Below are 57671 nucleotides of genomic sequence, written 5' to 3' on the forward strand. Positions count from 1 at the left end.
AGAATAACTCCTTGCTGTTTCTGCAGTTTCTAATCTATATTGAAAGAAAATCGGAGTCTTTTCGGTCGGAGACTTAACCTGGTCTGCAGTGAATTTTGTACTCAGCTTTCCATCAACGATATACTGGAATCTTTCACCATGTTCCTTATCAAAATCCCAGCCATCTTCCGAAGCCTCCAAACCGCTATCATCGCCCTTAAACATATCACTCGGCAAGGGGCGTTCTGCACTTACGCAAGGCGAACCAAACAACTGCCATTCTGCAATATTCAGGTTTTCGTCTCCTTTTGCTACAAGACGGAAGTATTGATATGCAACCGGTTCATTCTGATTAAACTCAACTTTATGCTGTTCGTAAACACCCTCTTTGGCAACACCAATGCTACCTAACTCTGTCCAATCACCTTGTCCATCAACCGAACCTTCCACTTTCCAGTTCGTCATATCACCGGAACTGGCAATCGCATATCCGGTCAGCATGAGAGGATAAGGCATTTTTGCCATAAATGTAGCTTCCTTTACATCCAATTCAAGTGATGTGCGTTCATCATTATCCAATAGTGCTATCATCTTACCTTCAGCTACAGTCACATCGGAAGACATTTCAGCCATATCTGTATAGTCGAAAGAATAGGCTACCTTTTCATACCCCGGATCAGAGATAGTAGCATCCACTTTTACTATTGTCATCTTGTCCATATTAGGGGAGTCACTATGTTCGGAAGTGGCTCCGCTATATGAATTCAGCATGACTGTATTTTCTCCCTTTTCCAGATAGAGTAATACAACTTTCTTATAGATTGTCGGTCTGCTTGGATCATCCGACTCTTCTCTTCCCCATGTAGGAGTTTTTTCACTGAATTCCAGATATTGCTTCGGTTGAGCATTCACTTTTACATAAATCCAACGCGTCTGCATAGTAGTATAATCAATATAAAGCGCATAAGCTCCCGTTTCGGGTACGGTCACTTTATAAATTGCACGCCCGGTGCTCCCCAAGGTTACGCCGGCTGTTCCGCTATAATGATCGTTGTGCTCTGTCATCAACTTAGCAGAACCCGAAAGTGCATTACTACTTTCCATTTCAATCTCAATCGGTTCCATTTCTTCCGGAGTTTCTTTCAGTTCCGCAGTAGAAGGAGTGACTGTGATTTTATCTATATTAGGAGCAAAAGACAGATACTTACCTTCACTTTCGGAATATCCGCCAAAAGCTTTAATTACCAAATCATTATCCCCAACCTCTGGTATGTACACCGAAATAGTCTTAGTCACTACTCCCGGACGCTCTACTTCATTTCCATCTTCATCTTTTACGATACCGGGCGCACCATTCCAATTGCCTGTTGTCTCGGTACAATCTACCACTATCGGATTACGGTCGGCGATCTTCACTAACAAGTAACGCTCCTGCATAGAGACATAAGAAATAGACAAGTCGTACATGCCCGGTGCAGGAACATCTGTAATACTATAACCTAACTCTGAATCTTTCCCGACAGATAACTCATCTACAAACTTACCACCAGATACAACATTGCCGTCGGCAGTTGCGTCTGTAACTCTTACATAACTGCTTGCAGAAAAATCTTCTGCTTCACGTTCCCACTTCCAGGATTCCTGTGCGCTTACCATTACTGGCAGAGCAAGCATACCCAACATAAGGATTGCACTTTTGAAAGACGGTTTAAGAGTAATTCTCTTTTCCATACTAATTAGATTTTAAATTAAACAATATTCTTTTTATTCACTCGAATGCCGAGCGGTTGTTGCAAATATAGGGAGCTGCACAAATATCTATAGTATGTATTTACGACAGATTAGCACAGAAGTACGTAGAATAGCCATCTGACGATTCTTTGTCTCGAATGCAGACTCTCCCACGACATAGAAACGGACACAAAGTCTACTCGACTGATATATTCTATTCTCCCTTATCTTCTTAAACATTCGAATACAGAATAATTGTAACAAGAAGATGAGGGAGATAAAAATAAACCGGACATACACGAAGCTATTCGTTTACCGTTACACTATGCGTATATTGCTTGATAGACGGTTGCATATTCAATTCAATAGTCAAATTCTGATTATTATGAGACTTTTTATTAAAACGATAGCAATAATTGGATGAATCATCCACTTCATAAGCATAAAAATAATCTACAGCCGAACTGGCACTTTGTTCAAGTGAGGTCTCTTTTGAATATCCCCAATAGACATAGGTGGAAACACCTTCTGCGTCTGTTTCCTGTATCCGGAATTTATACTTATAGTTATTACTTACAGCAGCGAAGGCAGCAGTTACTGTCCATATCGGCTGAGCCGCACTTTTCAGTTGCATTGTACCCAATACTTCTTTGGTACCATCATACCACACTTCTACTTTTGAGATCTTTGTCATAGAAGCACTTGCCTGATTAAAATCAACCCGGATACGATGTATGCAATCCTTCTCCAAGGGCTGGGTAGAAACCTCTGTCCCTTCAACCAGGCTGGAAGCATTAATCGCGAAGCGACGATACGTTTTATCGGCAAGTTTTTCCACAAAATACAAGCTACCTTCTTTTAACGAAGTGAATATCTCAAAAATTCCACTTCCATTTCCTGTTGCCACCATCTTCATAGGAATCACTTTTGTATAATCATCGCCGGCAGCAGTTGCTGTTCCCATCAGATATAGTTCGGACGGATTATACGCATATCCCAAAGGACGAGTAATCACAATCTTCCCGCTATTGCTACTTTCAATTGCATTAATACCATTGGAAGCCCTTACTTTCCAGTAAATAGTCCCCGTAGTAGATTGCCCGATACCTGCTTTTTCTGCAATCTGATTTAATTCATCATTGGTCAATTCCATAAAATTCTCAGATCCGATGCTTTTAGTTTCTACAGTATAGAATACCTGTGAAAAGTCTTCTGCACTGGAGAACTGAATTTTATAAAAAACCATCGAATAATTGCCTGCATGAGATTTTTCCCATTTCAGTTTCTGCAACTCTTCTTTATTTTCAGAAGTCACCGTAACGTTCATAGGAACTCCTTCAACTGAAAATGCTGATAAGGTTGTTTCCGAATTATCATCCCAATCAAAGTTTGAACAAGAACTCAGAGTCAGAATCAGTCCCAGCACATATTGAATATATTTCATAGTCTTCATATCTTTCACTATTAAAATTTAAATTATTCTTCCATATCCGACGAGCTTATACTGCTCCATTCCGGATTTTGCACCAATTTGTTTGCTTTATAAATATCACTTAGCGGAACAGGCCATAAGAGATTATGCTCCGGGAATGTTCTTGTTTCAAACAGGGTACGTTTATAGAATGCTGATTTCCCAGCAGGATCATTCACATTCATACCATACTTCGGACCATTAAAATATTGATGAGCAACGCCCCAACGTATACAGTCAAAGTAACGCGCTTCCTCAAAACCTAATTCCACTCTTCTTTCACGACGAATAACTTCACGCATCTCTTCCTGAGTAGACGGAACAGCAAGCCCTTGCTCACCATATCCCGGAATACCGGCACGTTTTCGAATATCATTCAAGTATTTCAAAACAGTACTTTTATTTTTATCAAAATTAGCTTCATTCAATGCTTCAGCATAATTCAGATAAAATTCTCCTAAACGGAACAGGATAGCTGCATGCTCAATCTTCTGGTCGGTTTCAATATTACTATTGGGATTCACAAGTTTACGACACAGATAACCTGTCTGTGAATAATTTCGGGTTTCTTTATCTGTACGCCCGGTATTTCCACCATACCAGAACTGAACCTGGGTTTGATTGAATTTAGACATCCATTTAGAGTTATCAAAGCAAACTGACACATAAAAACGCGGTTCTCTGCCTGCATACATTTTATAAGTACCCGGCATTGTGTATCCATCATCACCGGTAGAGGTGGTAAAGCCCTCTTCCACATAGCCGGACTTCTGATTAATAACAGGACTTCCATCGGCATTATAACCCAGAATCGGAGACTCACCATTCTTCATAAAATAAGCATCTACCATTTCCTGTGTAACACCCCATCCGGACCATCCTTTTACAAAACGAGGCGAGCAAGCCAGATCCATTTCCCAAAAGCCTCCGGCAGGTTTAGCCCAGATAATTTCTGAATTCCAATCTACAATGAAAATATTCTGATAAGATTCATAAGGATCGGCAGAAGGAGCTTTATACAAAGCAAAATCTGTATACTTAAACACTTCTTCCGTTGCCTGAACTGCCGCTTCCCAACGTTCTGTAGCACCTTCATTGGTGTAGTCCATCATGTAAGAGCCATCTATATTCTTAAAGCTCTTGAACAATGGAGTTGTTTTGTCACGATTGTAAAGATCACTGGCGGCATACAATAAGACTCTTGCTTTAATAGCCTTACAAGCCACTTCTGTAATTCGTCCGTAATCATTTTTGTTCAAATACCTGGGATCTCTGCTATCTGTGATGTTCACATCGAGCAGGCAGTGACCATCAATCACACCATCCAACTCTGATGTTACATAATTGAAACACTGGCTGATACTGCTACGAGCGATGTTCATTTCTTCAACTGACGCATCTCCTTCTACCAAATCATCTGACAGAATAACCACCGGACCATACTGCCGGATCAGACAGAAATAAAACCAGGCTCTCAATCCACGGGCTTCTGCCTTATATTGTGCAATTTCTGTTGGTTTCAACTCAATGTTCTGGTCCACATGATTCATAAAATAAGTAGCGGCACGGATACCGGCATAATAATGTGACCATAGGTTGCCATAAAACAAGCTTTCCTTATCGGGAGCCAGTAACCCAAGATTTATTTTAGAAATTTCATAATCTGTGTAAGTCACATCTATTTCATCTGATACACCAGCCCAGATCGTTTCATTACTCCAGTTATAAGGAGGCCGGATATAAGAGTAAACATTAGCAAGAAACTCCAACGTACTTTGTCTGCGTTGAAACACTTTCTCCATCGTGTCAAGATTATCCGGTTCGTTGTCAAAAAAATCACTGCAAGATGAACACGGAATAGCCATCAAAAGGCAAACTATAATTCTATTAATATATTTTTTCATAATGCTTTTCTTGTTTTAGAATGAGAAGTTTAATCCTATATTGCACGACTTCGTATTCGGGTATTTAGTTCCGTCACATGCACCTAATTCTACATCCCACATATCAAACTTTGTAAAAGTGAGCAAATTATATCCTTGTATATAAAGTCTCAAATTATAAAGTCCCCACTTCTTTGTAATCTCTGATGGAATAGTATAACTAAAATCCAACGTCTTCAAACGCAGATAAGAGCCATCATGTAACCAGAATGTACTTTCCGAATAATTCTCGGCATTAGCAGACATACCATAATCCAGTCTCGGCCACTTTGCATTCTGGCTTGGGTTCTCCGGAGTCCAGCGATCTACTATATTAGCATATAAGTTTCCTCTTGCCGCAGCATCCGAGAAGGGTTTTAGAGCAGAAGCACTCAAAGAAAGATCGCATTTGGCTACTCCCTGGAAGAAGGCTCCTAACGTAAAGTTTTTATAAGTAACCGTTGCACCCAACCCGTAAACGATCTGTGGCACCTCCGGATTACCAATGTATTTCTTATCGTAGGCATCAATCACTCCATCATCGTTCAAATCACGATACTTCAAGTCACCCGCCTGTACATTAACTCCTCTGAGCTTAGGTACTTTAGGATCAGTAATGTCTTCGGAAGTATAGAAGCCATCACAAACATATCCGAATTTAGTATTCAGGGAAGATCCACGGGAATTTAACCACGAATATGGTTTTATCGGGGTATCGTCTTCAATAATCTCATTCTGATTGTAAGAGAAGGTTCCTCTGAACATAAGACCGACTTTCCCAATCTGTTTTGATAAATCAGTTGTTACTTCAAACCCCTTATTCTCTACCGTTCCTAAGTTTCCAAAAGGAAGTGTAGTAATACCAATATAATTCGGGATACCCTGACGTCTCAGGAATATATTCTCACGGCGTTCTTTAAAGAAATCAACCGCAAAAGTCAAATCATTATTCCACAAATTGAAATCAACACCAAGATTCATTTTGGTAGAAGTTTCCCAGGATACATCTACGCCCATACGCCCCACGGTAACGCCACTATAACCATTCTGCCGCTGATCACCAAAAGTGTATCCACTTCCATTGCCTACCGTAGACAGGTAAACAAAACGTTCATCGCTTTCTCCTCTGCCCTTTGTATCAAGTTGGCTGTTACCGGCTTGTCCCCATGAAAAACGGAGTTTCAGGAAATTGATATAGTCTGATACCGGCTGAAAGAATTTCTCATTGGAAGGTACCCATGCCAGTCCGAAAGAAGGGAAGAATCCGAAACGCTTTTTAGGTGTGAAATTCTCTGCACCGTTGTATCCGAAATTACCTTCAAAGAAATAGCGGTCATCATAAGAATAAGTAGCACGGCCTGCAATACCTAAATTCCGGAACGGCATTGAATGCATCAATGTACCAGCAGTAACGTTAGAGTAGTCCGTCATATTATACAAAAACAAACCACTCACCCGATGTTTTTGAGCAAATGTCTGATCATAATTCAAAGCTGCTTCAAGATAGTATTGACGATGTCCCCATTGTTGCTTGTTAAACCCCCAGCTATCAGTACCTTTCATCTTATCTGTACGTTCCAGAATCAATTGTCCGTTATCATCGCGTCCGGTAGCTTTATAAGTTATAGGGTTGGTACCTGTACGCTGAATATCATTTCTCATATAAAAGTCATAAGCAACCAAGGCACGCGCACTTAAACCTGGCAAGAAGAAGTCCAGGTTTTGTTTCACACGCAAATCTGCCCGGGTTTCACTTGTGTTCCGTTTATTACTACCCATACGGTAAACCATAGCATAAGGATTCGTAACCTCTCCTCCATTATCAATATAAGGAATGGCATAGTTATCATAACTTACCGGAAACATCACCGGATAAGCCCGCATTATCATTTTGAACACATCTTCTGCCTTATAATAAGGAGTGTTGTAATCAGAAATCTCTCCTTTTATACCCAAGTCCACCTCTGTAGACTTAGTCACCTGCATGGTTAAATTAGAAACGAAATTTATACGGTTAAAATTCATACTTCCGTCATACTTTTCGTCTTTTCTCTCTTCATACAGTCCGCCCTCATTATAATAGCCCAAACTAACATAGTACTGAGCAAATTCCGAACCACCGTTAGCACTGATGTTAGCACGTTGATTATAACCATGATCTTTGAAAATCTCTTTCATCCAGTTTACATTCGGATAAAGTAGCGGATCCTCCTGATTATAGGTTTTATTAATGACATCTTGCGAATAAACAGGCGTTCCACCTTTATTCACCGATGCTTCATTGGCCATCTGCATATAAGTAATACCATCTGCCAGATCAGGGATCTTTGTGAAACTGGTCACACCGGCATTATATTCTACTTTTATCTTCGGCTTTCCCTTAACGCCTTTTTTGGTCTCTATCAAAATAACGCCATTAGCACCTTTCACACCATAAACAGCAGTTGCCGATGCGTCTTTCAATACCTGAAATGATTCAATATCTTCCGGATCAATATTAGAATAAGAGCGCTCTACACCATCTACCAGAACAAGCGGAGTAGTATTTGTAGTAGTAGAAACACCCCGAATCCAAATTTGTGTATTATCATCATTTCCGGCTTCACCACTCCGCTGCATCCCAATTACACCCGCAACACGACCTGCTAACACAGAATTAAGAGTAGCTACCGGTTGTTTCAAATCTTCTACAAATTTCACACCGGACTGTGCACCAATTGTCGAGATTTTACGTTGCGAGCCATAGCCAACAGCCACAACCTCATCCAACATCATAGCATCTTCAACCAATGTGACATCTATACTTGCACGATTATTGATTTTTACCTCCTGAGGTTTATATCCTACAAAGCTAAATACCAATGTAGCATTTCCAGGAGCATTCAATACAAAGTTTCCATCCATATCTGTTATTGTTCCGGAAGTCGTACCTTTCACTAATACAGAAACTCCGATAGCAGGTTCTCCTTTTTCATCTTTCACAATACCAACAATACGAATCTGTTTTGATTGCTGTTGTTCTGCAACGACCGTAGTACCGGAAGTTTCTGCTTCAGCACAAACAGATAGCATCATTCCCACACATATAAGTAATGTAGGAATCAACCTTTTGTTTTTTTTGCATGCCATAGTTATACATTTAAAGTTATTAATAAATTTTTCTGAGTACAAAAATAGACTATTCCTTATTTTCATTAGTTCCAAAACATGACATATTAGTATAACTAAAAAGATATCTTTAAAATAATTTTTCAAAAGAACGTTTTTAAGCAAATCGCATATATACCTAATATATAGAGCCTTATACCCCACCAAAAACATTACAAAGACTCACAGAAAGATCTTTTTCACAAAAACAGACTGATAAGTCACAAAAACAGATAAAAAAGAAGACAGCATTATTGCGTATTATTTTTATAATATCTTCTTTTGCCTAACCAAAATCACAATATCATGAAAAGGCATATTTTACTTCTATTAGTATCCGTATTATTTTCAAGTATCTCTACTCATAAAACACAGGCATACAATACTTATAGAATATCAAGTAAAGAGGGGTTATCCAACAGCTCTGTTTTATCATTGTATCAGGATAAAGATGGTTACTTATGGGCAGGAACCTGTGATGGTTTAAACATACTGGATGGAAATGACATTGAGATTTATTATCCGAATGAAGAACTATCCAACAGTATCTCAGGAAATTTAATAGAAGCTGTATCCGAACTTTCAGATGGTAAATTTTGGGTACGCACCAATTATGGACTTGATCTGTTTGATAAATATCAAAAAAGTATCAAATGCTACACACAATTTGAAGGATATTACAAATACTCTCATAACAAACTTCAGGAGACGCTTGTACTTTACAATGATAACAACCTTTATTTCTATAATAAGAAGGAACAAATATTCTCTCTTGCAGGACCTCTACCGGTAAACTACAAAGAGGTTATTGATTTCTTCATTGATGATACGAACAGAGTATGGATATGTACGCCGGACAAAGTTATAAATGCAACCTTAAAAAACGGTAGAATAATAAATGTAGAAAAAAATTCGTTGTTCTATGATACTCACTTTTGGTACTTATTCCACGAACAGAATAAATTGTATTTTGTCGATGGATCATACATATTGTATGAGTTCGATATAGAAAACAATGTAAAAAAGCATATTATCAATCTCAAAGAGTTAATTCAGGAATACGGAAACATATCGACTATTATAAAAGATAAAGATGATTATTTGGTAGGTTTCCTGACAAGTGGTCTTATCCGTATCAAATATACTCCACAGAATGCATCCAAATATGTTATTGAGGAAACTACTATTCATTGCGGGGTCTTTTCTTTATTGAAAGATCTTTATCAAAATATCATATGGATAGGAACTGATGGACAAGGTATTTACAGGTATTCAAACGATAGTTACACTTTTCATTCGATTACTTATGACCAATTTCCAATACAAATATCCAAACCAATCCGTAGTCTGTATCTAGATTCAAAACAAAATTTATGGATAGGAACAAAAGGGGATGGAGTAATACGAATAGAAAATTTCCATCCGGAACAAGATAACCGTACTAAAAAAATATCCCAATATACTATTCATAACAGTTCATTGGCAAATAATTCAATCTATACTTTCTGCCCCGGCAAAAAGGATATACTATGGATGGGGAGTGACGGGGATAAACTGAACTACTATTCGTATACCGACAACAAAATTCACGAAGTAGCTATGCCTGATAATATTTCTATAAAAAATGTACATGTTTTGTATGAAGCCAATGACACTACACTATGGATAGCAACCGTGGGACAAGGTATCCTAAAAGCCACATTAAGCAATAACCCCAATCACCCCAATCAACCACAAATCCTTGCAATAAAGCCGATACAGTTAGGAAAAGAGCTCACTCATGCCCATTTCTTCTCTATGTATCAGGAAAACGACAGCATTCTCTGGCTTGGAAGCCGTGGTAATGGGGTAGTCAGATTAAATCTAAAGACTCTCAAATATAATAATTACCTATTACATAAGAAAAAGACATCGCCGGTCAATGATATATTCTGTATGCATCGTGACAGTCAGCTAATTTATTTAGGAACAAGTTCCGGACTGATAGAGGTACAACTCATAAACAGGAAATTACAGACCCGGAATGCCACTCGTGAATTTCACTTCCCCAACAATACGATACACGGGATATTATCAACCTCTTCCAATGAACCTCTCTGGCTCAGTACAAACGGAGGACTTATAAAATATGATTATAACAATCAAAACGCAGAAGTGTACGACCAGCGAAACGGTCTAAATGTTATAGAATTCAGTGATGGCGCTTATTTCAAAGACAAAGAGAAAAACGATCTTTACTTCGGAGGAATCAACGGGTTTGTTGTAGTTCATACAGAAGATATAGAAAATCAAATTTATACACCACCTGTCCTTTTCAAAAATATACGTATCAATGAACAAAATATCAATATCCGGAATTTAATGAAGGACGGAGTATTAACTCTGACATCCCAACAGAATTTTTTCACTCTTTCATTTAGTGTATCCGATTATATCAACAGGAATAACCATACTTATTTCTATCAGCTAAAAGGCTTCAACGAACATTGGTTCAACAACTATAATTCTAATAAGATAGTAATCACAAACCTCCCTCCGGGAGAATATACCTTATTAACCAGATATCAGTGCGGACTTACGCAAAGTGACATCTACTCATTAAAAATAAAGATACTAGCACCATGGTATGCAACTACCTGGGCATATATCTGCTATTTCCTCATAGTCACCCTCACTTTGAGTTATATCATATATACCTCTGTCAAAAGACATCAGAAAAAACGAAAATACCAATTAACAAAGCTACATCAAAAACAAAAAGAAGAAATCTATGAATCTAAACTCCGGTTCTTCACTAACATTACACACGAGCTGTGTACACCATTAACACTGATTGCAGGGCCTTGCCAACGTGTACTGACATATCCAAAGTCGGATAGCTTCATTCTGAAATATACAGAACTGATCCAACGTAATGCTCAACGCTTGAATGAGCTGCTACAAGAATTAATTGAATTCAGAAGAATCGATACCCAACATCGGCAATGCACTATTGAGAACATAGACATCTCAGGACTTGTAAAAGAAATATTCAATTCTTTTGCTGAACTGGCTGACTCAAGAGCTATTCATTATCAGATATCTATTACGGATAATATAATGTGGCCCACTGATCGGAACGCTATCATCACAATCGTCACAAACTTAATATCAAATGCCTTCAAATATACACCTAACGAAGGAGATATATCCATAGATATTAGTACAAACAACAATTCTCTACAATTCAAAGTCAATAACAGTGGTTTGGGAATTCAACCTGAAAACATCCAACGAATATTCGATCGCTATCGTATTCTCGATCATTTTGAGAAACAGAGCTTACAAGGTGGAGCTACACGCAACGGCTTAGGTTTGGCCATTTGTAAATCATTGGTCGAACTTCTGAACGGAAATATTCATGTAGAAAGTACCCCAAATGTTCTGACTACTTTCCTGGTAGAACTTCCACAAATGGCTATAACACCACAAAGTAACACTACTAACATAAACAGAGAGGTAGAAATCAGATCCCAAAAAGTAGACTTCGTTCTATCTCCTAAAGAGTATGAGTATCAGGAATCAAGACTTACTATTTTCATAATTGATGACGATGCAGAAATGCTATGGTTCATATCAGAACTATTCACAGACAGATACAATGTAATACCTCTTTCTAATGCTTCTCTGGCATTAAGAAAATTGGAAACAATACATCCGGACATCGTCATATCCGATATATACATGACTCCCATAGACGGTATTTCCCTTACTAAGAAACTTAAAGAAAACAAGCAAACATCTCATATTCCGATAATCTTACTATCAGCATCACAAGATATAAAAGAACAGATTAAAGGAATGGAATCCGGAGCAGATATCTATCTGAGTAAACCATTTAACGTAGAATATTTAAAGACGGTTGTTGACAATCTCATCAAAAGAAATCATTCTTTAAAAGATTACTATGAATCAACATTAAGTACATTTAATCTTACTAACGGGAAACTACTTCATAGTAGCGATCAGGAATTTCTGAATAAAATGCTTCAGATTATAGATGAGAACATCATGAATCCGGAAATATCTACACAGTTTGTTGCCGATGCCATGGGATTAAGTATCAGAAATTTATATAGAAAATTGGAAGGAATCACGGAAATGACTCCCACTAATATAATAAAGGAGTACAGACTAAGCATGGCACAGAAGTTATTAGTAAAGACCAAACTATCCATTGATGAGATCATTTATAAGTCGGGATTTACCAATCGCGGAACCTTCTTTAAGTTATTCTCATCTAAGTATGGATATACACCCAAAGCCTATAGAGAACAAAAAATGAGTGAAATATCATTGGAAACAGAAGTATCATCTGATAATACATATAATAATGTATAAAAGGGACTACCACCAATACCAGCCCTTATCTCAAGAGTTTTTCTATTACCAGCGGATAACATTCATATTCCAAAGAATGCACTTTCTTTGCTACATCAGCAGATGAGTCTTCGGGCAATACCGGGCATTTTGCCTGAAAAATAGTATTGCCTTCATCATAGCGTTCATTTATATAATGTATAGTAATACCACTTTCTTTTTCTCCGGCAGCCACTACTGCTTCATGTACACGGTCGCCATACATCCCCTTCCCTCCGAACTTCGGAAGCAAAGCAGGATGTATATTTATGATTTTATCAGGATAAGCATGCAAAAGTATTTCAGGTACACGCACCAGAAATCCGGCCAGAACAATAAAATCAATATTATATTCACGCAATGAAAGCAAAATTTGCTCACCGGAACTCCAATCATCTTTTAAAAACACCCTGGAGGGCACTTTCAGACGGTTTGCACGTTCCAAAACATACGCATCACTCCTGTTAGAAAGTACCAATGCCACTCTAATTAAATCATTCTCCTGGAAATACCGGATGATGTTTTCGGCATTTGTGCCGGAACCGGAAGCAAAAATTGCGATGTTTTTCTTCATAACCAACCTATTCTCTGCACAAAACAGTGAAAAATGTGCAAAAGAATGCATTTATTTAATCAAATATTTGCGCAGAACGATAAATATTTATTCCTTTGCACCGCAAAATTAAAGAAATAAAACTAATTATTAATTAAAAACTTAAAGTTATGTCTGAAATTGCATCAAGAGTGAAAGCGATTATCGTTGATAAATTAGGCGTTGAAGAATCAGAAGTTACAACTGAAGCAAGCTTCACTAATGACCTGGGAGCTGATTCTCTTGACACTGTAGAACTTATCATGGAATTCGAAAAAGAATTCGGTATCTCTATTCCAGATGACCAAGCTGAAAAGATTGGTACTGTAGGTGACGCTGTATCTTATATCGAAGAACACGCTAAGTAATCGGATTTCATCAATATGGAATTAAAAAGAGTTGTAGTAACAGGCCTCGGCGCCATTACTCCCGTTGGCAATAGTGTACCCGAATTTTGGGAAAACCTGGTGAACGGGGTTAGTGGAGCAGGGCCTATTACTCATTTCGATGCTTCGCTATTCAAGACCCAATTTGCATGTGAAGTAAAAGGCTTCGATGCAACTAAATATATCGACCGCAAAGAAGCACGCAAAATGGACCTGTATACACAATATGCTGTAGCAGTAGCCAAAGAAGCAGTTGCTGACTCTGGTCTTGATGTCGAAAATGAAGATTTAAATAGAATCGGCGTTATTTTCGGTGCAGGTATCGGTGGTATTCGTACATTTGAAGAAGAAGTAAGTAGCTACGCTCTTCATCAGGAAAATGGTCCAAAGTTCAATCCGTTCTTTATTCCTAAGATGATTTCGGATATTGCTGCCGGACAGATTTCTATTATGTATGGTTTCCACGGTCCTAACTATGCAACATGTTCTGCATGTGCTACTTCTACTAATGCCATTGCCGATGCATTCAATCTTATCCGTCTGGGTAAAGCGAATGTAATCGTATCTGGTGGTTCGGAAGCTGCTATCGCTGCTGCCGGTGTAGGAGGTTTCAATGCAATGCATGCACTGTCTACCCGTAATGACTCCCCGGAAAGTGCATCCCGTCCGTTCAGCGCAAGCCGTGACGGATTCGTTATGGGTGAAGGTGGTGGTTGTCTTATTCTTGAAGAATTGGAACACGCCAAAGCACGTGGTGCGAAGATCTATGCAGAAGTTGCCGGTGTAGGTATGTCAGCTGATGCTCATCACCTCACAGCCTCACATCCGGAAGGATTAGGCGCTAAGTTAGTGATGTTGAACGCATTGGAAGATGCAGAAATGGATCCGAAAGAAGTTGATTACATCAACGTACACGGAACATCTACTCCTGTAGGTGATATCTCGGAAGCTAAAGCTATTAAAGAAGTATTTGGTGACCATGCATTTGAGTTGAATATCAGTTCAACCAAATCAATGACAGGCCATTTATTAGGTGCTGCCGGTGCGGTAGAATCTATTGCAAGTATTCTTGCTATCAAAAATGGTATTGTTCCTCCGACTATCAACCATGAAGAAGGTGACAATGACGAGAACATAGACTATAACCTTAATTTCACTTTCAACAAAGCACAGAAACGTGAAGTTAACGTTGCCTTGTCCAATACATTTGGATTCGGTGGTCATAACGCCTGTGTCATCTTCAAGAAATACGCAGAGTAAAGCCGTGCTACGAAATCAAATAGACAAGATAAGACTGCTGTTCTGTAAGGACAGAGAGTCTTATCTTTGTTTTTATAGAATACTTGGATTCTATCCTCGTAACATCCATCTCTACGAGCAAGCTCTTCTACACAAATCTACTTCTCTCCGTTCTGAAAAAGGACGCCCTTTAAATAATGAACGCCTGGAATTTTTGGGTGATGCTATTCTTGACGCCATTGTAGGAGATATCGTATATAAACACTTCGAGGGAAAAAGGGAAGGTTTCCTGACCAATACCCGTTCAAAAATCGTTCAACGCGAAACATTGAACAAACTGGCTGTACAAATCGGCCTTGACAAACTCATTAAATATTCCACCCGCTCTTCATCTCACAACAGTTATATGTACGGCAATGCCTTTGAAGCTTTTATCGGGGCCATCTATCTTGATCAGGGATACGAACGTTGTAAGTTATTTCTTGAAGAGAAAATAATACATCCGTATATTGATCTGGATAAATTGTCACGCAAAGAAGTAAACTTCAAATCTAAACTGATTGAATGGAGCCAGAAAAACAAGGTTGAAGTCTCTTTTGAACTTATAGAACAATTCTTCGACAAAGAAAGCAATCCTGTGTTCCAGACAGAAGTACATATTGAGGGCATACCTGCCGGAACCGGAACAGGCTATTCTAAAAAAGAGTCCCAACAAAATGCTGCACAAATGGCGCTAAAAAAAATAAAGACGCCTGAATTCATGGCAAGTATAGAAGAAGCCAAAATACAATCAACAGCAGCAGTAATAGAAACAGAAGAGGCGACAGCAGAAATACCAGAACAAGAACCAGAAATAATTACAGTAACAGAAAGTCTCACACAGAAAGAGCTCACCGAAGAGCATGAATTATCCGAAACAACATGAAAACTATAAAAGTAAAATTCGTTGATTTCTGGGAAAACTTTGATCCCCAACACAACTTCATAGCAGATATAATTTCTAAGAAATATCGGATTGAGCTTAGTGATACTCCTGATTATCTGTTCTTTTCAGTCTTTGGATATGAAAATATAGATTATCACAATTGTACTAAAATATTCTACTCCGGTGAAAACATCACGCCAGATTTCAATATCTGCGACTATGCCATTGGCTTTAACTTCCTATCATTCGGTGACAGATATATACGTATACCTTTTTACACAGCATATGGTGTACAGCAATTAGCAGCTCCCAAAGTGATAGTTCCCGAAGTGGTTCTTAACCGTAAATTCTGTAGTTTCGTAGTTTCTAATGCCAAAGGAGCTCCCGAAAGAGAACGTTTTTTCCAACTATTGTCAGAATACAAACAAGTGGATTCGGGAGGTCGCTATAAAAATAATGTAGGAGGTCCGGTTCCCGATAAAACTGCTTTTATCAAGGACTACAAATTCAATATTGCATTTGAAAATAGCATGTGTGACGGTTATACCACTGAAAAAATCATGGAGCCGATGCTTGTTAACTCCGTACCTATCTACTGGGGTAATAAACTTATTGACCGAGATTTCAACCCGGCTTCTTTCATCAATGTCTCCAGCTATTCTTCTTTGGAAGAAGCAGTAGAGCACATTGTCCGACTGGATCAGAATGATGATGAGTACCTTTCTCTATTATCTACTCCCTGGTTTAATAAGGAGAATTATCTAAACTGGGAAGAACAACTGATAACTTTCTTCGATAATATCTTCGAAAAACCTCTATCCGAAAGCAGATATATTCCAACTCACGGGTATATCCAAACTTATCATTATAGACTGCACCGCATGGTGAGGGATAAATTATTTCACGACCGGATCACTTTAAAAAGGTTTAAATGAGAGAATGTTCTAAGCTTATGTACCCTTATCTAGAATATATTCAGCAAATATCTTCAAATTAGGGATATTCCGAAAAAAGGAGCGAATGAAAAAAATTAAGAGCAAAGCAAAGACTATGATAAAATATTCTTTGCTACTAAAACGTAAGAAAAATAAGGCATTTACTGAATATCCCCAATTATATAGGACAAAGAGTAAAATCCTCTTCTTATTGCTTTTACTTTTCCAATTCTATCCTCAGCGGTTTTCAATAAAAAAATAAAATAAAGAGCAAAGTATACTTTCAAGCACCTTTGCTCTTTCATTTTATAATAAATCTCATATTTACAAAAAAAGCATAAAACCTTCTAAAGATCCACCACTCACACTTATTTTTCATTCACCCAAATAGGTAAAAAACAACTTAAGATATTGATTTCAAGAAATATCCCAATATCCCCAAAATCAGAAAATTTCGAAAGCTTCTCAAACTTTCTAATTTCTAATTATATACATACCCTTTAAGCCCCCAGTTTTCATTCTTATAACTCATTTGTGTTACAACCTCCTCCCACGAAAAGACATAGAAACGATCTTCCCACAGAGGAGCATACATTTCATAAATGGGTTTTGCATTAGCAGTAGACTCTGCTAATATATAGCCTTTAAGCCCCCAGTTCTCATTATGATGTACATTTATCTGGTTCTGAACTTCCTCCCACGAAAAGACATAAAAACGATCTTTCCATAAAGGAGCATGCATTTCGTAAATAGGTTTTGTATTAGCAGCCGATTCTGCTAATATATAGCCTCTGAATCCCCAATTTTCATTATGATGTACATTTATCTGGTTCTGAACTTCCTCCCACGAAAAAACGTAAAAACGATCTTTCCATAGAGGAGCATGCATTTCATAAATAGGCTTTAATTGTAAAGGTTCTCCCAATTGACTATTTTCAATATATCTTACTACAGCTTCTTTTACTTGTTGTTGTTTTACAGGATCAGAGATAAATTCATAGATAGGATATGCCTTTTCCCAGTTTATTTTTGTCAGACCGGCATTGGCAGCAGTAACAGACTTCTCCCAAGAATATTTATCAATTGTAGGATAACCTGTTTCTAAATTATACGTACCACCAACACCTTCGCCACCTTTATACTCCAGATACAAAGTTTGATCTCTCTTTTCCGCACTAGTAGACACATCTTCAGTCACAGTGTTGTCTACATCAGCATTCAATCCAATTTTATTTAAGGTTCCTTTAAATCCAGCTTTTATAATTCTTGTTTTAGTCTCTTTATTATCTTCTTTTATAATACTAGAACTATACATAACACGAAGAACACCACCGATTGTTATGTCTGTTAGCACATGCGTTCCATAATCTTTCACAAACTGATCGGCTGACGTCATATTAGCAACATCTCTTTTAAATTTATCTGTCAAAAAGTTAGATAAAACTTTAACATCTTCAGCCAAATGAAGCCATCTCACATCTTTACATATATCAGCACTCGCAAACGAATATTTAGTAGATAGTAAATATCTCGTAAAATTAGATTTAGAAAAAGTACCTGTAAAACTCAAAGTACCTTTCTTTGTTGGTATACTCGAACTACCTTCAGCAGGTGCATTCTCATAATTAACAGAAGCAATCACACCTGAATTTTTGGTAACTTCTTTTATATATTCAGATGACGAATAGCCATAATGATATTGATTTTTTCCACTAACTTCATTGCTGGTTATTACACTGTTTCTATCGTATTCACGTAATTTTACTATATCAATTACTGAATTCCGAATTGAATATTTATCTAAATAATCACCCGTAACATCATAGCTAAAACCTAAAGCATGATCATCAGTGTCAAGCGATCTCGTTTTAACTTCCTCATTATCATTCACCCTCGAATTCACAAAAGTCTCATATTGTCCAATCTCGTCAGAACAAGAAAACAACAGTGTAATAAAAGACAAAACACATAATTTCTTTTTCATAAGCAAATATTATTAAAAGGTTAAACAATACAAAAATACTCTTTTATTTCTAATTCACCGCAAAACAAAGAAAATATTATCAACAAAGTGCTTTAAGAAGATTAGTCACACAATAACATTAAGAATCATGTTTCCAATATATAAATAGATAAACAACAGTAAAATCACGGTATACAAAAATATTACATCTTACTCTTAATATGATAAAAGATATAATTCCAACATCGATAAGCCCTTATATGGACCTCATAATTTTCTATGAGAAAACAAGTACATTAAATTTGTGAATAAACTAATAGCTATTTATCCTCATTCACAGACAATTATACAAAATCCTTAGCATAGGCATTTAAATGCTAACTCACTCCAATAAGAATCCCCGATTCCAATTTAATCTTTGACTATTATTCATTATCCGAAACAGATTCCCATATGCCGTCCCTGAATCACCAGATCATGATCTTCTGTAACCAGCTTTAATTTCCCGGCTACCTCCTCCAAAGGAACAGATGAAATTTCATCACCTTTTAAGGATATCATACGTCCGAACTGTCCGTTGGCTATCAACTCTGTTGCATGTCCCCCCATACGTGTTGATAGATTGCGGTCGAAAGGAGTAGGCGAACCACCACGCTGGATATATCCTAAAACAGTTTCACGCGTTTCGATGCCTGTTTCATATTCTATTTCCTGCGCAATATACTCCGCAGCACGTTTGCGTCCATCAGTCTGGATGCCCTCTGCAACCACTACAATAGAGTAAGGTTTCCCTTTCTTCAGACGATTCAGGATCACCTCACCAATATTTTTTATATTATAAGGAATTTCGGGTAAAAGAATAATATCACCACCACCTGCCATCCCAGAGTATAGGGCAATCCAGCCGGCTTTATGTCCCATCACCTCAATTACCATCACACGTTTGTGTGAGCTGGCTGTAGAATGCAGACGGTCAATAGCATCCGTAGCGATGCTTACTGCAGAATCAAAGCCGAAGGAAATATCTGTCCCCCAGATATCATTGTCAATGGTTTTGGGCACAGAAACGATATTCAACCCCATAGCGGCAAATTTGGCAGCAGTTTTTTGTGTACCATTACCTCCGATACAAACCACACAATCAAGCCCTATCTCTTTTATGTTCTGCTCGATCAAAGCCGGTTTATTAACATTCTCGGCTACTACGCCTCCCTTTTTGAATGGTTTCTCACGGGAAGTCCCCAAAATGGTACCACCCATATTCAGCAAACCTGAAAGGGATTTATCGGTTATTAGTTCCACATCCTTAGTCAGAAGGCCCTGAAAACCACTGTGAATACCGACGACTTCCATACCATAGTAGTTTATGGCAGTTTTACACACGCCACGAATCGTAGCATTAATGCCGGGACAATCGCCCCCCGAAGTTAAAATACCAATTCTCATCGCCGTTTTTTGTTCTAAAGTTCGGAACTAATCTCCCGTCTTTTAACTTTTAACTATTATTTCCGTCGTAAAGATAGAAAAAAAAGATAAATAAGGTTACATTTGTAGGCTTAAACATTACCCATTTAAAAGAGAAATGAATATCACAAAGATTATAAAGCAGGCGTTCAATTCCCGTTTAAAAGAAATAGACCTCTATGCCAGTCAGGCTGGCGAGATACAGCACCGTGTTATGACACGTCTCGTCACCCAGGCCGCTAACACAGAATGGGGAAAGAAGTATGATTATAAATCTATCCGAAATTACGAAGACTTCAAAAATCGCATACCTGTACAGACCTACGAAGAGATAAAGCCCTACGTAGAGCGTCTTCGTGCAGGAGAACAGAATCTGCTCTGGCCTTCGGAAATTCGTTGGTTTGCCAAGTCTTCGGGAACCACCAACGATAAGAGTAAATTCCTTCCCGTAAGCAAAGAGGCCCTGCAAGACATTCACTACCGTGGAGGAAAAGATGCAGCTGCCCTCTACTTCCGGATAAATCCGGAAAGCCGTTTTTTTTCAGGAAAAGGATTAATTCTCGGCGGAAGCCATAGCCCTAACCTAAACTCCAACCACAGTCTTGTAGGCGATTTATCTGCCATCCTCATACAAAATGTAAGCCCTCTCATCAATCTGATACGTGTTCCCAGTAAGAAAATAGCTCTGATGAGTGAATGGGAAACCAAAATAGAAGCGATTGCCAACAGTACGATTCCTGCCAATGTGACTAACCTCTCCGGAGTACCGTCGTGGATGCTGGTATTAATTAAAAACATCCTTCAAAAGACAGGTAAAGAGTCATTGGAAGAAGTATGGCCCAATCTGGAAGTATTCTTCCATGGCGGCGTAGCTTTCAACCCTTATCGTGAGCAATACAAGCAGGTCATCCGATCTCCGAAGATGCATTACGTAGAAACTTATAACGCCTCAGAGGGATATTTCGGAACACAGAATGACCTCTCCGATCCCGCTATGCTGCTAATGATTGATTATGGAATATTCTATGAATTTATGCCTCTCGAAGAGGTTGGCAAAGAATTTCCGCGTACCTGTTATCTGGAAGAAGTAGAACTGAACAAAAATTATGCAATGATAATCTCCACCTCCTGCGGATTATGGAGATACATGATCGGTGACACAGTAAAATTCACCAGTAAGAATCCTTATAAGTTCATCATTACCGGACGAACCAAACATTTCATCAATGCCTTTGGAGAAGAGTTAATAGTGGACAATGCAGAAAAGGGATTGATCAAAGCCTGTGCTATGACAGGAGCGCAAGTAAGTGATTATTCCGCAGCACCGGTATTCATGGACGAGCACGCCAAGTGCCGCCACCAATGGTTGATAGAATTTGCAAAAATGCCCGATTCCATCGAGAATTTTGCTGCTATACTGGATACTACTCTCAAAGAAGTAAACTCTGATTATGAAGCAAAGCGCTGGAAGGATATCGCTTTGCAACCCTTGGAGGTTATCGTAGCCCGCAAAGGGTTATTCCATGATTGGTTGGCTAAAAAAGGCAAATTAGGTGGACAGCACAAGATCCCCCGGCTAAGCAATACGAGGGAATATATAGAAGAAATGCTGGAACTGAATAAAGCATAACAACATAGAGCTGCGTGCATCCGGGATGTACGCAGTTTTTGTATACGGCAAGCAATTCTTTTCCCGGTAAAGAACAATGTTCGAGATGTACATGTGGTACAGCACAAGATGCACATGTCGTACTGTACGAGATGTACATGTCAGACAGTACGACATGCACATCTCGATCATCGTCCGGTTACGACATTCTATAAGTTCAATACATACCTATCTTGCAAAAGCCTTAGAAAAGTAACTGCCTCATCTATTTGGAGTCTACTATAATTCCCCCACCCAGCAATAAGCCATCTTTATAGAAAGCAGCAGCCTGACCAGGTGCAATGGCTGTAAGAGGTTCATACAAAAGTACATATAAGAGTCCTTTCTCTGTGATCTGCACCTTACAATGATTCTCTTGTTTCCGATAGCGAATCTTCACAATAATGTCTTCCGGGCCAATCAAGCGGGATTCATCCACAATATTCCAATCTTTCAGCCACATCTCTGTTTTAGCAAGAGCCTGCAATGAAGATAGTACCACTGTATTCTTCACCGGATGTATCTCTTTTACAAACACAGCACGATTCAAATCGATACCTAATCCACGGCGTTGTCCGATGGTATAAAACGGATATCCCTCATGCCAGGCAATAAAATTGCCCTTTTCATCGAGGAACTTCCCTTTTTGAACCTTTGTAGTAGCAGAGGTATGACACAGATATTGTCTTAAAAAGCTTCGATAATCCATCGGACAAAAACAAACTCCCAGACTGTCTTTCTTGACCGCTGCCTTTTCAAAACCCCGTGCCGCAGCCAAGGTACGAGCTTCAGGCTTTGTCATCTCTCCCATCGGAAGTAACATGCGTTGCAATATTTCCTGTTTCAACCCCCACAAGAAGAATGACTGGTCTTTATCGGAATCAATAGCCGGAATAATATAATATTTTTCTTCCAAGAACATCTTTCGCACATAATGCCCGGTAGCAATATAAAAAATCCCCATTTCATCGGCTAACTCCGCTAATAAAGGCCATTTTAAATAATTGTTGCAAAGCGTACAAGGCACCGGGGTATGCCCTGACAGATACTCATCAATGAAATAAGTTATGATCTGTTCACGGAAAACTTCACGGGCATCATAAGTTATATGCTCAATGCCCAGACGACCTGCCAACGTACGGGCATCTTCCAGATATTCAACCGAGTCATTCAGTTCATAAAAGCGGAAAGTCACTCCAGTCACTTCATAGCCGGCTTCCTGTAGTAATATAGCTGCTACCGAACTATCGGTTCCACCGCTCATTCCCAACAACACACGTTTCTTTTGATCCATCATGCCGCAAAATTAAACAAATTCCCGTATCTTTACCCTTTCAAACTAAACAGAATGAGAGAATCATCATCACATAACCTATTCATCATTGTCCTTTCAGAACATCCGACATTAGGTACGCTCCTCCTCCCATACGTTGCCGAAAGTTCTTCTGAAAGAGAAGAACTCTGTTTAGTAGAACAAGCTTTCCACCTGTCTCCCAAGGCCATGGCACAAATGAGTAAAACAGAACAAAAGGCCATCGAAATAGCTTCACACTATACAGAGAAATATCTGATGACTGTCTACTCGAAGGATAAAACCGTTCCCAAATTCTTACGCCGATTGACCGAAGAACCGGAAAAATTGAGAAATATCCGCCTTTTCATCGAGAAGAAGTTACAGGAGATGATGGAATTGATACGTACCTATAACTTACCCTTATATCAAAAACAAAGCCGCAGCAAACTACTCTATCCACATCATGCATATCATATAAACAAAAGGGATGTAGAAGTTCACTTTTCATTTAAAGTCAACGAGCAGTCTTTCAATTATCAGTTGCAATGTTATAATGAAGGTAAAGCAATACCTCTTACTGAGTTAAAACCGGTCACTACTCTAACTTCTAATCCGGCTATATTATTACTGGGTATGGAAGTCTATATATTTCAACATATTGAGAGTTCGCGCCTCTTGCCATTCACCAGAAAAACGCACATCAGTGTAGATGCCTCGCTTACGGAGAAGTATATCGATAACATCCTCATTCCTGTAGCCCGTTATCATAATATCGATGTACAAGGATTAGAAATCAAAAAAGAAAAGAGGATATGCGAATGCTTGCTATATATAGAAGATACCATCTATAATACGCCACTCTTACGATTAAACTTCCGCTATGGAGACCAAGTATTCAGTTCGCAACCGGCTGACGGAATAAGGAGATTCATTTTTCGGGAAACACTGGAAGGGAAAAGTATCATACGTTATTTCAGGAGAACTCCCGATACTGAAAAGAAAGCAATACAATTGTTGCAGAATGCAGGACTGGAAGCAATCAGCGATTCACACTTCAAACTATCCGAAAACATACCGGAAAAAAGTATCCACGAATGGATCGCTCATCACCGTACAATGTTACAGGAATCATTCGTACTGACAAGCGGTATTCAAGACAGGCCGTATAGTCTGGATGAAATCCGGATTGAGCAAAGTTTTGATGACGGTCCGGATTGGTTTGAGCTCCACATCACAGCTGTCATCGGTGAGCTACGTATCCCTTTCAGCCGCTTTCGCAAGCACATTCTTGAAGACAGGCATGAATATACACTCCCCGACGGACGTATCATTTTACTTCCGGAAGAGTGGTTCACTAAGTACGCCAATCTGATGGAACTAGGTATGACACGCGGAAAAACAATTTATGTCAAGCACCCCTATATAGGAGTCGTTAGTTCTATTCTGGAAAGTAATACCCATAAAGCCCCCCTTCCTCTTCAGCCTCAACAGGAATATCCAATCCCTAAAGGATTGAAAGCCCGGTTACGTCCTTACCAATATAAAGGATATGCATGGATGATGCACCTCTATGAGCAAGGATTCGGAGGTTGCCTTGCAGACGATATGGGTCTGGGAAAAACACTCCAGACACTCACCTTATTACAACAGATCTATAACGCTGACAGCAATAAGAGCTATCCGGCAGAAGGTGATAAAAGTGTTAATCCTTTACAAGAAAGTGTAATCAAAGTAAAGCAGGAGTGTAATTTCATGTTAAAAAAGGAGTCACACACTTCCGATGGAATGGGGCAATTTAGTCTTTTCGATGATTTAACAGCAGAAAATACGCTTCCTGGCTGTATAATTTCGGCAAGTAGTAGTAAGATCACCAGAAAACCGAGTACACTCATCGTTGTTCCTACCTCTCTGTTGCACAACTGGAAACGTGAGGCGACCCGTTTTACCAATCTGTCAATGGCAGAATTTAACAGTAACAGTTATTTTAAATCAGGGCACCCGGAACAGTTTTTCGACCGCTTTCAACTGATATTCGTATCATATGGTACCATGCGCAATAAAATAAATATTCTTCGTCAGTACAACTTTGAATACATCGTACTGGACGAAAGCCAGAATATAAAAAACAGCGACTCACTCACTTTCCGATGTGCCACCCAACTACGCAGCCATCGTAGACTGGTACTGACCGGTACACCTATCGAAAACTCACTAAAAGATTTATGGGCACAGTTTCACTTCCTTCAGCCGGAACTTTTGGGAAATGAGAGTGCGTTTACCAAACAATTCATCAACCCGATCAAGCAAGGAGACAGCCGTATGGAATTGCGCCTGCGCCAACTCATCACCCCATTCATCCTGCGCAGAAGTAAAAGGGAAGTTGCTCCCGAGTTACCACCACTCACGGAAGAAATCATCTACTGTGATATGGCCAAAAAGCAAAACGAAGTTTACCAACAGGAGAAAAACAGCCTGCGCAATACACTGTTGCAGCTTAATAAAAAACAGCACCAACAGTTCACTGTACTCAATGGCATCTCCCGGCTACGCCAATTGTCATGTCATCCCAGAATGATATTCCCCGAATCTAACACAGAATCGGGCAAACTGGAACAAATTATTGACATCTATGAAACTCTCTACAGTGAAGGGCACAAAGTGTTGATATTTTCATCTTTCGTAAAGCATCTGGAACTGATCGCTGAAGAATTCCGCAAACGTGGCTGGCAATACGCTCTCCTCACCGGTTCGTCCACCAATCGCCCGGAAGAAATAGCCCGCTTCTCTCAGACAGAGGAGATACGTGCTTTTCTCATCTCTCTCAAAGCCGGAGGAGTGGGACTCAATCTTACACAAGCGGACTATGTATTTATCGTTGATCCATGGTGGAATCCCGCAGCCGAAGCACAAGCCATTGCCCGCGCACATAGAATCGGGCAAGATAAGCAGGTCATTGCTTACCGTTTTATCACCAAAGACAGCATTGAAGAGAAAATCATCCGGTTACAAGAAGATAAACGTAAACTTGCCGAGACATTTATCACCGACAGCGAATCGATGCCTGTACTGACAGATCAGGAATGGATCGGGCTTCTGGAATGAACCAGACTTGTATTTTTTAACCGGACAGATAGACAAACTGTTCTATCTTGTGTAATATCTGACTTAATCGGAAAACAGGTAACCGCCTTGTTTACAGTTTGTACTATATTCGTCGCTCAGAAATATAGTATTAACTTTAATCCATTCTTGTATTATGAGAAATGTATATTACACCATTCTTGTATTCGTATGCCTTATAAGCAGTTTATCTGCAAAGGCTTCAACGAGGACAGAAGGAGATTCTGGTTTTAAAGACATCAAGCTGAATTTGATGAACGGAAATTTCCTATCCGACGAAGAAATCAACAACAAAACCCAGGTAACATTCGGTATAGCCATTGCCGAAGACGGCACCCCAACCCGTGTGGCAGCAGACGACGCAACTGCCAATATCATACTGAACAACTACAAATATCATAGCAACGAGCATGGTTTCAATACGGGTACAGCTACCGTAAAAGTGCAAGGCCCGGTGAAAATCTCTATCGGTACATGTGCATGGGGTAGTGACGTCACCATTACGGATACTGGTGGGGCAAAAGTGGCAACTATGAATACCAACAACGGGAAATGCTATCACAACGATCAGACTTGTGCCGAAGCTTATTACAATGGAGAGCCAACTACTCTCTCAATAAAAGGAGGTAACTACATCCCATATCTCGCTATTGAAGCAGTTAATGAAGTTCCTGCAAACTCTAAAATAACGTTCTCAGCAGGCGAATATAGTAATGCCGGAATAGTTCCGTCAGAAGCAGAAGTACAAACAGGAGCAACCTATACTCTTCCTCTGAACAGAACAATGTATGTAGAAGGCAAGACACTTACTGCATGGACAGATGGTACTCTAAATTACAAACCGGGAGAAGAAGTTACAGTAGTAGCAGACCTTGCTTTGATACCTATATTTACAGATAACACCGTATCATTGGAAGACCGTGATGATGAAGTAACCATCGTTTGGGACTTTCAACAAAAGAATGGTGCGCCGGAAATGGCTTATGAAGGAAAAGCCGGTTTTTATGTATCACAAGCCGTAGTTAATGGTAACGTAATTGATGTAAGAATCGACTTCAACACCCAACCCGGTAAAATTAATAATGTGGGCCGGACAGATTGGGCACAAATGAATGCAGGAACTACTCTTACTTTCCCGGCTGTTAAAAACGCAGTTATATCTCTCGAATCGTATAATCCAACTACTACCACTACGATTGCCGGTGATACAAACTATCAATTGTCCGGCAATGTAGCAACTTATACGTATGGAGGTAGTGATAACACAATTGACATTGTTATAGGTGACGGAGGATACTTCAGATATTTCAAAATAGTATATCCGAAAGCTGAGTCCAATATTCAGGAACGTCCTGTTATTGCTACAGATTTCACTGACTGGGAAGCCGTTTCTTCTAATTCCGGTGATGTAAGCGTAGAAAAAACAACTACTTTCAGTAACGAAGCAGTGACTTTCACATTCAATGGTGTTACCGTTTCACCACAAGGACAGAATGTAGATAAATTCGGTGACCTGACAGGATACGCTATGTCCGAAAAGAATCTGTCCGGAGTTATCACAACATCCGCATTCAGCAATATCACTAAAGTACGTTATTTCCACGGAGCTACCGGTGGTAAACGTGGATTCAAACTGGAAAAGAAAAATGCAACTGATACCGATTGGGTAGTACTCTCCGATGCCTTTGCCGACCCGGCAAAGGGAGTATGGGTAGAATGCACCATAAATGAGGAAAACGTACAGCTCCGCTGGACCAACCTCGCTCCTACTCAGAATGCTTATATGTTCGAACTGGAGATTTACTCAAATGTTGAAATTACTGCCAAACAAGTAACATTAGCAACGAAAGTTTCTCCCGAAGAAGCCGGAAATGTATCCGTTTCTCCATCCAGCAGCCAGTATGACGAAGGTACAGAAGTAACGCTGGCGGCTAGAAAGAACTTCGGCTACAAGTTCGTGAAATGGACAGATGCAGCAGAAAACACTCTCTCTACAGAAGCATCCTACAAACAAACATTAAACGAAGATATGGTCATTACGGCCGTATTTGAACCGGTAGCTACTTATTCACTTACAACAAGTGCAGAAGGCGGAGCAAACAATTACATGGTAACAGCCACTCCTGATGCCACTGTTGTAAATGGTAAGAACATGTATGAAGAAGGTACCTTGGTCACTCTTACTGCTACAGAAAACCACATCCTCACATTCCTGAACTGGAAAAGCGGAGAGATGGGTTATGAACTTCCTGTGAGAATGGACAGTGACAAAGAGTTCGTTGCAGTATACAGTGCTGCCGATTATATTGTAGGATGGGATTTTGTTCGGAAAGGCAACAGCAGCCGTCCGGCAGACTTCGCTTCTACAGGTGAGAATGAAGCTACAACGCTCATTCTACGCAAAGAAGACGGAACAACTCAGGCATGGCTCGACAAATCAAAAGAGTCAGGGAACTACGAAGGTGAATCTGCCGCTGTAAACTGGAAGAACATCTCTGATAAATATTACTATGAAACCCGTATAAATGCTTCTGAGTTTATTGATATCAAGGTAACTTCCAGAATGCTGTACAACTATAACGCATATTCTGTACAGAAGTTAGAATACTCTCTGGACGGAACCAACTACACAGAAGCAGCCCGCATTACTCTACCGGGTGCTAAGGCATGGACACCGCTGGAAGCTACACTGCCCGAATCATGTAATAATGCCGCATCATTGTATCTCCGTTGGATTCCCGATTACAGTTCTGAGATTGTAGGTACCGCATCAGAAAATGATGGTACGGCAATCGGTTCTATCTACATCACCGGAGTACAAAAAGGAGTTGATCCGGAAAGAGCGCCCCTATTGCTCTCTTCTCTCCCCGCAAACAATGCTGAGGAGGTTTCTGCTACGGGCCGTATTGTACTGACATTCGATAATAAAGTGAAAATAGCTGAGGGAACTGTAGCAACGTTGGGAGACAAAACACTGACCCCGTCTGTAGCAGGCAGAACCATTACATTCCCATACATGGGTCTGGATTACAATACAACTTACACTTTCACATTGCCGGCCAACAGTATATCCGACTTCTTCGATAACAAGATAAAAGAGAATATCACTCTCAAATTCACAACGATAACACCTCCGGTAGTGACTCCGGGCAGGTATGACGCCATCGTCAGCAATGCAGAAGAACTGCTCGAAGCACTGGCTAAAGGGAATGAAGCCTCTACATCAGGAGAGCGTTTCCGCATCTTCCTGCATGATGGAATTTACGATTTAGGAGAACTTTGCCTGACAGACGTGAAATCCAACATTTCACTGATCGGTGAAAGCATGGAAAACACAGTAATCGTAAATGAAGCACCGGTAGAAGGTATCTCCGTGTCAGCTACCCTACGCCCCACAGGAGAAAATATCTACATGCAGGACCTCACACTGAAAAACGATTATGATTATCAGGGAAGTACCGGACGTGCTGTCTGCCTGCAAGACAAAGGAAACAAAAACGTATATAAAAACGTACGTATGTTGAGCTATCAGGATACATATTACTCAAACAACAATCGTATGCGTTCGTATTTTGAAGACAGCGAAATTCATGGCACGGTAGACTTTATCTGCGGTGGTGGCGATGTCTTCTTCAACCGTACACTGCTTTATCTGGAAGACCGTTCGGGCAACTGTATCACGGCTCCGGCAGGTGACACTGAATGGGGATATGTATTCAATGATTGTACGATTGACGGATACGATGCAAACAAAGGTTCTTATGCCCTGGGACGTCCTTGGCAAGGTGCTCCGATGAGTGTATGGATTAACACAACCATGAAAGTTCTTCCGAAAGCAGAAGGATGGAGTGACATGAGTGAAACAATTGTCCCGAAACTATTTGCTGAATACAATAGCCACACCGAAAGCGGAATGGCTGTTGATTGCAGTGCCCGTAAAACTCAATACACAGGGGGAAGCATACCTTACAGCCCGGTATTGACTCAAGAAGAGGCATCCCGCTTTACTATCGAGAATGTATTGAGTGGCAGTGACTCCTGGCAACCGGCTTTATTAACCGAACAGGCAGCAGCCCCGATACTGACGGTCAATGGTTCTACCCTCTCCTGGAATGCCAGCGATTATGTATTCTGCTATGCTATCTGCAAAAACGGAAAAGTGATCGACTTTACAAATGAAACCAGCTATGCCATCCCGGCAGATGCAACCGATAATGATGTATTTACTGTGCGCGCCGCCAACCAAATGGGTGGATTGGGACAACCTTCCAATAACAGTAATGCTACCGGTATCGAACAGAGCACTGTAGCTAAAGAGGTAGTAGAACGTCAATACTTCAACGTGAACGGTATCCGCCTTAACAAGGCTGAGAAGGGACTAAACATCCTCCGTACCATCTATAGCGACGGTTCAATAGAAACAGTGAAAGAAATTGTAAAATAGTGGTGCTTGCCGCACCGGAAGGTGCGGCAAACGATGGTTAATTAAAACGCGGATTAACACGGTTTTGAGTGTATTTCACCACAGAGTAACACAGAGTTCCACAGAGTAGTATTTATCTGATGAAACGCGGATTAGCACAGATGAACGAAGATTAAAAGACTGTAGTTCTTTATCATACATTTGTTTTCCTTTGCGATAATCTGCGTTCATCTGCGTTTCAATAAAAATTTAAACTCTGTGGAACTCTGTGTTACTCTGTGGTGAATTTTGCTCCTTTCTAATCAGAAAACATTATCTTTGCATCCTCAAATCAAACACTGAGCAGAAAGATGGACTATAAAATCCTCGTACTCGACCTTGACGGTACACTAACCAATACCCGAAAAGAAATAACGCCCCGCAACCGGGAAGCATTGATACAAACACAACAACAAGGTACACGGCTGGTATTGGCTTCGGGCAGACCGACTTACGGCATTGCTCCATTGGCCGATGAACTGCAAATGGGTCAGTTCAACGGTTATATACTCTCCTACAACGGCGGAGAAATCATTGACTGGAAAAGCAAAGAGATACTCTATGCAAATGTACTACCGGATACTGTCATCCCCCAGCTATACGAATGCGCCAAAAGAAATGAACTTGCCATCCTGACCTATGACAAAGAATGTATTGTGACCGAAACCCCGGAAGACGAATATGTAAAGAAAGAAGCCTTCCTTAACAAAATGGAGGTGCGGAAAAGTACAGACTTCCTGACCGATATCCATCTTCCTGTTCCTAAATGCCTGATCGTAGGCGACCCGGACAAACTCATAGCTGTTGAGTCCGAGCTTTCCATCCGGTTGCAAGGTCAGATCAGTGTTTACCGCTCCGAACCCTATTTTCTGGAACTTGTCCCACTGGGCATCGACAAAGCACAATCACTCACCGTATTATTGGAAAAGCTCGACATGAAACGGGAAGACATGGTAGCCGTGGGCGATGGTTATAATGACCTTAGCATGATTAAGTTTGCCGGGCTTGGAGTAGCAATGGCCAATGCTCAGGAGCCGGTAAAGAAAGCTGCAGATTACATCACTCTCTCCAACGACGAAGACGGTGTAGCTGCTGTCGTAGACAGATACTTTTCAGCAGCAAAATAAGAAATATCAATTATTTATTCTAACTTTGTGGTTTCAAACTGAATAAATCTCAAACGTTATGGAACATCAACTGACCATTTACAACACTTTAGATAGGAAAAAGGAGCTGTTCGTACCCTTACACGCTCCGCATGTAGGGATGTACGTTTGCGGACCAACCGTATATGGAGACGCCCATCTGGGACATGCCCGCCCGGCTATCACATTCGATGTACTTTTCCGTTACCTTACACACCTGGGATACAAAGTACGTTATGTACGCAATATCACTGACGTAGGCCATCTGGAGCATGACGCCGATGAAGGTGAAGATAAAATAGCCAAGAAAGCCCGCCTGGAAGAGTTAGAGCCGATGGAAGTGGTACAGTACTACCTGAACCGTTATCACAAAGCGATGGATGCATTGAACGTCCTTCCGCCAAGTATCGAGCCACACGCATCGGGACATATTATAGAGCAGATTGAACTGGTTAGCAAAATCCTGGAAGCCGGCTATGCTTACGAAAGCGAAGGTTCCGTCTACTTTGATGTAGCCAAATACAATAAAGATTATCATTACGGTAAACTCTCCGGACGCAACCTGGACGATGTACTGAATACTACGCGTGACCTCGATGGACAAAGCGAGAAACATAATCCGGCCGACTTCGCCCTTTGGAAGAAAGCACAACCGGAGCATATCATGCGCTGGCCTTCACCCTGGAGTGACGGTTTCCCCGGATGGCACGCAGAGTGTACAGCTATGGGACGCAAGTATCTGGGAGAACATTTCGATATCCACGGAGGAGGTATGGACCTGATATTCCCGCACCACGAATGTGAGATTGCTCAATCTGTTGCTTCACAAGGTGACGATATGGTACATTACTGGATGCATAACAACATGATTACCATCAACGGGACGAAGATGGGTAAATCTCTCGGCAACTTCATCACGCTGGACGAATTCTTTACCGGTAGCCACAAATTACTGGCACAGGCATATACACCTATGACCATCCGTTTCTTCATCTTGCAGGCACACTATCGCAGCACGGTAGACTTCAGCAATGAGGCTCTGCAAGCATCAGAAAAAGGATTACAGCGATTGTTGGAAGCGATCGACAATCTGGAAAAGATTGTTCCCGCAACCGGTTCTTCAGTAAATGTAAAAGAACTGCGCACCAAATGCTATGAGGCCATGAACGATGATATGAACACACCGATTGTCATTGCCAACCTGTTTGAAGGGGCCAGGATGATCAACAATATCATTGCCGGCAACGATACCATATCTGCCGAAGACCTGAAAGAGTTGAAAGAGACATTCCATCTGTTCAGTTTTGAAATTCTTGGTCTGAAAGAAGAAGCAGGGGCATCAGATAGCCGTGAAGCTGCCTATGGAAAAGTGGTTGATATGCTACTGGAACAGCGTGTAAAAGCGAAAGCCAACAAAGACTGGGCTACTTCGGACTTTATTCGCAATGAACTCACGGCACTGGGATTTGAAGTGAAAGATACTAAAGACGGATTTGAGTGGAGATTGAATAAGTAATCACTCTTACCCCTTATATAAGCAAAAGAAAGAGGTCAGAACCGGTAGTTATCACGGTTCTGACCTCTTTCTTTATACCTATCAATAAGTGTTTCAATACATATGAAACAACACTCTCAATCGATATGAAACAAGTGTTTCAACCCGTTGAGAAAAAACTCTCAACCTATTGAGAAAACTTTCTCAATAGGTTGAAACAAAATTCTCAATCCGATAAAACAAGATGAAACATTCCATCATTAATAAGAAATCAGTTCAGAAAGTATCTGTCCTCTATACCAAGGGTCATCAATCTCCTTCAACATAGCCCCCATCTCTGTACAGAGTTGTTTCACTATTTCCTGATTCTCTTCCAGCGGAAGGTTATTCATCTGATAAGGATCCTTCAAGTCATCGAACAGTAAACTCTTTTTCAACTGCTTTGTATCACGGTCGATATAGAGAGCCAGTGTATAATGTGCTGTTTTAATACCTCTTGACGATGGGAAATACGACACAACCAATCCGTTTTCATCTTTCTCTCCATCCAGATTCTGAATATAAAGAGCTCCTGTGGGACGCACAATATCCGCCTTTTCATCGAAGAACAACGGAGCAAAATTACGTCCTTGTACCTCAGCCGGAATAGAGTCTCCAAGGCCACACAATCCCAACAAAGTAGGCATGATATCCGGTGAGGAAATCATCAGATCATCTACACGTGGCTGAATCTTACCTGGATAACGCACCAGGAACGGAACGTTCATCGATTCCGCATAAGGAGAGTTTTTAGGATCATCCGTACGCTGACTGCACATTGTTTCACCATGATCGGAAGCAAATATAACGACTGTATTCTTATCCAGCCCCATCTCTTTCAATGCGTCCAGTATCTCACCAAAGGCCCGGTCTACCCCCGTCACTGAGGCGAAATAATAACGGGCAGACTCTGCCTTCTTCATCTTTGTATCCGCATTGGGACGAATCAAAAGGCTATCTAAAGGCTGATCTTTATACAAATCAAAGTCTTCTTCCATACAGTCATTGAGTGAACGATACGGACTATGGGGCGGATTCATTCCGACCATAATAAAGAATGGTTTCTTTGTATCACGTACATTGCCTTCATTTTTCAGATACGAAACGACCATTTTGGCCTCGTGCAAAGGTGACCACTCTTTAGGGTCATGTCTCTTGCCATCCGTATCCCAGTAATGAGGATTTTTATGTTCATCAAACGTGCCGTATGAATACCAATAATTGAAACCGTGGCGCCTCTCTTTGGGAGTATAAGCATCCCATACCGGCCGCTGCTCTTCTACATATTTTCCCGGATGCTCCGGATCATTAGGTGTAGGAAAGTCAGCATGGAGTTTACCAAAGTAAGCACAGTCGTATCCGGCATTATAGAATACATCGCCTATACACTCTGCATCTTCACGCAGTGAACTGATAGGACGACTGGAGTTACAATTCAATGGTACACCACTTTTATTTGGATACATACCCGTCAATAAACTACCCCGGTGCGGGCTACTCAGCGGACAGTTACTCTGTGCAGAAGTCAGCACTACCGATTCGCGGGCAAAAGCATTCAGGTTGGGGGTATGTACGGGGTCACCTTTGAAGTTTACCTTCTCCCGGAATCCATCCTGATTCCAGAACTCCATAGCCTGATTACGATACTGGTCCGGAAAAACATAGATAATATTGGGATGTCCGGCTTGCTCTACTTGCGGGGCTTTGCAACCCTGCAAAGCAAGCAAACTCAATCCGCCAAATAATAAGTTTACTCGATTGTTCATAGCTCTATAAGTCGTTAATAAGTAGTAAGTAGTTAATAAGTAGTAAGTAGTCAAGTAGTTAAGTAGTAAGTATGATACTATCTTCTACTTACTACTTAACTACTTGACTACTTAACTACTAATTAATTCCCCCCTTCCATTTCTCTTTTACGTATCAACGCTTCGAGGAAGTAGTAGTCGGCATAATTCAACGGAACATCAATCTCGGCACCGTGAGGAATACTACCTACAGAGTGCATCAGGATAAAGTTACCGTTTGTACCCACTGCCGCACGATAAGCCGGCGAGCCAAGACTTTCCATTATCTTATCGGCTGTTGCCTTATAATTATTCCCCGGGAGATAAGTTTCCAGCTCATACAAAGCTGAAGCCGTACAGGAAGCAGCAGAAGCATCGCGTGGTTCATTCGGAATATTAGGAGCATCAAAGTCCCAGTACGGTACAAGATCTTCCGGCATATTCTTATTGGTAAAGATAAAATTATACACCTTTTGCGCCTGATCAAGATACTTTTTATCATGTGTATAACGATAACAAGTAGTATATCCATAAAGTGCCCATGCCTGTCCACGAGCCCATGACGATTCATCAGCATACCCTTGTGCAGTTTGCCTTTTACGCACTTCACCCGTCTCCGGATCATAATCAACCACATGATAACAACTATTATCAGGGCGGAAATGATGAGCCATGGTAGTATCGGCATGTTTTACTGCGATATTATAGAAAGTAGAATCACCCGAAAGAGCAGTTGCCTCAAACAACAGTTCCAGATTCATCATATTGTCAATGATAACGGGGCATTTCCAGCCACGCGTTCCTTGCCAACCTCTATCAGCATCCCATGATTGAATTACACCGGCATTCGGACGAAAACGGGTAGACAATGACCGGGCGGTTTCAACAATTACATCTTTATATTCTTTTTTATCAGCCAGACGGTAACCGTTCAGATAGCTGCATCCAATCATAAAGCCCACGTCATGATGCCATTTCAAATGCTTTACTGAATCAAGAGCTTCTGTATATTTCTCTGCAAGAGGCAACCATTTCTTATCTCCGGTCAGCTCATAAGTGAGCCACATACTGCCAGGATAAAATCCCGAACACCAGTCGTCAATAGGGATATAGACTATATTTCCCTTTTCATCAATTGTACGGGGATTTAAAATCTTACCCGACTTTTCAATGATATCGGTCTGGATTGTGTTTTGTGCTACCGCATTGTCTATGTTATCCTGAATAAAGTCCTTTTCAACCGTTTTTTGGCTGTTACAACTCGTCAAGACCAGAAGGGAAAGCCCCAATGCACTCAAAATAGTTCTCATAATACATGGATTTATATTAGTAAAGTAATTAATTTCATGGTGGCAAAAATAAGGCAATCTTACAGATTTGACCGACCTAAATCATCCAATTAAGAGACATTTTTGGTACATTTGCAGAAAATAATGTGCCAATATACTAAAATATGCCGATGTGCCAATTGGCGTACGGTATTATTGCGCAGCCAATTGGCATATTGACACATAGAATAATTAGTTATTATGACACCACAAGAGTTTTTCAAAAATGACCTATTTGCCGAAAGGGCAGGCATTGTACTAATGGAAGTACGCGAAGGATACAGTAAAGCCAGACTGGAAATTAAAAAAGAACATCTCAATGCAGGCAACCGCACGCAAGGAGGAGCCATCTTCACACTTGCCGACCTCGCCCTGGCAGCTGCTGCCAATTCGCATGGGCAACTTGCTTTCTCTCTGTCCTCCAATATCACATTTTTACGCGCCAGTGGTGAAGGCGATACACTCTACGCCGAAGCCCGCGAACGCTACATCGGACGAAGCACCGGATACTATCAGATAGATATTACCAATCAGCAGAACGAACTAATTGCCACCTTTGAATCAAGTGTATTCCGCAAAGATCAGCAAGTACCTTTTACTTTGAAATGATTGAGGTCAACGGATAGCGATTCCCGGAAACACTCTTCAGAAAAGCTTTGGCCGATCCGATATTCAGAAACATATCTAAACGGACAGGGAGGTGATTCTTGTCATCCGTAATATAAAAAGTAATGACCTCCTTCTCTTTGCCTTTATCAGTGTATTCTACAAACGAAAAAACAAGGCAGCGATACGTAGTATCATTTTCTGCTGTGATATTCTTCATCCCGCGATAGATCAGCGTCTGCTCCTCTACCCTACGTCCTGTAGCCATCGGGAAATTGATCTTTTGCCCTACTTTATAATCTTTTGGATCGTAGGAACGAGCCTGTGCCAGAATACTAAGCATATCAAAAACACAACGGCTGTCACTATATTCCGTCTCCACTATCTCACCATCCCGGTAAGTCCGCTTCTGATTTACAAAACATAAGCCGTCTTTATAAGAGAACCAGGCCTCATCCACTGTATAGCGCTTACCTTCTTCAGCACCCTTCCGAAAATAACGGGGTTCGAGCTTCTCACCGACAATACACGTCAGCGTATCACGCATTTTAAAAAAGAAATCAACCTTCTTACTGCTTATGGATAAAAGATTAAACCGGTAAGCAGGTTTGGAATGATAAGTGGTCGCATTCGTTGTAAGACTGGCTATCCCTGCTTTGATCCATACAAATTTCCAGTTAAAGAATAAATCGTACATCACATGTTCGCCAGATTTAAAAGCTTCATTGGGTGCTTCACACTGGGCCTTAGCAGGCATAGAGCAACACAGCCCTACCAACAGCACAAGCCATGCTAAATTTATCCGTTTACTAATTGCGGCGATTGTTATTTCTATCTTTCTTTTTCTTGTCTTCATCTGGTTTTTGCTTTTTAAGTTCATCCGGCTTCTGTTTGTCTAATGGAAGAGCCTTTACATCCCAGGTCTGTTCAACCTCCCAATTGGCTTTAGGTTCGAGTATCTGGGGATAGTAATACACCATTTCCGGCTGACGCTTTGTCTCGTATTCACCGCTATCCCATACACCATTCCCATTCGTATCATTTATCAAACGGGCACAATACTTACCCGGATTCAAGAAATAGAAGTCGGCCTGCCCATTGACAACCGGGACTTTTCGCACCACCTTATCCTGCGTATCAAGCAGTTCTACAAATGCAATAGAGTCACATCCTGAAACATTAAAATAGATGGCCCCGTATTCCTCCAGCGAACGAACTTTTATATTCTGTTTTATCTTATCTGTAAACAAACCGTAGATGCCATGAAAAGCTGTAGAATCTACAGAGAACTCATATTCCCGCGCTGGCTCCCAGTCATAATACAAGTTATATTTACGTAGATTCAACGAATCTTGTTCAAAGGTAAAGGAGATATCCTCCCATAGGGTATCTACCTTCTGTTTCAAATGAATAGCTGCACTATCAAATGAAGCTATCGGCTCGTCAAAAGAGAGTGAGATATAATCATATACGTCCATTGTAGACGGGATATACGTAGATACATGCAGGAACTTGGTTGGCTCCGGTTCCTCTTCTTCACCTTTCTTTTTCTTCTTTTTCTTAGGTTCGTCCACAGCCTTCTTCACAGTCTTCGCCACCAGGTTAAGAGTATCCGTACGGGGTACTAACTGATTAAGTGTATCTGTATACAAATAATTCAGGCTCAAAGATAAAGTATCCTGTTTATAAAGTAACGAATCTTTCACCCAATAGTGAATGGTATCATTAGTCAGATTCTTCTCTATAATAAAGGCATCCCTCTCATCAAAATTCAATCCTTTCAACACAGGCAGCGTATCTGCTTTTGCTGCAAAGTAAAGCGTGAACTTCTCAGGAGTCAACCGTTCGTTTTTCACAAGATATTGTGAAAACAAATCTTCCTTAAAGGAACGCAGAATCACATTGTCCGGTAAATAATAAGTATATTTCCTTTCTACGACCGTGTCGATGGTAAGAGAGTCCACCCAGGTAGTATCCTGACGTATACGTTCTTCCCAGCGGGGAATAACCAGCGAATCATTAAAAGCAAGTGCTTCACTCTTCTGGCTGAAAGCAAAGTTCTGGTCGGCATCCATCAAACCAAAAATGCGATATTTCCCCGGAGCAACACCACGAATCGTAAAATGTCCACGGCTATCCGTACGGGCTACTCTGTCAAAAGGAAGTTTCGTAAATGCAGTATCAGACAGATTGGAGTGCATACCTACCAGCATTCCTTTAACAGGCTCCAGATTGGAAGCTTCGAGCAATGTTCCGGATACTTCCATCGTATCAATCGCACTTCCGGTAGAGAAAGTAAAGGCAAAATTACCTAACGGATTGCCTTCATTGTTATCAACAATAGCATCCGAGAAATCAATTGTATAAGTTGTGTTAGGCTTCAAAGAATCAAGCAGGTTGACACTTATCTTCTTTCCTGATGCCTTTATCTCCGGTTGCTGCACCTGAGGAGGAGAAATCACGACCTTTTCATTCGCTTTCTCAAGCTTAATGAATTCGTCAAAGGAAAGTGATACTTTTGTTTTTGTATTATTAAGTGCCCCTGCAGCAGGCGTGCTGCCAATAAAACGGGGAGGAGTCTCATCAAGTGGTCCTCCATCGGGCCTTCCTATACTGGCACACGAATAGAGAGCAGCTATCACCGTAACCACAGCCAATACCTTGCGAATAAGCCTCTTCATATTATATTCTTTTCTTAACATGATGCAAAAATAAAGGTTCTCAGAGAATAAATACTATACTTTACACTTATTTAAAGGAAAATGTTCAAGTAATAGTGCTTCCCGCACGGGGAGGTACGACAAGCGATGATTCGTTGAAACGCAGATGATCGCAGATTTTCGTAAAGGAAAACGAATGTATGATAAAGATCCACAGTCTTTTAATCTGCGTTCATCCAGGTTTCTTTTAAACTCTGTGCCCTCTGTATCCTCTGCGGTTAAATACACTTAAAACTGTACAGTGACGAAACTTATGGCCCAATCTTTTCGGTAGCGGAAGTATCCATAGACGATATCGATCCCCTTGTTCGGTATTGTACTTTGTCTTTCTCAGGAAGGAACGTTCCTTTCCCCGGTGAGTAGTCTTGTTTTAGATGTACATGTAAAGCAGCATGAAATGCACATGTCGTGCTGTCCCACATGCACATGTCGTACTGCTTTACATGTACATCTAAAACAATGTTACACACCGAGGCTTCATACGTTACTCTACGAGATAGAGCTTTATCAATACCGGAGAAAGAGACTGATGGCAATGACAAACGCCATTAAGCTCAAAACCGTACAGATATGAGCGAAACTCACCACAGAGTAACACAAAGTTTCACAGAGTACTGTTTATCTGATGAAACGCGGATTAACACAGATAAACACAGATAGATTAAAAGACTGTAGTTCTTTATCTTAGTTTTGTTTCCCTTTGCGAAAATCTGCGATCATCTGCATTTCAATAAAGATTTAAACTCTGTGGAACTCCGTGTTACTCTGTGGTGAAATATATTCAAAACCGATCAATAATGAACAATTTGCCAATGTGTTAATTTGGCAATGTCTTTCAGCAATACAGTGTAGCTAATTGGCGCATTGGCATATTGGCCACATAACTTTATTGTTTTATTAACAAAGAATCAAAGTAATACAACCCCGACAAGTCTTTAAATGTTATAATTTACCAATGAATGTACCATTCAGACAATACCTATATTAATAAGAGAAAAACATAGTTAAAAAAGAGTCGGTTATCGAACATTTATATAAGAATTTAAAGTACTTTTGCAGCGAAAAACTAAAGAGAAGAGTCTCAGTTTTCTCCTTCTATCCCTAATAATACTTATGAGCACACTATTTGTAGAAAATTTATCAATAAACACTGAATATAGAAGTATGAAAAGTAGAATTGTATTATTTGCATTTTGTTTGGCCCTCTTGTCGAGTTGTGGCAAAAAGGGTTTTGACTTGGGAGGAACCCCGGAATGTGCAGTGCAGGCATTGCAACCGACAACAGTTAATCTGACGAGTTCTTATCCGGCTACTATTAAAGGAAAACAAGATGTTGAAATCCGGCCACAGGTGTCTGGTTTCATCACTCAACTTTGTATCGACGAAGGCTCAATGGTAAAAAAAGGACAAGTGTTGTTCGTCATTGACCCGGTACAATACGAATCAGCCGCACGTGCAGCTAAGGCCGCAGTACAAACTGCAAAAGCAAACGTAGCTACCCAGGAAATCACAGTTAAGAATAAACGGGAATTAAACAAAAAAAACATCATCAGTGATTATGACCTGGAAATGGCCGAAAACACATTGGCTTCTGCCAAGGCACAACAAGCTTCTGCCGAAGCACAGTTAATCAGTGCCAATCAAAACCTGGCATATACCCGTGTCACCAGCCCGTCTAATGGTGTAGCAGGCTCTATCCCCTTCCGTGTAGGAAGTTTGGTTAGTGGTTCCAGTGCAACTCCGCTGACCACTGTTTCGGATATTTCTGAAATGTACGTCTATTTCTCACTTACAGAAAAAGAATTGCTCAGCCTGATCCGCAAAGATGGCTCTCAACAGGAAGCATTGAACAACTTTCCGCCCGTTCAGCTGACTTTGGCAGACGGTACCCTGTATGGTGACAGTGGAAAAATAGAAACGGTCAGTGGTGTTATTGACCAGAATACCGGTGCGGTAAGCATTCGTGCTACTTTCCCCAACAAAGGCCACTTGCTGAGAACCGGAGGAACAGGCAGTATCCTTATCCCTTATAGTTCACCCAACGCACTTGTTGTTCCGCAAAAGGCAACTTATGAAATTCAGGATAAGAAATTTGTGTATGTACTGCAAGACGACAACACGGTTAAGAATACAGAAATCAAAGTACTCAATCTTGATGACGGACAAAATTACATTGTTACTTCAGGACTGAATGCGGGCGATAAAATCGTATTGGAAAACGTAAGTACACTAAAAGACGGCGCAACGATCAAGCCGCTTACTCCACAAGAGTCTGCCGAACATTTCAAAGCATCATTAGAGCAGAAGAAATAAGTAAACATGTAAAATCAGAAGATTAAAATATGAAATTAGATAGATTTATTAACCGTCCGGTACTATCAACGGTCATCTCCATCCTGATAGTAATTCTGGGTATCTTAGGCCTTATATCACTGCCTATCTCCCAATATCCGGACATCGCACCTCCTACTGTACGTGTCAGCACGACTTATCAGGGAGCCAATGCACAGACTGTATTGAACAGTGTGATTGCTCCGCTTGAGGAGCAGATCAATGGTGTGGAGAACATGATGTACATGACTTCTACGGCAACTAACACCGGAGATGCCTCCATTGAAGTTTACTTTAAACAGGGAACCGACCCGGATATGGCTGCCGTGAACGTGCAGAACCGTGTTGCCAAAGCTCAGGGCTTCCTCCCAGCAGAGGTTACACAGGTGGGTGTTATCACCTCTAAACGGCAAACCAGTATGTTGCTTGTCTTCTCTCTCTATAGTTCAGATGACAAGTACGACAATGAGTTTCTTGAGAACTATGCCAAAATCAACGTTATTCCGGAAGTACAGCGTGTGCCGGGGGTAGGTGACGCCATGGTAATGGGGTCTGACTACTCCATGCGTATCTGGCTGAAACCGGAAATAATGGCTCAATATCACTTGATGCCGACTGACATCTCCGCTGCCCTGGCAGAACAGAATATCGAAGCTGCCCCGGGTTCACTGGGCGAACGCGGTAACCAGACTTTCCAATATACATTGAAGTATAAAGGCCGTCTGCAAAGCCAGGAAGAATTTGAGAATATCGTCATCCGCGCCACTGCCGATGGTGAAGTATTACGCCTCAAGGATGTAGCCAACGTTGAATTGGGACGTCTGACTTACGGGTTTGCCAATAAAACAAATGGTCATCCGAGTGTAACTGCCATTATCTTCCAGACAGCGGGTTCCAATGCAACACAGATTATCCAGGATTGCGAAACTTTACTGAAAAATGCAGAGAAAACAATGCCTCCGGGCGTAAAAGTAAGCATTTCGCAGAATGCCAATGACTTCTTATTCGCTTCCATTCATGAAGTAATCAAAACGCTGATTGAAGCCTTTATTCTGGTGTTCATCGTGGTATACATCTTCTTGCAAGACCTGCGCTCTACATTGATTCCTGCCATTGCCATCCCTGTAGCCTTGATTGGTACATTCTTCGTACTTTATATCATCGGATTCAGTATCAACTTGCTGACCCTTTGCGCCATGGTGCTCGCCATTGCCATAGTGGTCGACGACGCCATCGTCGTCGTCGAGGGCGTTCATGCCAAGCTGGACCAGGGTTACAAATCAGCCCGTCTTGCTTCCATTGACGCCATGAGTGAATTGGGTGGTGCCATTGTTTCTATTACGCTGGTAATGATGTCCGTGTTTATCCCTGTTAGTTTTATGTCGGGAACATCCGGTGTATTCTACCGCCAGTTCGGTCTTACCATGGCGATTGCAATCGGACTTTCTGCTGTAAACGCATTAACACTGACTCCGGCATTATGTGCTATCTTGTTGAAGCCTCATGATCCGGAAGAAAGAAAGAAGTCCACTTTCGTCAGCCGTTTCCACACTGCATTCAATGTTTATTATGACGGGATATTAAAGAAGTACAAGAAAGGTACGCTGAACTTCATCCATAAGCCCTGGCTGACAATAGGATCCGTAGTAGCCGGTATCGCCTTGCTGCTCTTCTTTATGAAGATCACTCCTACCGGACTGGTTCCAAATGAAGATACCGGTACCATTATGGCAGTTGTCGATCTTCCTCCCGGTACATCACAAGACCGTACCGAACAGGTATTGATGCAAATAGACAGTCTGCTTGCTTCCGAACCCGCTATCGAAAGCCGTACGATGATTTCCGGATACAGCTTCATGGCAGGTCAAGGACCGGGATACGGTTCATTTATCTGTAAGTTGAAAAACTGGGATGACCGTACCATTGAGCAGCGTTCCGACTTTGTCTCTGGTATGCTTTACCTCAAAGCCCGTAAGGTAATAAAAGATGCACGCGTTTTGCTGTTTGCACCTCCTATGATCCCCGGATATAGTGTATCCAACGGTTTTGAGTTGAACTTGCAGGACAAGACCGGGGGTAGCCTGGACAAATTCTATGAGGTGGCACAAGACTTTATAACCAAGTTGACAGAGCGCCCTGAAATTGCTTCGGCACAAACTTCATTTAATCCGAACTTCCCGCAATACATGATTGATATTGATGCGGCAGCTTGTAAAAAAGCAGGTTTGACTCCGAATGCAATCCTAACGACCCTACAAGGTTATTATGGTGGTCTATACTCATCCAACTTCAACCGTTTCGGTAAGTTGTACCGTGTAATGATCCAGGCGGATCCTAACAGTCGTACCAATCTGGAGTCTTTGAAATCAATCAAAGTGCGTAACGGAAATGAAATGGCTCCCATCACCCAGTTCATGACTATCAAGAAAGTATACGGACCGGATAATATCACCCGTTTCAACATGTTTACGTCCATGAAGATCAACGGTAACCCGGCTGATGGTTATAGTAGTGGTCAGGCTATTCAAGCTATGCAGGAAGTAGCAGAACAAACCCTGCCAACCGGATTCGGCTATGAGTTCTCCGGTATGACCCGTGAAGAGCAGAGTTCAAGCGGCAGTACAACGGCAATGATCTTTATCCTTTGCTTCGTATTCGTTTACTTGCTGTTGAGTGCCCAGTATGAAAGTTATATCCTGCCATTGTCAGTATTGCTTTCTGTACCATTCGGTCTGGCCGGTAGTTTCATTTTCGTACATCTGATGGGGCTTGCCAACAACATTGTCCCGATACTTGGGGCAGCGACCAACAACATCTATATGCAGATTGCCTTGATTATGTTGATCGGTCTGTTGGCAAAGAACGCCATTTTGATTGTAGAGTTTGCCCTCGACCGTCGTAAGATGGGTATGAGTATTACCTGGGCTGCAGTATTAGGTGCCGGTGCGCGTCTTCGTCCTATCCTGATGACCTCATTGGCTATGGTAGTAGGTTTGCTTCCTATGATGTTCGCCTTTGGTGTAGGTGCCAATGGTAACCGTGCATTAGGTGCTTCTGCCGTAGGTGGTATGTTGATTGGTATGATTTGCCAGATATTTGTAGTACCCGCATTGTTCGTAATCTTCCAGTACTTACAGGAGAAAATCAAACCGATGGAATGGGAAGATATCGACAATTCAGATGCTGAAACAGAAATTGAACAATATGCTAAATAAGATTAGAAGTTAGAAGCCGGCAGTTAGAAGTTAGAAGAACCCCATTCTTCTCCTGCTAACTACTAAATTCTAAATTCCAACTACTAAATAAGATTAGAATGAAGAAACAAATTATATATATGTTGTGTGCAACTGCTCTTCTGAGCAGCTGCCACATCTATAAATCGTATGACAGGCCCGAAGACATACTGACTGCCGGTTTGTATCGCGACACGGTAGCTACCGGTGATACACTGGCCTCAGATACTGCCAACTTCGGCAATCTGCCTTGGAGAGAAGTGTTTACTGACCCTCAGTTGCAAACACTTATCGAGCAAGGGTTAGCCAATAATACCGACCTCCAGACAGCCATCCTGAAAGTAGAAGAAGCAAAAAATGCGCTAATGACTTCACGTCTGGCTTATGCTCCTTCGTTAGCACTGTCGCCACAAGGAACAATCAGCAGCTTTGATAAAAGTGCTGCCACCAAGACGTATTCGCTGCCGGTAACAGCCAGCTGGGAAATTGACTTGTTTGGAAAATTGCTGAATGCCAAACGTGGTGCACAAGCTACCCTATTACAAACCAAGGCTTACCGCCAGGCTGTACAGACACAAATTATAGCCGGTATCGCCAATACGTACTATACATTGCTAATGCTCGACCGTCAGATGGACATCTCCGAACAAACAGCCGACATCATGAAGCGCAATGTAGAAACAATGCGTGCCATGAAAGATGCAGCAATGACCAATGCCGCTGCTGTTTCACAAAGCGAAACGGCTTATGCACAAGTATTGGCATCCCTTCCTGCTATCCGTCAGAGCATTCGTGAAACAGAGAATGCACTTTGTATGTTGCTCAGACAAGCTCCGCAAACCGTCAAACGCAGTACACTTGAAGAACAGCAACTGCCTTCTGAATTTTCAGTAGGAATACCTCTCCAGTTATTATCGAACCGCCCCGATGTGAAAGCTGCTGAAATGGCATTGGCCAATACTTACTATAACACCAATTCAGCTCGTGCTGCTTTCTATCCGCAAATTACAATCAGCGGTTCTGCCGGTTGGACTAACAGTGCGGGGAGTATGATTGTCAATCCGGGTAAACTTCTTGCTTCAGCTCTTGGTTCACTGACACAGCCTCTATTCTATCGTGGTAGTAATATTGCCCGTTTGAAAATAGCCAAAGCACAACAGGAAGAAGCAAAACTTGCTTTTCAGCAATCTCTGCTGAATGCCGGAAGCGAAGTTAGTAATGCCCTTTCTTTGTATCAAACAACAGCCGAAAAAACCTCTGCACGTAAATTTCAGGTAGAATCTGCAGAGAAAGGTGCTGAATATACAAAAGAATTGTTTAAATTAGGCACGTCTACTTATCTTGAAGTACTGTCAGCAGAGCAATCACTGCTTAGCGCACGTTTGTCGCAGGTATCTGACAGCTTCGACAGCATGCAGGCTATAGTAAGCCTGTATCGTGCATTGGGTGGTGGAAGAGAAGATTGAGGAAACGTTTCCTCAATCGTAAATCGTTAATAATTAAATCGTAAATAATATGATTAGTCCGTTAGCTTATGTAGACCCCGAGGCAAAAATTGGAAAAAATGTCACTATCGAACCTTTTGCCTATATCGAAAAAGATGTCGAAATCGGGGACGACTGTGTAATCATGGCCTACGCCAGTGTTCTGAAAGGAACACGTATGGGTAAAGGTAATAAGATACACCACCATGCAGTACTCGGTGCAGAACCTCAGGACTTCCACTATACGGGAGAAGAAACCAATCTGATTATTGGTGACAACAATCATATCCGTGAAAATGTAGTAATCAGCCGTGCAACCTTTGCAGGCAATGCTACAAAAATTGGAAATGAGAACTTCCTCATGGATAAGGTTCACATCTGTCACGATGTTCAGATAGGCAACCATTGCGTAGCAGGAATTGCAACAACAATAGCCGGCGAATGTACACTTGACGATTGTGCTATCCTAAGTGGTAACGTTATCCTCCATCAGTATTGTCATGTAGGTAGCTGGACATTGATCCAGAGCGGATGCCGCATCTCAAAAGATGTTCCTCCATATATTATTATGTCAGGTAATCCAACTACTTATCATGGGGTGAATGCTGTAGTACTGACTCAACACCACAATACTTCGGAGAGAATTTTACGCCATATTGCCAATGCCTACCGTTTGATTTACCAAGGTAATTTCAGCCTGACTGATGCTGTACAGAAAATCATAGATCAGGTACCAATGAGCGAAGAAATCGAAAACATCGTTAGCTTCGTGAAAGGATCGGAACGAGGTATTGTAAAATAAGCCTGAAAAATATACTTAAAAGAAGAAGGTTCTGTTTGCCCTTAAAAGGGTAGACAGAACCTTCTTCTTTTAATCACCAATCATCCATATAAACTTACCACCATAAGATCCTCCATCAAAATTCCTCCACTTTCCTCTCTAATGCAGATATATTATATCAAATAAAAGTTAACAAGCCTTCTTCGTTAGCTAAGGAGTCTGAAAAATAAGAATAACTTTCATCTGAATTTGTTCTCTACACTCTTTTATCTATGTAATATGTAAATATATACAGATAGATTTAAAAGAAGAACAGAAGAGATATTTCACTGATCATTTATAAACTAATAATCAAAAAGAATGAAACAAAAAGATTTCGTATTTTTCATGCGCTCTGTAATCTATAACTTTGAGAATAATAATAATCACGGGACCGCGCATATATACAAAAGCAGTTTAAATAGTTTTATAGGATTTTGCCATAGCAACACAATACCTTTCAAAAAAATTACACCGGAATTATTGAAAGGCTTTGAATCATATTTAAGGCAAAAACAAAGAAGCTGGAATACAGTGTCCACGTATCTACGGGCATTACGGGCCACCTACAACCGTGCTGTCGATAAGCATCTGGCTCCCTATGTTCCGCGCTTGTTCAAGCAGGTTTATACAGGAACACGGGCAGACAGAAAGAAAGCATTGAATATCAAAGATATGTCCCGAATACTTCATAGCTGGAATACAGATGAAACACCCCACCACCTTTCCCGTACGCACGGTTTATTCATTCTTATGTTTATGCTGCGTGGCTTACCTTTTGTAGATTTGGTGAACTTACACAAAAAAGACTTAAATGGCAACATCATCACCTACCGTCGCCGCAAAACGGGTAAACAACTAACCGTAAAAATACCTCAGGAAGCATTGAGTATTCTGGAGGAATATATGGATACAAATCCACATTCCCCTTACCTGTTTCCATTTCTGACCCATAAAGAAGGTACAACAGAGGCTTACCATGAATATCAATGGACACTACGCACATTCAATCAGCAGCTTTCTCTTCTAACAGAAGTGCTTCGGCTCAGGACACGCCTGAGTTCATATACCGCAAGGCACACATGGGCTACCCTGGCTTATTATAATGAAATCCATCCCGGAATTATTTCAGAAGCAATGGGACATTCATCAATTACAGTTACGGAGACTTATTTGAAGCCCTTCAATATTGAAAAAATAGATGCAGCAAACAGGAAAATCATTTCGTCAGTAATACACCTCAATCCATGAACTGCTGACCTTATTACTTTGTAGGTAACAGAATATATATATTGGTACAAAGATTAAAATATTTTTCCTATGAACAAAATAATCCTCCTATTTTTTTATCAAAACAAGGAAATATAAATCAAAAATTAAGAATAGAGGAACATTTCACCCAAACTACTCATAAAACAACCTTATAATGTAAAAGAATAACATCACCATATCTATCCGAATAAATACGGACTACATTACTATTGCATCTACTTCTATGCAAATGATAAATAATTAAAAAAACGGCTACTCAAAACGCTTTAGAGCTCCTGTTTTACCTTTTTTCTGTTACCTACAAAGTAACAGAACTATAACCTGAAAATAATATTATTAACAAAAAAGCAAAACAGACAGGAGTTATGATAACATGGTTTGGTAGTTTTTTATTTTCGAGCAACAGAAAGGAGTATATTAACATCGCAGCTACATTTAATACTACTCCCTGGCGGGTTTATAGCCTTGCTCACAGATCCAGAGCCCGCAGCAGTAAAGAGGCCCAAATATTAACAGAGCTAAAAGAAAGAGGGATAATCACAATCGTCCGTCTCTTTTAATCAGAAAAAAAGAAGATGCTTACATACTCTAATTGTTTATCAACATAAAAGTCGGATGCATCTTCTTCTTAATCAATTTGTGACTCATTTCATACGTAATATTTTAGTAAACTCCTTCATTACTTCTTTCAAAACAACTGTTGTGAGATCATCAATCTCTTTATATGCAAATCCATGGGCATAATATTCTTTACATAAATTATCTAAATTCTGATCTAGCCGAATCGTCTTGTGTGAACTTGAATCATATATATACCATTCCAATACAACATTCGTACTTACAAATAAGTCTTGCTCACCCTTTGGAAAAGTATATGTCTGACCTACATTATTAACCTCAAAACCAGAATAAGAAGTAATAGGATCATTCAAAGAGCCGTCATCGGTTACTTTCTTACCGCCAACATGCATTACAGTTTTCATATCAGCCAACATAATAACCATATCAGGCTGATATTTTTCAGCTATAGCCAATAACAAACTATCTTTATTGTTGGTATTTTTTCTTGTATAAATCGAAGAACAGTCTCTGTTTCTCTGTTCATCGATATATTTTTCCAGCTCGTTCAATAAGCGATGAGACAAAGATCCATTTTCTATTGAAATAACATAACTACCTTTTTTCTTACGATCAGAGGCGTTTAATAACATAGAGTATAGAATTTCTCCATTACTATCCTCCTTAAAATTAGAATTATGTATAATGCAGACTGTACCCTTTGGTACATATATGCTTTTTTCTTTCACAGCATCTCCTGTTTCTGCATTACGAACTACACTGGAAACCATTTGTTTTCCAGTAGCACAACTCACCAAGCAAACTGTACACAACAATAAAAGATAAAATAAATTCTTCATAACTTCTAATTTTAATAGTTTTTAGGATATTCAGTCAAGTAAATCACACTTCCACGGTCTAAAATATAACTTGTGTATGTTCCTTCCAAATAATGATCTTCATTTGCAAAACAACGATTACTATAAAGTCTTACATAGTAATTTTTACTTGGTTCAGGAGCGCTTAAACTTACCGAGCCCTCGTTAGACACATAACCATCTCCAATCTGAATATAACTTCCATACTCATACTTGAAGCACTTATAATAACTCGGCACATGGAAGTTTACTTCATCATACTGATTGTCACTATTATAACCATAGTCAATTCTCCCACCTCCTGCTAATGTGCAAGACGGAAAACGTTTAATACAAGCTTTATCATAACTCTCCGACGAAGTTCCTGTGCCCGATACTCTAAAAATTTTACTTAACTTCTCTTGCCCGCATTTAATGGCACAAGAAACGATATATTCTTCTGTATTAGTAATTGGAACATCTATTGATGCGGGAAGATATACCCTAGAGCGAGTATCTTCCCAACTCATCATAGAGGACCTCCCTTCAGACAATTCTATTTGAACATTATCGGCAATTGTATAATTACCTCCATTTATATCTATAGTAACACCACTCGCATAAGGAGTAAAATACACTTCAGGAAGTGTACTTTTCAAGATTGGCAACATTACATCTATTGGCGCTTTCGCTTTAACAGATGTCTGTTGCAAATAATCATTCTCACAACCCAATATCATCAGTACTAATATCAATGGTACAAGTACAAATTTAAAAATCGCTTTCATAACATTCATTTTTAAATTAGACATTAATAGCAGAAAACAAATATTTACCATTTTAGCAATCTTCAAATATAGCTTTTTAATTACAAGAAAACAAGCATTTTTAAAAAAAATATTATAAGTTCCCACCATAAAGTGATAAATTTACAAGCTATTACAAAACACAGATGTTTCAACACAGAATATTGTTTTCCAGTATATGTAGTATTACAATCTACGTTAATCCGTATTTCAATAGATTCATACTTATATATTAAACTAATTTTGAATTAACACTCAATCTAAGACCTAATAATATAAAATAAATTCTTATATATATTTTTTCTTATCACTGTTCGGTTATATTTCTCAATACAAATCTATAAATGTTTCTCCCTATATAAAGAGATCCAACCTATACTATATTTCCTACCACTAACAGTACACTTGTATACATACAAACAGTAACTTTGATATAAAAAGAACTCAAGGAGCGGAATATTAGAACATCCAGATGTTTCCCATTATAACATCCGGATGTTATGAATATAGCAAAAGCATACCAATATCCATATCACATTAATAAACAGCACATTAAATGCATGCATTTATAGACATAATAATATACTATTTTTATATTTTAGATTATATGCTATGTGGATACCATCAGCAGTTTCAGAAGAATAAATAAATGCAGAACAAAAAAAATTCCACCTGTTATGAACTTTAAGGGAATTAGCCGTTTCGTTCAAAACAGGTGGAAGAAGATAAACACTCTTGTTTATTCCATTTCCAATGTACCGAAGAAATCGGGACGATGAAAATCTGGTTTCTCTATCTCGATAGGATTCCAGGAAAGGAAATGCGGAGTTTGAAGTTCGTCACCACATTTGTAGAAGTTCGCCTTTATTGTTTTACCATCCAGTGAGGTTAACTGATGTTTAAAAAATGCAGTATAAGGAATAACCAAGGCAACCTCCCAGGTTATTTCTCCTACCCGCTCTTCAAAAGGTACACGTCCGAGACTTGACCAACGCTGTACCTGAGCCGTTACATCTACCGGCGCATGTTCACGGTTGTTACGTTGTGGACCAGCCCCTATCAAAACAGTCCCAATACAATTACATTCAATATTATAGTAGATTCCGTCGCCGGCAGGAATAGAAAAGAACTCCACACAGGAATCAGTCCACACCGAACCGTTATCTTCGCCATAGCGGGCACGCACGCTGGCCTCTGTTACTTTAAAATGCAGCAAAATGGCACTCTCTGTATGAGCTACCCGAAATTCTACTTTCGGACAATAAGGATATTCTGTCCAATTCACTTGATTAATAGGCTGGAATCCAATCTTTTCTTCATCCAGCAATTTAGGAAGTGAACTGACTTCCACGTTGGCTACACTAATTTTTTTTACTTTCATAGCTTCATGTATTTCTATAAGTCAAACAAAAGTAATATATTTGTGGTTAGTTTCACCTTAAACCCGGCAAAAAGTGAAAAAATTCATCCTTTTATTCTTAGTTATACTTAATACAGTCACCGTTCTTGCTCAGAAACAAAACATAACTTTCAGTCATCTGACTACTGATGACGGGTTATCTCAGTTTTCTGTGAACAGTCTCTATGTAGACGAAGAAGGGGGAATCTGGATAGGCACACGTGAAGGGCTGAACCGTTACAATGGTAATAATATAAAAACATTCAAACTACAGAAAAACAATCCTAACAGTTTGTTCTGTAATACCATTCTTCGTATTACAGGAGATCAGAAAGGAAAAGTCTATGTGCTATGTACGGAAGGTGTAGCCGAGTTCGACCTTACCACCCAAAAGTTTACCACTTTATTGCAAGGAAAAGTCACAAGTATTTATTTTAACGAACGTCTTTTTATCGGTAAAAAGGATGAAGTATATGTATTCAATAAGGAGACACGGAACTTTGATCTTACTTACCACTTGGCAGGAAAAGATATTTCTATCGTTTGCCTCCATCTTGACGATAAAGGTAATCTATGGATGGGAACCGAAAACAGCGGCGTTTACAAACTAGACAAAAACAAAACACTTACCCACCCCATTGAAAAGGGAAATATAACAAGTATTTACCAGGATTCTTCAAAAGAGCTATGGATCGGAAGCTGGGAATACGGATTATATCACATCGACAGAGGGGGAACAATATACAATATGCGTCACGACCCGTTAAATCCAAATAGTGTTTCTTCTGATTTTGTCAGAGATTGTTGTGAGGATAACAATGGAAATATTTGGATCGGTACATTTAATGGGCTGAATCGTTATCAAAAGAAGAATGGCCGTTTTGACGTTTATACAGCAGGCCATGAAACAGAAAGCCTCACGCACTCTTCTATCTGGTGCATTGTAAAGGACGCCCAGGGTACCTTGTGGCTCGGTACCTATTTCGGAGGAGTAAATTATTTCAATCCGGAATACGAAATTTATACCCGATACAAAGCTTCCGATACAGAACGGGATGGCCTAAGTAGTTCTATCATCGGACGTATGATAGAAGATAAGGATGGAAATTTATGGATATGTACAGAAGGAGGTGGAGTAAATGTCTATTACCGAAAAGAAGGGACTTTCCGATGGTTACGCCACGAAGAGGGACGCAACAGTATTTCGCATAATAACGTAAAAGCGATCTATTATGATCAAAAGGGTGAAAGAATGTGGTTCGGAACCCACTTAGGCGGACTTAATAAACTGGATTTACGTACGAACCGCTTCACTCATTACAGAATGAAAGAAGATGATCCCCACTCATTACCCTCAGACATCATCCGGGATATAACTCCTTTCCATGATCAGCTCATTGTGGGTACACAAAACGGGGTATGTCTATTTGATCCGGAAACAGAAACCTGCCAGCAACTCTTCAAAGATACCAGAGAAGGACAGGCTATAAAAATGGTGGCCGATTTATTTGTTGATAGAGACAGTACACTTTGGATTGCTGCAACAGGCGAAGGCGTTTATTCCTATCGGTTTGATACAGATAAACTGACCAATTACCGACATGACCCAACAATTCCGAACGATGTCGACAATCATACAAACAGTATCAGTAACAACAATGTAAACAGTATCATGCAGGACAGCCAGGGCAATTTATGGTTTTCTACATCAGGTAGCGGGCTCGATCTGTATCACAAGGAAACAGATAGTTTTGAGAATTTCGATATGCAGAAAAACGGCCTCTCCAGTGATTGTATCTACGAAATACATGAATCGTCTTTTGAAAAAAACTGCCTGCTGCTCATTACTAATCAAGGATTCTCCCAGTTTGATGTTCCTAACCGAAGATTCCACAATTACAGCATTGAAAACGGATTTCCTTTAACTGCTGTGAATGAGAATGCACTGTATATCACCCGTGACGGAGAAGTATTCCTGGGTGGTGTACAGGGAATGATATCCTTTCACGAAAAAGCTCTGTTTTTTACCCCAAAATCATACAATATCCTCCTGTCACGTCTCGTCGTCAACGGAAAAGAGATTGCTCCGGATGACGAAACCGGTATCTTGCAATACTCTTTATCTTATACTCCCGAGATTACCCTACAGGCGAATCAGAATATGTTTAGTATCGAATATGCCACCTCGAACTATATTCCTGCCAACCGGGATAAAATACTTTATCGTCTCGAAGGATTTTCCAATGAATGGAACAGTGTACAACGCGGTCAAAACTTCATCACATACACCAACCTGAATCCCGGTACGTATACTTTTATAGTAAAGACCCAGCGGGAAGATATCAAAGCAATCCGGCTAAAAATTCATATTCTTCCACCATGGTATAAGACTTGGTGGGCGTACCTTATTTATGTTGTGTTAACAGGTAGTCTGCTATTATATCTTATCCGGGTTTATAAATCGAGAATCCGTTTGCGTGAATCTCTCAAATACGAACAGAAACATATTGAAGATCTGGAATCATTAAATCAGTCCAAACTAAGATTCTTCACTAATATTTCTCATGAATTCCGTACACCACTTACACTTATTGTGGGGCAGATAGAAACGCTGTTACAAATACAGACATTTACTCCAACTGTGTATAATAAAATTTTAAGGATTTACAAAAGCAGTATGCAATTGCGCGAGTTAATCGGAGAGTTACTGGATTTCCGTAAACAGGAACAGGGACATATGAAGATTAAAGTAAGCAGGCATAATCTGGTTACTTTCCTTTATGAAAACTACTTATTATTTTTAGAGTATGCCAGCAGCAAAAAAATCAACTTCAAATTTAAAAAAGAGGAGGAAGACATTGAAGTATGGTATGACCAGAAGCAGATGCAAAAAGTCATCAACAATTTACTCTCCAACGCATTAAAGCATACTAAGGAAGAAGACACGATCTCTATCTGTGTAAAAAAACAAAACGGCAATGCTGTCATCATAATACAAGATACAGGTTCGGGTATTGATGCTGCCGAGATAGATAAAATATTCGACCGCTTCTATCAGACTGAGCAGCTTGACACTTTAGCAGTAGGTGCCGGAACCGGAATAGGACTGGCATTAACCAAAGGTATCATTGAGTTACATCACGGTACAATATCCGTAGAAAGTGAAAAAGGTAAAGGCAGTAGCTTTATTATCACATTAAAATTGGGCAACGGACACTTTGAACAGGAGCAGATCTCCCTGAAAGAAGAGATCATACAACAGCAGGAGCCCGTACAGCCAGGTACTGCCGCTGTAATGGCAGAAGCAGCTTTAGACAACGACATCGTTCCGACTCACCCATCAGATATTAAAATGCTGATTGTGGAAGATGATGCATCTATTCGTGAAATGCTGGCAGAACTCTTCCGAACTTTCTATCAGGTTATTACTGCATCGGATGGCGTAGAAGCATTGGAACTGGTACAGAAGGAAATGCCAGGTATCGTGTTAAGTGATGTAGTCATGCCTCGTATGTCCGGAACGGAATTGTGCAAACAGATCAAAGGCGAGTTTAATACCTGCCATATCCCGGTCGTTTTACTTACAGCAAGAACTGCCGTAGAACATACTGTAGAAGGATTACGTCTTGGAGCTGATGATTATATCACAAAACCATTCAATATCAACATATTAGTTTCACGTTGCAATAATCTTGTCAATTCTCGTATTCAGTTGCAGGAGAAGTTTACAAAACAGCCTCAGGCATTTGCACAGATTCTGGCCACAAATCCTATGGATAAGGAGATGTTGGACCGTGCTATGGAAATTATAGAAAAGTATCTGGATGATTCAACTTTCAATGTCAATACCTTTGCCCGTGAAATGGGAATGGCACGTACCAACCTGTTCAGTAAGCTAAAAGCCGTAACCGGACAAACTCCCAATGATTTCATACTTACCATCCGTCTGAAAAAAGGTGCCGTTATGTTACGGAACAATCCAGAGTTGAACATTACAGAAATTTCGGATAAAGTAGGGTTCTCTTCATCGCGATATTTCAGTAAATGTTTTAAAGATGTATATCACGTCAGTCCGATGAATTATCGAAAAGGAGAAGAAGGAGAAGACGACGAAGAAGAAGAGTGATTAGTGGTTAATGATTAGTGATAAGTGATTAGTACCATACAGGAAAATTGCGCAGCCTACTAATCACTAATCACTAACCACTAATCACCCATCCCTAATCGCTTATCACTCCCCATTATGTACTTTTCTTGCCTTTATCCGTACAACATTATCCACTATCTTGTTTCATGAGGACTATCTTTGCACTGTAGAAATCCTTAAACAATAAAAACCATGAAACAGGTATTGTATACTTTACCTCTACTTTCCGGTATCACTTTGATAACGAGTTGTGGAGTCAGTGCCCAAAAAGAAACTGGAAATAACAAGCAACAAAAACCTAATATTATCTATATTTTTGCTGACGATCTTGGCATTGGTGATCTTAGTTGTTACGGAGCAACCAAAGTTAGTACCCCTAACATTGACCGGCTGGCAGGACAAGGTGTACAGTTCACCAATGCCTATGCAACTTCCGCCACCAGTACTCCTTCCCGGTTCGGACTATTAACAGGCATGTATCCCTGGCGACAAGAAAACACAGGAATTGCTCCGGGAAACTCCGAATTAATTATTGATACTACTTGTGTCACGATGGCCGACATGATGAAAGATGCAGGATATACTACCGGTGTAATAGGGAAATGGCATCTCGGACTAGGTCCCAAAGGAGGAACCAACTTCAATAAACAGATATCACCCAATGCACAAGACATCGGTTTTGATTACGAATTTGTAATTCCTGCTACCGTAGATCGTGTACCTTGTGTGTTCGTAGAGAATGGGCGGGTAGTAGGACTCGACCCGAACGACCCGATTACAGTCAGCTATAATCATAAAGTGGGTAACTGGCCTACAGGTGAAGAAAATCCAGAGTTGGTTACACTCAAACCCAGCCAAGGGCACAACAATACAATTATTAATGGTATTCCCCGCATCGGATGGATGACAGGAGGAAAATCGGCTCTCTGGAAAGACGAAGATATTGCCGACATCATTACCAACAAAGCTAA

At 40.3% G+C, this 57671-nt stretch carries 33 protein-coding genes (2 of these 33 running past the window's edge); 18 read left to right on the top strand and 15 right to left on the bottom strand.

Going from position 1 to position 57671, the window contains the following annotated elements; genetic code table 11:
• The 4 genes from VCM39_RS21150 to VCM39_RS21165 all read right to left on the bottom strand — a co-directional run.
• Positions 1-1710, bottom strand: the 5' portion of a protein-coding gene (locus VCM39_RS21150) for a hypothetical protein (RefSeq protein ID WP_322933362.1). It extends 486 nt beyond the left edge of the window; 1710 of the gene's 2196 nt are visible here — the first part of the coding sequence; the start codon lies at positions 1708-1710; its stop codon lies off the left edge, out of view.
• Positions 1711-2014: 304 nt separating this feature from the next.
• Positions 2015-3163: a SusE domain-containing protein gene (locus VCM39_RS21155; RefSeq protein ID WP_221650649.1), complete on the bottom strand. Its 1149-nt coding sequence runs from the start codon at positions 3161-3163 to the stop codon at positions 2015-2017.
• A gap of 23 nt (positions 3164-3186) precedes the next feature.
• Positions 3187-5085 carry a RagB/SusD family nutrient uptake outer membrane protein gene (locus tag VCM39_RS21160; RefSeq protein WP_221650648.1) on the bottom strand — a complete coding sequence of 633 codons (1899 nt, stop codon included), beginning with the start codon at positions 5083-5085 and terminating at the stop codon, positions 3187-3189.
• Between the two features lie 15 nt (positions 5086-5100).
• The gene (locus tag VCM39_RS21165) at positions 5101-8232 is read right to left on the bottom strand and encodes a TonB-dependent receptor (RefSeq protein ID WP_322933363.1); all 3132 of its coding nucleotides are present in this window, start codon (positions 8230-8232) and stop codon (positions 5101-5103) included.
• A gap of 324 nt (positions 8233-8556) precedes the next feature.
• Between VCM39_RS21165 and VCM39_RS21170 the strand changes: the two genes are divergently transcribed.
• Positions 8557-12630: a two-component regulator propeller domain-containing protein gene (locus VCM39_RS21170; RefSeq protein WP_322933364.1), complete on the top strand. Its 4074-nt coding sequence runs from the start codon at positions 8557-8559 to the stop codon at positions 12628-12630.
• A gap of 25 nt (positions 12631-12655) precedes the next feature.
• Here the strand turns inward: VCM39_RS21170 and purN are convergent, their stop codons facing one another.
• A complete protein-coding gene (purN, locus tag VCM39_RS21175) occupies positions 12656-13273 on the bottom strand; it encodes a phosphoribosylglycinamide formyltransferase (protein WP_323674007.1) in 618 nt (205 codons plus the stop codon).
• A 98-nt stretch (positions 13274-13371) separates the two neighbouring features.
• Here purN and VCM39_RS21180 point away from each other — a divergent pair, with 98 nt between their 5' ends.
• Genes VCM39_RS21180 through VCM39_RS21195 form a run of 4 tightly spaced genes read left to right on the top strand, consistent with a single transcriptional unit; the run spans position 13372 to position 16725 of the window.
• Positions 13372-13608 carry an acyl carrier protein gene (locus VCM39_RS21180; RefSeq protein ID WP_002558672.1) on the top strand — a complete coding sequence of 79 codons (237 nt, stop codon included), beginning with the start codon at positions 13372-13374 and terminating at the stop codon, positions 13606-13608.
• Between the two features lie 15 nt (positions 13609-13623).
• Complete coding sequence (gene fabF / locus VCM39_RS21185; protein WP_221650644.1) at positions 13624-14886, top strand: beta-ketoacyl-ACP synthase II; 1263 nt, start codon at positions 13624-13626, stop codon at positions 14884-14886.
• Between the two features lie 4 nt (positions 14887-14890).
• A complete protein-coding gene (gene rnc / locus VCM39_RS21190) occupies positions 14891-15790 on the top strand; it encodes a ribonuclease III (RefSeq protein WP_221650643.1) in 900 nt (299 codons plus the stop codon).
• Positions 15787-16725: a glycosyltransferase family 10 domain-containing protein gene (locus VCM39_RS21195; RefSeq protein ID WP_322933366.1), complete on the top strand. Its 939-nt coding sequence runs from the start codon at positions 15787-15789 to the stop codon at positions 16723-16725. Before rnc ends, VCM39_RS21195 begins: the two co-directional genes overlap by 4 nt.
• A gap of 481 nt (positions 16726-17206) precedes the next feature.
• On the opposite strand, the gene VCM39_RS21200 is transcribed toward VCM39_RS21195, so the two are convergent.
• Together VCM39_RS21200 and VCM39_RS21205 are read right to left on the bottom strand one after the other, a co-directional pair.
• A complete protein-coding gene (locus VCM39_RS21200; RefSeq protein ID WP_322933367.1) occupies positions 17207-18709 on the bottom strand; it encodes an MAC/perforin domain-containing protein in 1503 nt (500 codons plus the stop codon).
• Between the two features lie 411 nt (positions 18710-19120).
• Positions 19121-20134, bottom strand: a complete 1014-nt coding sequence (locus tag VCM39_RS21205) for an ATP-dependent 6-phosphofructokinase (protein ID WP_322933368.1) — start codon at positions 20132-20134, stop codon at positions 19121-19123.
• 136 nt (positions 20135-20270) lie between these two features.
• On the opposite strand from VCM39_RS21205, the gene VCM39_RS21210 reads away from it, so the two are divergent.
• A complete protein-coding gene (locus tag VCM39_RS21210) occupies positions 20271-21782 on the top strand; it encodes a GH3 auxin-responsive promoter family protein (protein ID WP_322933369.1) in 1512 nt (503 codons plus the stop codon).
• A 244-nt stretch (positions 21783-22026) separates the two neighbouring features.
• Here VCM39_RS21210 and mnmA read toward each other — a convergent pair whose 3' ends face one another.
• Positions 22027-23094, bottom strand: a complete 1068-nt coding sequence (gene mnmA, locus VCM39_RS21215; protein ID WP_323674009.1) for a tRNA 2-thiouridine(34) synthase MnmA — start codon at positions 23092-23094, stop codon at positions 22027-22029.
• 54 nt (positions 23095-23148) lie between these two features.
• Here mnmA and VCM39_RS21220 point away from each other — a divergent pair, with 54 nt between their 5' ends.
• The 4 genes from VCM39_RS21220 (at position 23149) to cysS (ending at position 33337) form a co-directional block, all read left to right on the top strand.
• Positions 23149-26196, top strand: a complete 3048-nt coding sequence (locus VCM39_RS21220; protein WP_322933371.1) for a DEAD/DEAH box helicase — start codon at positions 23149-23151, stop codon at positions 26194-26196.
• A gap of 154 nt (positions 26197-26350) precedes the next feature.
• On the top strand, positions 26351-30658 hold the full coding sequence (locus VCM39_RS21225; RefSeq protein ID WP_322933372.1) for a pectinesterase family protein: 4308 nt from the start codon (positions 26351-26353) through the stop codon (positions 30656-30658).
• Positions 30659-30987: 329 nt separating this feature from the next.
• Positions 30988-31803 (top strand): Cof-type HAD-IIB family hydrolase, encoded by an 816-nt coding sequence (locus VCM39_RS21230; protein WP_322933373.1) that lies wholly within the window; start codon positions 30988-30990, stop codon positions 31801-31803.
• Positions 31804-31861: 58 nt separating this feature from the next.
• The gene (cysS, locus tag VCM39_RS21235) at positions 31862-33337 is read left to right on the top strand and encodes a cysteine--tRNA ligase (RefSeq protein WP_221650636.1); all 1476 of its coding nucleotides are present in this window, start codon (positions 31862-31864) and stop codon (positions 33335-33337) included.
• 239 nt (positions 33338-33576) lie between these two features.
• Here cysS and VCM39_RS21240 read toward each other — a convergent pair whose 3' ends face one another.
• Both VCM39_RS21240 and VCM39_RS21245 read right to left on the bottom strand, forming a co-directional pair.
• Positions 33577-35121, bottom strand: a complete 1545-nt coding sequence (locus tag VCM39_RS21240) for a sulfatase (protein ID WP_221650635.1) — start codon at positions 35119-35121, stop codon at positions 33577-33579.
• Between the two features lie 122 nt (positions 35122-35243).
• Positions 35244-36449 (bottom strand): glycoside hydrolase family 88 protein, encoded by a 1206-nt coding sequence (locus VCM39_RS21245; protein WP_289292233.1) that lies wholly within the window; start codon positions 36447-36449, stop codon positions 35244-35246.
• Between the two features lie 219 nt (positions 36450-36668).
• On the opposite strand from VCM39_RS21245, the gene VCM39_RS21250 reads away from it, so the two are divergent.
• Positions 36669-37076 carry a PaaI family thioesterase gene (locus VCM39_RS21250; protein WP_221650633.1) on the top strand — a complete coding sequence of 136 codons (408 nt, stop codon included), beginning with the start codon at positions 36669-36671 and terminating at the stop codon, positions 37074-37076.
• Here VCM39_RS21250 and VCM39_RS21255 read toward each other — a convergent pair.
• Positions 37063-37929, bottom strand: a complete 867-nt coding sequence (locus tag VCM39_RS21255; protein WP_002558658.1) for a DUF3108 domain-containing protein — start codon at positions 37927-37929, stop codon at positions 37063-37065. The two genes, VCM39_RS21250 and VCM39_RS21255, sit on opposite strands and share 14 nt — an antisense overlap.
• Positions 37883-39754 (bottom strand): Ig-like domain-containing protein, encoded by a 1872-nt coding sequence (locus VCM39_RS21260; protein WP_322933374.1) that lies wholly within the window; start codon positions 39752-39754, stop codon positions 37883-37885. Before VCM39_RS21260 ends, VCM39_RS21255 begins: the two co-directional genes overlap by 47 nt.
• Positions 39755-40957: 1203 nt before the next feature.
• Between VCM39_RS21260 and VCM39_RS21265 the strand changes: the two genes are divergently transcribed.
• The 5 genes from VCM39_RS21265 (at position 40958) to VCM39_RS21285 (ending at position 48912) form a co-directional block, all read left to right on the top strand.
• Positions 40958-42106, top strand: a complete 1149-nt coding sequence (locus VCM39_RS21265) for an efflux RND transporter periplasmic adaptor subunit (RefSeq protein WP_289292226.1) — start codon at positions 40958-40960, stop codon at positions 42104-42106.
• Positions 42107-42135: 29 nt separating this feature from the next.
• Positions 42136-45339 (top strand): efflux RND transporter permease subunit, encoded by a 3204-nt coding sequence (locus tag VCM39_RS21270; protein ID WP_221650630.1) that lies wholly within the window; start codon positions 42136-42138, stop codon positions 45337-45339.
• Positions 45340-45437: 98 nt separating this feature from the next.
• Positions 45438-46823 carry an efflux transporter outer membrane subunit gene (locus VCM39_RS21275; RefSeq protein ID WP_221650629.1) on the top strand — a complete coding sequence of 462 codons (1386 nt, stop codon included), beginning with the start codon at positions 45438-45440 and terminating at the stop codon, positions 46821-46823.
• Positions 46824-46872: 49 nt separating this feature from the next.
• Positions 46873-47643 carry an acyl-ACP--UDP-N-acetylglucosamine O-acyltransferase gene (gene lpxA, locus VCM39_RS21280; protein WP_221650628.1) on the top strand — a complete coding sequence of 257 codons (771 nt, stop codon included), beginning with the start codon at positions 46873-46875 and terminating at the stop codon, positions 47641-47643.
• A gap of 339 nt (positions 47644-47982) precedes the next feature.
• The gene (locus tag VCM39_RS21285; protein WP_221650627.1) at positions 47983-48912 is read left to right on the top strand and encodes a tyrosine-type recombinase/integrase; all 930 of its coding nucleotides are present in this window, start codon (positions 47983-47985) and stop codon (positions 48910-48912) included.
• Positions 48913-49577: 665 nt separating this feature from the next.
• On the opposite strand, the gene VCM39_RS21290 is transcribed toward VCM39_RS21285, so the two are convergent.
• The 3 genes from VCM39_RS21290 to VCM39_RS21300 form a co-directional block, all read right to left on the bottom strand.
• The gene (locus tag VCM39_RS21290) at positions 49578-50351 is read right to left on the bottom strand and encodes a hypothetical protein (protein WP_322933375.1); all 774 of its coding nucleotides are present in this window, start codon (positions 50349-50351) and stop codon (positions 49578-49580) included.
• 11 nt (positions 50352-50362) lie between these two features.
• A complete protein-coding gene (locus VCM39_RS21295; protein WP_322933376.1) occupies positions 50363-51265 on the bottom strand; it encodes a hypothetical protein in 903 nt (300 codons plus the stop codon).
• Between the two features lie 628 nt (positions 51266-51893).
• Positions 51894-52535, bottom strand: a complete 642-nt coding sequence (locus VCM39_RS21300) for a carbohydrate-binding family 9-like protein (protein ID WP_221650625.1) — start codon at positions 52533-52535, stop codon at positions 51894-51896.
• A gap of 73 nt (positions 52536-52608) precedes the next feature.
• Between VCM39_RS21300 and VCM39_RS21305 the strand changes: the two genes are divergently transcribed.
• Together VCM39_RS21305 and VCM39_RS21310 are read left to right on the top strand one after the other, a co-directional pair.
• A complete protein-coding gene (locus tag VCM39_RS21305) occupies positions 52609-56679 on the top strand; it encodes a two-component regulator propeller domain-containing protein (RefSeq protein ID WP_322933377.1) in 4071 nt (1356 codons plus the stop codon).
• Positions 56680-56892: 213 nt separating this feature from the next.
• Positions 56893-57671 carry the 5' portion of a sulfatase-like hydrolase/transferase gene (locus VCM39_RS21310; protein ID WP_289292215.1) on the top strand. 757 nt of this gene lie beyond the right edge of the window, so only the first 779 of its 1536 coding nucleotides appear in the window; its start codon is at positions 56893-56895; its stop codon lies off the right edge, out of view.

The organism is Bacteroides mucinivorans (genome assembly GCF_034654355.2).
Lineage (GTDB): Bacteria > Bacteroidota > Bacteroidia > Bacteroidales > Bacteroidaceae > Bacteroides > Bacteroides nordii.

What these genes read in the sequence shown, in the direction of transcription:
- VCM39_RS21155 (WP_221650649.1), bottom strand. Translation starts at nt 3,163, where the DNA reads ATGAAGACTATGAAATATATTCAATATGTGCTGGGACTGATTCTGACT.
- VCM39_RS21160 (WP_221650648.1), bottom strand. Translation starts at nt 5,085, where the DNA reads ATGAAAAAATATATTAATAGAATTATAGTTTGCCTTTTGATGGCTATT.
- VCM39_RS21165 (WP_322933363.1), bottom strand. Translation starts at nt 8,232, where the DNA reads ATGGCATGCAAAAAAAACAAAAGGTTGATTCCTACATTACTTATATGT.
- VCM39_RS21170 (WP_322933364.1), top strand. Translation starts at nt 8,557, where the DNA reads ATGAAAAGGCATATTTTACTTCTATTAGTATCCGTATTATTTTCAAGT.
- purN (WP_323674007.1), bottom strand. Translation starts at nt 13,273, where the DNA reads ATGCATTCTTTTGCACATTTTTCACTGTTTTGTGCAGAGAATAGGTTG.
- VCM39_RS21180 (WP_002558672.1), top strand. Translation starts at nt 13,372, where the DNA reads ATGTCTGAAATTGCATCAAGAGTGAAAGCGATTATCGTTGATAAATTA.
- fabF (WP_221650644.1), top strand. Translation starts at nt 13,624, where the DNA reads ATGGAATTAAAAAGAGTTGTAGTAACAGGCCTCGGCGCCATTACTCCC.
- VCM39_RS21195 (WP_322933366.1), top strand. Translation starts at nt 15,787, where the DNA reads ATGAAAACTATAAAAGTAAAATTCGTTGATTTCTGGGAAAACTTTGAT.
- VCM39_RS21200 (WP_322933367.1), bottom strand. Translation starts at nt 18,709, where the DNA reads ATGAAAAAGAAATTATGTGTTTTGTCTTTTATTACACTGTTGTTTTCT.
- VCM39_RS21205 (WP_322933368.1), bottom strand. Translation starts at nt 20,134, where the DNA reads ATGAGAATTGGTATTTTAACTTCGGGGGGCGATTGTCCCGGCATTAAT.
- VCM39_RS21210 (WP_322933369.1), top strand. Translation starts at nt 20,271, where the DNA reads ATGAATATCACAAAGATTATAAAGCAGGCGTTCAATTCCCGTTTAAAA.
- mnmA (WP_323674009.1), bottom strand. Translation starts at nt 23,094, where the DNA reads ATGGATCAAAAGAAACGTGTGTTGTTGGGAATGAGCGGTGGAACCGAT.
- VCM39_RS21220 (WP_322933371.1), top strand. Translation starts at nt 23,149, where the DNA reads ATGAGAGAATCATCATCACATAACCTATTCATCATTGTCCTTTCAGAA.
- VCM39_RS21225 (WP_322933372.1), top strand. Translation starts at nt 26,351, where the DNA reads ATGAGAAATGTATATTACACCATTCTTGTATTCGTATGCCTTATAAGC.
- VCM39_RS21230 (WP_322933373.1), top strand. Translation starts at nt 30,988, where the DNA reads ATGGACTATAAAATCCTCGTACTCGACCTTGACGGTACACTAACCAAT.
- cysS (WP_221650636.1), top strand. Translation starts at nt 31,862, where the DNA reads ATGGAACATCAACTGACCATTTACAACACTTTAGATAGGAAAAAGGAG.
- VCM39_RS21240 (WP_221650635.1), bottom strand. Translation starts at nt 35,121, where the DNA reads ATGAACAATCGAGTAAACTTATTATTTGGCGGATTGAGTTTGCTTGCT.
- VCM39_RS21245 (WP_289292233.1), bottom strand. Translation starts at nt 36,449, where the DNA reads ATGAGAACTATTTTGAGTGCATTGGGGCTTTCCCTTCTGGTCTTGACG.
- VCM39_RS21250 (WP_221650633.1), top strand. Translation starts at nt 36,669, where the DNA reads ATGACACCACAAGAGTTTTTCAAAAATGACCTATTTGCCGAAAGGGCA.
- VCM39_RS21255 (WP_002558658.1), bottom strand. Translation starts at nt 37,929, where the DNA reads ATGAAGACAAGAAAAAGAAAGATAGAAATAACAATCGCCGCAATTAGT.
- VCM39_RS21260 (WP_322933374.1), bottom strand. Translation starts at nt 39,754, where the DNA reads ATGAAGAGGCTTATTCGCAAGGTATTGGCTGTGGTTACGGTGATAGCT.
- VCM39_RS21265 (WP_289292226.1), top strand. Translation starts at nt 40,958, where the DNA reads ATGAAAAGTAGAATTGTATTATTTGCATTTTGTTTGGCCCTCTTGTCG.
- VCM39_RS21270 (WP_221650630.1), top strand. Translation starts at nt 42,136, where the DNA reads ATGAAATTAGATAGATTTATTAACCGTCCGGTACTATCAACGGTCATC.
- VCM39_RS21275 (WP_221650629.1), top strand. Translation starts at nt 45,438, where the DNA reads ATGAAGAAACAAATTATATATATGTTGTGTGCAACTGCTCTTCTGAGC.
- lpxA (WP_221650628.1), top strand. Translation starts at nt 46,873, where the DNA reads ATGATTAGTCCGTTAGCTTATGTAGACCCCGAGGCAAAAATTGGAAAA.
- VCM39_RS21285 (WP_221650627.1), top strand. Translation starts at nt 47,983, where the DNA reads ATGAAACAAAAAGATTTCGTATTTTTCATGCGCTCTGTAATCTATAAC.
- VCM39_RS21290 (WP_322933375.1), bottom strand. Translation starts at nt 50,351, where the DNA reads ATGAAGAATTTATTTTATCTTTTATTGTTGTGTACAGTTTGCTTGGTG.
- VCM39_RS21295 (WP_322933376.1), bottom strand. Translation starts at nt 51,265, where the DNA reads ATGGTGGGAACTTATAATATTTTTTTTAAAAATGCTTGTTTTCTTGTA.
- VCM39_RS21300 (WP_221650625.1), bottom strand. Translation starts at nt 52,535, where the DNA reads ATGAAAGTAAAAAAAATTAGTGTAGCCAACGTGGAAGTCAGTTCACTT.